General features: G+C 62.3%; 53 protein-coding genes and 2 pseudogenes (2 of these 55 only partly in view). 35 read left to right on the forward strand and 20 right to left on the reverse strand.

All coding sequences use genetic code 11. The features are described 5' to 3' along the window. The 6 genes from cysG to ftsK all read right to left on the reverse strand — a co-directional run. Positions 1–494: the start of a siroheme synthase CysG gene (gene cysG, locus AACY13_RS18980; RefSeq protein WP_339463137.1), read on the reverse strand. It extends 895 nt beyond the left edge of the window; only the first 494 of its 1,389 coding nucleotides appear in the window; the start codon lies at positions 492–494; its stop codon lies beyond the left edge, outside the window. A gap of 214 nt (positions 495–708) precedes the next feature. Continuing rightward, on the reverse strand, positions 709–1,989 hold the full coding sequence (gene serS / locus AACY13_RS18985; protein WP_339463138.1) for a serine--tRNA ligase: 1,281 nt from the start codon (positions 1,987–1,989) through the stop codon (positions 709–711). 127 nt (positions 1,990–2,116) lie between these two features. After that, positions 2,117–2,497, reverse strand: coding sequence for a fluoride efflux transporter CrcB (gene crcB, locus AACY13_RS18990; protein ID WP_339463139.1), 381 nt, complete (start codon positions 2,495–2,497; stop codon positions 2,117–2,119). Further along, positions 2,494–3,819, reverse strand: a complete 1,326-nt coding sequence (locus tag AACY13_RS18995) for a replication-associated recombination protein A (protein WP_339463140.1) — start codon at positions 3,817–3,819, stop codon at positions 2,494–2,496. Before AACY13_RS18995 ends, crcB begins: the two co-directional genes overlap by 4 nt. A gap of 32 nt (positions 3,820–3,851) precedes the next feature. Further along, positions 3,852–4,478: an outer membrane lipoprotein chaperone LolA gene (lolA, locus tag AACY13_RS19000; RefSeq protein ID WP_339463141.1), complete on the reverse strand. Its 627-nt coding sequence runs from the start codon at positions 4,476–4,478 to the stop codon at positions 3,852–3,854. Positions 4,479–4,507: 29 nt separating this feature from the next. After that, positions 4,508–6,913: a DNA translocase FtsK gene (ftsK, locus tag AACY13_RS19005; RefSeq protein WP_339463142.1), complete on the reverse strand. Its 2,406-nt coding sequence runs from the start codon at positions 6,911–6,913 to the stop codon at positions 4,508–4,510. Between the two features lie 229 nt (positions 6,914–7,142). Here ftsK and trxB point away from each other — a divergent pair, with 229 nt between their 5' ends. The 4 genes from trxB to infA all read left to right on the forward strand — a co-directional run bounded on the left by trxB (position 7,143) and on the right by infA (position 9,911). Beyond that, positions 7,143–8,093 (forward strand): thioredoxin-disulfide reductase, encoded by a 951-nt coding sequence (gene trxB / locus AACY13_RS19010; protein ID WP_339463143.1) that lies wholly within the window; start codon positions 7,143–7,145, stop codon positions 8,091–8,093. A 55-nt stretch (positions 8,094–8,148) separates the two neighbouring features. Beyond that, positions 8,149–8,829: a leucyl/phenylalanyl-tRNA--protein transferase gene (gene aat, locus AACY13_RS19015; protein WP_339463144.1), complete on the forward strand. Its 681-nt coding sequence runs from the start codon at positions 8,149–8,151 to the stop codon at positions 8,827–8,829. Between the two features lie 55 nt (positions 8,830–8,884). After that, on the forward strand, positions 8,885–9,592 hold the full coding sequence (locus AACY13_RS19020; protein WP_339463145.1) for an arginyltransferase: 708 nt from the start codon (positions 8,885–8,887) through the stop codon (positions 9,590–9,592). A 100-nt stretch (positions 9,593–9,692) separates the two neighbouring features. Beyond that, positions 9,693–9,911 (forward strand): translation initiation factor IF-1, encoded by a 219-nt coding sequence (gene infA, locus AACY13_RS19025; RefSeq protein WP_002553999.1) that lies wholly within the window; start codon positions 9,693–9,695, stop codon positions 9,909–9,911. A 121-nt stretch (positions 9,912–10,032) separates the two neighbouring features. Here the strand turns inward: infA and clpA are convergent, their stop codons facing one another. Together clpA and clpS are read right to left on the reverse strand one after the other, a co-directional pair. Then, positions 10,033–12,303, reverse strand: coding sequence for an ATP-dependent Clp protease ATP-binding subunit ClpA (gene clpA, locus AACY13_RS19030; RefSeq protein WP_339463146.1), 2,271 nt, complete (start codon positions 12,301–12,303; stop codon positions 10,033–10,035). Positions 12,304–12,332: 29 nt separating this feature from the next. Continuing rightward, entirely contained in the window at positions 12,333–12,695 is a 363-nt protein-coding gene (gene clpS / locus AACY13_RS19035) for an ATP-dependent Clp protease adapter ClpS (protein WP_339463147.1), read from the reverse strand. A 227-nt stretch (positions 12,696–12,922) separates the two neighbouring features. On the opposite strand from clpS, the gene cspD reads away from it, so the two are divergent. Continuing rightward, on the forward strand, positions 12,923–13,186 hold the full coding sequence (gene cspD / locus AACY13_RS19040; RefSeq protein WP_339463148.1) for a cold shock domain-containing protein CspD: 264 nt from the start codon (positions 12,923–12,925) through the stop codon (positions 13,184–13,186). Positions 13,187–13,383: 197 nt separating this feature from the next. Here cspD and icd read toward each other — a convergent pair whose 3' ends face one another. Next, positions 13,384–14,640: an NADP-dependent isocitrate dehydrogenase gene (gene icd / locus AACY13_RS19045; RefSeq protein WP_339463149.1), complete on the reverse strand. Its 1,257-nt coding sequence runs from the start codon at positions 14,638–14,640 to the stop codon at positions 13,384–13,386. Between the two features lie 363 nt (positions 14,641–15,003). Here icd and AACY13_RS19050 point away from each other — a divergent pair, with 363 nt between their 5' ends. From AACY13_RS19050 to AACY13_RS19105, 12 genes are all read left to right on the forward strand, one after another. Next, a complete protein-coding gene (locus AACY13_RS19050; RefSeq protein WP_339463150.1) occupies positions 15,004–17,229 on the forward strand; it encodes an NADP-dependent isocitrate dehydrogenase in 2,226 nt (741 codons plus the stop codon). A 119-nt stretch (positions 17,230–17,348) separates the two neighbouring features. Next, positions 17,349–17,789: an NUDIX hydrolase gene (locus tag AACY13_RS19055; RefSeq protein ID WP_339463151.1), complete on the forward strand. Its 441-nt coding sequence runs from the start codon at positions 17,349–17,351 to the stop codon at positions 17,787–17,789. A gap of 60 nt (positions 17,790–17,849) precedes the next feature. Further along, entirely contained in the window at positions 17,850–18,968 is a 1,119-nt protein-coding gene (gene mnmA, locus AACY13_RS19060) for a tRNA 2-thiouridine(34) synthase MnmA (RefSeq protein WP_339463153.1), read from the forward strand. Then, positions 18,965–19,585: a high frequency lysogenization protein HflD gene (gene hflD, locus AACY13_RS19065; RefSeq protein ID WP_339463154.1), complete on the forward strand. Its 621-nt coding sequence runs from the start codon at positions 18,965–18,967 to the stop codon at positions 19,583–19,585. The genes mnmA and hflD overlap by 4 nt, the downstream gene beginning before the upstream one ends. Continuing rightward, positions 19,582–20,442, forward strand: coding sequence for a DMT family transporter (locus AACY13_RS19070; protein WP_339463155.1), 861 nt, complete (start codon positions 19,582–19,584; stop codon positions 20,440–20,442). The genes hflD and AACY13_RS19070 overlap by 4 nt, the downstream gene beginning before the upstream one ends. An 86-nt stretch (positions 20,443–20,528) precedes the next feature. Beyond that, positions 20,529–21,899: an adenylosuccinate lyase gene (purB, locus tag AACY13_RS19075; RefSeq protein WP_339463156.1), complete on the forward strand. Its 1,371-nt coding sequence runs from the start codon at positions 20,529–20,531 to the stop codon at positions 21,897–21,899. 77 nt (positions 21,900–21,976) lie between these two features. Continuing rightward, on the forward strand, positions 21,977–23,143 hold the full coding sequence (locus AACY13_RS19080; protein WP_339463157.1) for a ribosomal protein uL16 3-hydroxylase: 1,167 nt from the start codon (positions 21,977–21,979) through the stop codon (positions 23,141–23,143). Next, entirely contained in the window at positions 23,136–23,558 is a 423-nt protein-coding gene (locus tag AACY13_RS19085) for a GNAT family N-acetyltransferase (protein WP_339463158.1), read from the forward strand. The genes AACY13_RS19080 and AACY13_RS19085 overlap by 8 nt, the downstream gene beginning before the upstream one ends. Before the next feature lie 8 nt (positions 23,559–23,566). Further along, the gene (locus AACY13_RS19090) at positions 23,567–24,208 is read left to right on the forward strand and encodes a DUF7931 domain-containing protein (RefSeq protein WP_339463159.1); all 642 of its coding nucleotides are present in this window, start codon (positions 23,567–23,569) and stop codon (positions 24,206–24,208) included. Further along, on the forward strand, positions 24,205–25,014 hold the full coding sequence (locus AACY13_RS19095; protein ID WP_339463160.1) for a secretin N-terminal domain-containing protein: 810 nt from the start codon (positions 24,205–24,207) through the stop codon (positions 25,012–25,014). The genes AACY13_RS19090 and AACY13_RS19095 overlap by 4 nt, the downstream gene beginning before the upstream one ends. Positions 25,015–25,515: 501 nt before the next feature. Beyond that, entirely contained in the window at positions 25,516–27,111 is a 1,596-nt protein-coding gene (locus AACY13_RS19100) for an isocitrate lyase (RefSeq protein ID WP_339463191.1), read from the forward strand. Between the two features lie 233 nt (positions 27,112–27,344). Next, positions 27,345–29,324: a PhoX family protein gene (locus tag AACY13_RS19105; RefSeq protein ID WP_339463161.1), complete on the forward strand. Its 1,980-nt coding sequence runs from the start codon at positions 27,345–27,347 to the stop codon at positions 29,322–29,324. Positions 29,325–29,408: 84 nt separating this feature from the next. On the opposite strand, the gene AACY13_RS19110 is transcribed toward AACY13_RS19105, so the two are convergent. Beyond that, on the reverse strand, positions 29,409–30,728 hold the full coding sequence (locus AACY13_RS19110; protein ID WP_339463162.1) for a Na+/H+ antiporter family protein: 1,320 nt from the start codon (positions 30,726–30,728) through the stop codon (positions 29,409–29,411). A 484-nt stretch (positions 30,729–31,212) separates the two neighbouring features. Between AACY13_RS19110 and AACY13_RS22735 the strand changes: the two are divergent. The 3 genes and pseudogenes from AACY13_RS22735 to AACY13_RS19120 form a co-directional block, all read left to right on the forward strand. Then, a pseudogene (locus tag AACY13_RS22735) lies at positions 31,213–32,280 on the forward strand (PDC sensor domain-containing protein); the annotation flags it as partial. Positions 32,281–32,622: 342 nt separating this feature from the next. Beyond that, positions 32,623–33,138: pseudogene (locus AACY13_RS22740) on the forward strand (methyl-accepting chemotaxis protein); the annotation flags it as partial. Between the two features lie 79 nt (positions 33,139–33,217). After that, positions 33,218–33,814 carry an NADPH-dependent FMN reductase gene (locus AACY13_RS19120; protein ID WP_339463164.1) on the forward strand — a complete coding sequence of 199 codons (597 nt, stop codon included), beginning with the start codon at positions 33,218–33,220 and terminating at the stop codon, positions 33,812–33,814. Between the two features lie 180 nt (positions 33,815–33,994). Here the strand turns inward: AACY13_RS19120 and AACY13_RS19125 are convergent, their stop codons facing one another. Genes AACY13_RS19125 through AACY13_RS19140 form a run of 4 tightly spaced genes read right to left on the reverse strand, consistent with a single transcriptional unit; the run spans position 33,995 to position 36,601 of the window. Further along, positions 33,995–35,314, reverse strand: a complete 1,320-nt coding sequence (locus AACY13_RS19125; RefSeq protein ID WP_339463165.1) for a sensor histidine kinase — start codon at positions 35,312–35,314, stop codon at positions 33,995–33,997. Further along, positions 35,311–35,979 carry a response regulator transcription factor gene (locus AACY13_RS19130; RefSeq protein ID WP_339463166.1) on the reverse strand — a complete coding sequence of 223 codons (669 nt, stop codon included), beginning with the start codon at positions 35,977–35,979 and terminating at the stop codon, positions 35,311–35,313. The genes AACY13_RS19125 and AACY13_RS19130 overlap by 4 nt, the downstream gene beginning before the upstream one ends. After that, entirely contained in the window at positions 35,979–36,287 is a 309-nt protein-coding gene (locus AACY13_RS19135) for a PepSY domain-containing protein (RefSeq protein ID WP_339463192.1), read from the reverse strand. Before AACY13_RS19135 ends, AACY13_RS19130 begins: the two co-directional genes overlap by 1 nt. A gap of 5 nt (positions 36,288–36,292) precedes the next feature. Continuing rightward, positions 36,293–36,601: a PepSY domain-containing protein gene (locus tag AACY13_RS19140; protein ID WP_339463167.1), complete on the reverse strand. Its 309-nt coding sequence runs from the start codon at positions 36,599–36,601 to the stop codon at positions 36,293–36,295. 184 nt (positions 36,602–36,785) lie between these two features. Here AACY13_RS19140 and AACY13_RS19145 point away from each other — a divergent pair, with 184 nt between their 5' ends. The 6 genes from AACY13_RS19145 to AACY13_RS19170 all read left to right on the forward strand — a co-directional run bounded on the left by AACY13_RS19145 (position 36,786) and on the right by AACY13_RS19170 (position 41,820). Continuing rightward, entirely contained in the window at positions 36,786–37,865 is a 1,080-nt protein-coding gene (locus AACY13_RS19145; RefSeq protein WP_339463168.1) for a patatin-like phospholipase family protein, read from the forward strand. A gap of 50 nt (positions 37,866–37,915) precedes the next feature. Further along, a complete protein-coding gene (locus AACY13_RS19150) occupies positions 37,916–38,737 on the forward strand; it encodes a hypothetical protein (protein ID WP_339463193.1) in 822 nt (273 codons plus the stop codon). Between the two features lie 206 nt (positions 38,738–38,943). Then, positions 38,944–39,213 (forward strand): hypothetical protein, encoded by a 270-nt coding sequence (locus tag AACY13_RS19155; protein ID WP_339463169.1) that lies wholly within the window; start codon positions 38,944–38,946, stop codon positions 39,211–39,213. A gap of 122 nt (positions 39,214–39,335) precedes the next feature. Further along, complete coding sequence (locus tag AACY13_RS19160; protein WP_339463170.1) at positions 39,336–40,331, forward strand: GlxA family transcriptional regulator; 996 nt, start codon at positions 39,336–39,338, stop codon at positions 40,329–40,331. A gap of 26 nt (positions 40,332–40,357) precedes the next feature. Then, on the forward strand, positions 40,358–40,606 hold the full coding sequence (locus AACY13_RS19165) for a DUF1272 domain-containing protein (RefSeq protein ID WP_339463171.1): 249 nt from the start codon (positions 40,358–40,360) through the stop codon (positions 40,604–40,606). 41 nt (positions 40,607–40,647) lie between these two features. Then, a complete protein-coding gene (locus tag AACY13_RS19170) occupies positions 40,648–41,820 on the forward strand; it encodes an MFS transporter (protein WP_339463194.1) in 1,173 nt (390 codons plus the stop codon). A 67-nt stretch (positions 41,821–41,887) separates the two neighbouring features. Here the strand turns inward: AACY13_RS19170 and nfuA are convergent, their stop codons facing one another. Beyond that, positions 41,888–42,472 (reverse strand): Fe-S biogenesis protein NfuA, encoded by a 585-nt coding sequence (gene nfuA, locus AACY13_RS19175; RefSeq protein ID WP_339463172.1) that lies wholly within the window; start codon positions 42,470–42,472, stop codon positions 41,888–41,890. A 400-nt stretch (positions 42,473–42,872) separates the two neighbouring features. On the opposite strand from nfuA, the gene AACY13_RS19180 reads away from it, so the two are divergent. After that, the gene (locus AACY13_RS19180) at positions 42,873–43,289 is read left to right on the forward strand and encodes a universal stress protein (protein WP_339463173.1); all 417 of its coding nucleotides are present in this window, start codon (positions 42,873–42,875) and stop codon (positions 43,287–43,289) included. Between the two features lie 49 nt (positions 43,290–43,338). On the opposite strand, the gene AACY13_RS19185 is transcribed toward AACY13_RS19180, so the two are convergent. Beyond that, the gene (locus AACY13_RS19185) at positions 43,339–45,618 is read right to left on the reverse strand and encodes a fatty acid cis/trans isomerase (protein WP_339463174.1); all 2,280 of its coding nucleotides are present in this window, start codon (positions 45,616–45,618) and stop codon (positions 43,339–43,341) included. A 167-nt stretch (positions 45,619–45,785) separates the two neighbouring features. On the opposite strand from AACY13_RS19185, the gene metH reads away from it, so the two are divergent. Both metH and AACY13_RS19195 read left to right on the forward strand, forming a co-directional pair. After that, positions 45,786–49,502, forward strand: coding sequence for a methionine synthase (gene metH / locus AACY13_RS19190; protein ID WP_339463175.1), 3,717 nt, complete (start codon positions 45,786–45,788; stop codon positions 49,500–49,502). Between the two features lie 225 nt (positions 49,503–49,727). Next, the gene (locus tag AACY13_RS19195) at positions 49,728–51,053 is read left to right on the forward strand and encodes a diguanylate cyclase domain-containing protein (RefSeq protein WP_339463176.1); all 1,326 of its coding nucleotides are present in this window, start codon (positions 49,728–49,730) and stop codon (positions 51,051–51,053) included. A gap of 11 nt (positions 51,054–51,064) precedes the next feature. Here the strand turns inward: AACY13_RS19195 and AACY13_RS19200 are convergent, their stop codons facing one another. After that, positions 51,065–51,367, reverse strand: coding sequence for a DUF1883 domain-containing protein (locus AACY13_RS19200; protein ID WP_090256153.1), 303 nt, complete (start codon positions 51,365–51,367; stop codon positions 51,065–51,067). Between the two features lie 148 nt (positions 51,368–51,515). Here AACY13_RS19200 and AACY13_RS19205 point away from each other — a divergent pair, with 148 nt between their 5' ends. The 3 genes from AACY13_RS19205 to AACY13_RS19215 all read left to right on the forward strand — a co-directional run bounded on the left by AACY13_RS19205 (position 51,516) and on the right by AACY13_RS19215 (position 53,730). Further along, complete coding sequence (locus AACY13_RS19205; protein WP_339463177.1) at positions 51,516–51,989, forward strand: hypothetical protein; 474 nt, start codon at positions 51,516–51,518, stop codon at positions 51,987–51,989. 17 nt (positions 51,990–52,006) lie between these two features. Continuing rightward, the gene (locus AACY13_RS19210) at positions 52,007–52,603 is read left to right on the forward strand and encodes a hypothetical protein (RefSeq protein ID WP_339463178.1); all 597 of its coding nucleotides are present in this window, start codon (positions 52,007–52,009) and stop codon (positions 52,601–52,603) included. Between the two features lie 80 nt (positions 52,604–52,683). Continuing rightward, positions 52,684–53,730, forward strand: a complete 1,047-nt coding sequence (locus AACY13_RS19215; RefSeq protein WP_339463179.1) for an RNA methyltransferase — start codon at positions 52,684–52,686, stop codon at positions 53,728–53,730. A gap of 51 nt (positions 53,731–53,781) precedes the next feature. Here AACY13_RS19215 and AACY13_RS19220 read toward each other — a convergent pair whose 3' ends face one another. Together AACY13_RS19220 and AACY13_RS19225 are read right to left on the reverse strand one after the other, a co-directional pair. After that, entirely contained in the window at positions 53,782–54,306 is a 525-nt protein-coding gene (locus AACY13_RS19220) for a cytochrome C (RefSeq protein WP_339463180.1), read from the reverse strand. Between the two features lie 16 nt (positions 54,307–54,322). Next, positions 54,323–54,760: a hotdog fold domain-containing protein gene (locus AACY13_RS19225; RefSeq protein ID WP_339463181.1), complete on the reverse strand. Its 438-nt coding sequence runs from the start codon at positions 54,758–54,760 to the stop codon at positions 54,323–54,325. Between the two features lie 200 nt (positions 54,761–54,960). Here AACY13_RS19225 and AACY13_RS19230 point away from each other — a divergent pair, with 200 nt between their 5' ends. The 3 genes from AACY13_RS19230 to AACY13_RS19240 all read left to right on the forward strand — a co-directional run bounded on the left by AACY13_RS19230 (position 54,961) and on the right by AACY13_RS19240 (position 56,584). Next, a complete protein-coding gene (locus AACY13_RS19230) occupies positions 54,961–55,176 on the forward strand; it encodes a DUF2970 domain-containing protein (protein WP_339463182.1) in 216 nt (71 codons plus the stop codon). Positions 55,177–55,466: 290 nt separating this feature from the next. Continuing rightward, complete coding sequence (gene pnuC / locus AACY13_RS19235; protein ID WP_339463183.1) at positions 55,467–56,033, forward strand: nicotinamide riboside transporter PnuC; 567 nt, start codon at positions 55,467–55,469, stop codon at positions 56,031–56,033. Further along, positions 56,030–56,584, forward strand: coding sequence for an AAA family ATPase (locus AACY13_RS19240; RefSeq protein WP_339463184.1), 555 nt, complete (start codon positions 56,030–56,032; stop codon positions 56,582–56,584). The genes pnuC and AACY13_RS19240 overlap by 4 nt, the downstream gene beginning before the upstream one ends. Here AACY13_RS19240 and AACY13_RS19245 read toward each other — a convergent pair. After that, a protein-coding gene (locus AACY13_RS19245) for a DUF3429 domain-containing protein (RefSeq protein WP_339463185.1) crosses the window boundary here: on the reverse strand, positions 56,549–56,925 show its 3' portion. Its footprint extends 91 nt past the window's final position; only the last 377 of its 468 coding nucleotides appear in the window; its start codon lies off the right edge, out of view; it ends in the stop codon at positions 56,549–56,551. The two genes, AACY13_RS19240 and AACY13_RS19245, sit on opposite strands and share 36 nt — an antisense overlap.

Here is a 56,925-nt window from a genome sequence, read left to right on the forward strand (position 1 = left end):
CCCTTGACCTGGGCGCGAAAGCGCTTGGCCAGGCCGGCCAGCTGGCCGTAGGTGGCGGGAATCCAGGTCTCGATTTTCGCCCGGATCAGCCGCGCCAGCACCGGCGCATCGCCGCCACTGGTGACGGCAATGATCAGCGGCGAGCGGTCGACGATGGCCGGGAAGATCACACTGCACAGCTTCGGCGCATCCACCACATTGACCGGCAGCCCCAGGGCCTGGGCCTGACGGGAAATCTCGGCATTCAGTGGCTCGTCGTCGGTGGCGGCGATGATCAGGCAAACGCCCTGCAGGTCCTCCGGCTGGTAACCGCGTAGGAAAAAACCGTCGTCGCCGGCCAGGTTCTGCAGCTCGGCCCGAACCTCGGGAGCGACCACGCGCAAGCGCGCGCCGGCATCGGCGAGCAGACGCGCCTTGCGCAGCGCCACTTCGCCACCGCCGACCACCAGCACCAGGCGATCCTGCAATTTGTGGAACAGGGGAAGGAAGTCCATGGATCAATCTCGCCAGAGGTAAAAAAACGGGGCGGCAATAGCCACCCCGTATTGTGCAACCGAATTGCGCCTAGCAGGCCGTTGAAAAATGTAGGCGAGGCGGCCGAGACAAGGCAAAAACAGGCGAGGAAGCGGAGTTTACGAGTTGTAAATGAGTATTCCGAACCTGTTTTTAACGCAGTATCAGCAACGCAGGTAGTTTTTCAACAGCCTGCTAGCCGATCACCTCGATGCCGCCCATATAGGGCTTCAACACCTCGGGCACGCGGATGCTGCCATCGGCCTGCTGGTAGTTTTCCAGCACCGCGACCAGGGTGCGGCCCACCGCCAGGCCGGAACCGTTGAGGGTGTGCAGCAGCTCGGGCTTGCCGGTTTCCGGGTTGCGATAGCGCGCTTGCATGCGGCGTGCCTGGAAGTCGCCGCAGTTGGAGCAGGAAGAAATCTCGCGGTACTTGTCCTGGCTCGGCACCCAGACTTCCAGATCATAGGTTTTCACTGCACTGAAGCCCATATCGCCGGTGCACAGCGCCAGTTTGCGGTACGGCAGATCGAGCAGTTGCAGCACGCGCTCGGCGTTGGCAGTCAGGCTTTCCAGGGCGTCGAAGGATTGGCTTGGCTCGACGATCTGCACCATCTCGACCTTGTCGAACTGGTGCTGGCGGATCATGCCGCGGGTATCACGGCCGGATGCGCCGGCTTCACTACGGAAGCACGGGGTGTGGGCCACGAGTTTCAGCGGCAGCTGTTTGGCATCCAGAATTTCGCCGGCGACGATATTGGTCAGCGATACTTCGGCGGTCGGAATCAGGTACAGGTCCGCCTCGCCGTCACGGCTGATTTTAAACAGGTCTTCCTCGAACTTCGGCAACTGGCCGGTGCCTTGCAGCGCTGGAGCCTGCACCAGATAGGGCGTGTAAGCTTCTTCGTAGCCATGTTCGCTGGTGTGCAAATTGATCATAAATTGCGCCAGGGCGCGGTGCATGCGGGCGATGGGGCCGCGCAGCAAGGCAAAGCGGGCACCGGACAGCTTGGCGGCGGTTTCGAAATCCAGCCAGCCGTATTTTTCGCCCAGAGCGACATGATCCTGGATCGGGAAATCGAAGCTGCGCGGCGTACCCCAGCGCGAGACCTCGACGTTGCCCTCTTCGTCGTCACCCACCGGCACCGACTCGTGCGGCAGGTTGGGGATATTCAGCAGCAGGTTGTCGAGTTCGCTCTGGATGCTGTCGAGCTCACGCTTGCCCTCCTCCAGCTCACTGCCCATGCGGTCGACATCGGCCAGCAGCGGTGCGATGTCCTCACCCCGCGCCTTGGCCTGGCCAATGGTCTTGGAGCGGCTGTTGCGTTCGGCCTGCAGCTGCTCGGTACGGGTCTGGACCGCCTTGCGTTGCGTTTCGAGCGCCTCGAAACGCGCTACATCCAGCTGAAAACCGCGGCTAGCAAGGCGCTGGGCCACATCGTGAAGTTGGCTGCGAACCAGTTTGGAGTCGAGCATGTTCAGGTCTCAATACAGGTACAAAAGATTGCATGGCAGAGCCATGTCGCGCGATGGCGCGCAGTTTAAGGCTTAAGGCCGCTACAGCGCCAATCCGCAAACCGGTCGGCCGCAAACGGACGCGCACTCACTGGCACAATCGCGCCAGGGTCAGGCCCAGCCAGGCGGCCAGCAAGCCGCCGACCATGCTGCACAACAGGTACCCCATGGCCTCGGCTGTACGACCGCCCTCAAGCAGACCGAGCAGCTCCAGGCTGAAGGAGGAAAAGGTGGTCAGGCCGCCGAGCAGCCCAACCGTCAGGCCGGTGCGCAACTCCAGCGGCAGGTCGCTGCGCAGCAGAAACAGCCCCGACAACAGGCCGATCAGCAGGCAGCCGAGCATATTCACCGTCAAAGTAGCCAGGTAGTAGTGCCGGGGCCAGCTCGCCGCCACCCAGCTGGTCGCGAGAAAACGCAATACACAGCCCGCCGCCCCGCCGGCAGCCACCGCGAGAAGCACACGGGTCATGGTTTCCTCCGCTGTCTGGGGCTGGCCTGATCCTGACTCTTCAGGCGTTGTAGCTTGTCGCCGATCTTCAACTCCAAGCCACGTGGCACCGGCTGGTAATACTCGCGCGCCTCGAACCCTTCCGGGAAATAGTCCTCGCCGGCGGCATAGGCCTCGGGCTCGTCATGGGCGTAACGGTATTCGTCGCCGTAACCGAGTTCTTTCATCAGTTTGGTCGGTGCATTGCGCAGGTGCAGCGGCACCTCCAGGGAGCCGTGCTCGGCAGCATCGCGCATGGCCGCCTTGAAGGCCATATAGACCGCATTGCTCTTGGGCGCACAGGCCAGGTAAACGATGGCCTGAGCCACCGCCAACTCGCCTTCCGGACTGCCCAGCCGCTCCTGCACATCCCAAGCATTCAGGCACAGGGTCAGCGCGCGGGGATCGGCATTGCCGATATCCTCGCTGGCCATGCGCACCACACGGCGCGCGATATACAAGGGGTCGCAACCACCGTCGAGCATGCGCGCGAACCAGTAGAGCGCGCCATTCGGGCTGGAGCCGCGGACCGACTTGTGCAGCGCGGAAATCTGGTCGTAGAAGGCCTCGCCGCCCTTGTCGAAGCGCCGGCGACTGTCGCCGAGCAGATCCAGCAGCAGCTCGGTGCTGATTACACAGCCATCCTCGGCCAGATCGGCGGCGTTTTCGAGAAAGTTGAGCAGGCGTCGACCATCGCCATCGGCCGCACCCAGAAGGATCTTGAAACTCTCCTCGGGCAGGCTGAGCTTGCGCTCGCCCAAGCCCTTGGGGTCGCTCAGGGCGCGCTTGACCAGCTTGCGCAGGGCGGCCTCGTCCAGGCTTTTCAGCACATAGACCCGGGCCCGCGACAACAGCGCGTTGTTCAGCTCGAAGGAGGGATTTTCCGTGGTGGCCCCGATAAAGATCAGGGTGCCGTCTTCCACATAGGGCAGGAAGGCATCCTGCTGCGACTTGTTGAAACGGTGCACTTCGTCGACGAACAGGATGGTCTGGCGGCCATACTGCGCGGCATGCTGCTGGGCGATTTCCACCGCCTGGCGGATTTCCTTGACCCCGGAGAGCACCGCGGAAATGGTCTCGAAGTGAGCATCGGAGACCTGCGCCAGCAAGCGCGCCAGGGTGGTCTTGCCCACCCCCGGCGGGCCCCAGAAGATCATCGAATGCAACGCGCCCTGCTCCAGGGCTTCACGTAACGGCTTGCCGCGCGCCAGCAAGTGCTCCTGACCGACATACTCGTCCAGGCTGGCGGCGCGCAGGCGAGCAGCCAGCGGCTGGGCAACGGGAGCCTTGCGAAACAGGTCCATGACGGGGCTAAAGCCTCTTGCTCTTGGGCAGCTTACTCTTGAATCACGTCCGCACCCTGGGGGATATCGAAGGTAAACAGGCCGTCATCCAGCGCCTCGTTCATCTTCACCCCGAGGAACAGGATATTGGTGCGCTGACCGATGCTGTCGATCAGCTGCATGTCGTTGAGCACCTTGTTGCGAAACGACAGGCGCAGGCTGTCGAACAGGCTGTCCTTGGATTTTGGCTTGAGAATGAAATCGACCACAGTGCCGCTTTCGCTGTGGCTGATCGCGAAATTCTCGCTGATCTTCGACACATCGCCGGACAACAGCAGGGCCGGAGTGTGGGTCAGGCGCTGATCCAGGGTCTGGATGGTGACCTGCTCGAGATCCGGGTCATACAGCCAGACTTTTTCGCCATTGGAGACCAGCAGCTGCTCCATCGGCGCATCGGTGTGCCAGCGGAACAGCCCGGGGCGTTTGAGCGCCAGCTGGCCGGCGGTTTCCTGCAACTGGGTGCCGCTGCCGTCCAGGGTCAGCTGGGAAAAGCGCGCACTGATGGTTTGAGCCTGGTTGAGCAGCTCGGTCAGGCGCTGCACGGCAAGCGAATCATCGGCCACAGCGGCCACACTGGAAAAACTCAAAACTGTCAGCAACAACATGCGAATCAGGCGCATGGGACTCCTTATCAACAGGGACTGAAGCGTTAATCGCGATTGGGGCCTGGTGCTATGACCTCACGGGAGCCATTTGTGTTCATCGAGGTCACCACACCGGCCATCTCCATGGCCTCGATCATCCGCGCGGCGCGGTTGTAGCCAATCTTCAGCTTGCGCTGCACCGAGGAAATCGAGGCGCGGCGGCTTTCCAGGACGAAATTGACCGCCTCGTCGTAGAGCGGATCCGCCTCGCTGCCTTCACCGCCGCCCTCGCCGCTGCTGCCTTCGAAGCCACTGCCGGCTTCCTCGACGCCCGCCAGGATATCTTCGATGTAATCCGGTGTGCCGCGTTGCTTCCAGGCCTCGACCACGCGATGCACCTCCTCGTCGGAAACGAAGGCACCGTGCACGCGAATCGGCAGACCGGTGCCCGGCGGCATATAGAGCATGTCGCCGTGACCCAGCAACTGCTCGGCACCACCCTGGTCGAGGATGGTGCGCGAGTCGATCTTGCTCGACACCTGGAAGGCCATGCGGGTCGGGATATTGGCCTTGATCAGGCCGGTAATCACATCCACAGAAGGACGCTGGGTCGCGAGGATCAGGTGGATGCCCGCCGCACGGGCCTTCTGCGCGATACGCGCGATCAGCTCTTCGACCTTCTTGCCGACGATCATCATCATGTCGGCGAATTCGTCGACTACGACCACGATGGTCGGCAGGGTTTTCAGCAGAGGCGCTTCGTCGTGCATGCTTTCGCGCTTGTACAGCGGGTCGGACAGCGGCTCACCAGCTTCCTCGGCATCCTTGACCTTGCGGTTGAAGCCGGCCAGGTTGCGCACACCCATCTTCGACATCAGCTTGTAGCGCCGTTCCATCTCGGCCACCGACCAGCGCAGGGCGTTGGCGGCCTCCTTCATATCGGTTACCACCGGGCACAGCAGGTGCGGAATGCCTTCGTAGATCGACAGTTCGAGCATCTTCGGGTCGATCATGATCAACCGCGCCTCTTCCGGCGTGGATTTGAACAGGATCGACAGGATCATCGCGTTGACCCCCACCGACTTACCGGAACCGGTGGTACCGGCCACCAGCAGGTGCGGCATGCGCGCCAGGTCGGTAATCACCGGCTTGCCGCCGATATCATGGCCCAGGGCCAGGGTTACCGGCGATTTGGCATCATCGTACTCGGGCGACGACAGCACCTCGGAGAAACGCACGATCTGGCGGTCTTCGTTGGGAATTTCGATGCCGACGGTGGTCTTGCCCGGGATTACCTCCACCACCCGCACACTGATCACCGCCAGCGAACGCGCCAGGTCCTTGGCCAGGTTGGAGATACGGCTGACCTTGACCCCGGCGGCCGGCTGAATCTCGAAGCGGGTGATCACCGGCCCCGGATGCACAGACTCGACGATGACCTCGACACCAAACTCCTTGAGCTTGATCTCCACCAGCCGCGACATGGCCTCCAGAGACTCGGGTGAGTACTTCTTCTGGATCTTTTCCGCCACATCGAGAATCGAGATAGGCGGCAGACTGCCGGCCAAGGCACTGTCTTCGAACAGATTGACCTGCTTCTCTTTCAACACCCGCTTGCTCGGCTCGGCCGCCTTGGGCGCGGCAGGCGGGGTAATCTGCGGAGCCGGACGGTTGACCCGCTCGCTCATATGCTTGTTCAGCGACTCTTCGCGCTCGATCAGGCGCTCCTTGACTCTGGCCTGCTCGCGGCGATCGAGCACGATGGGGGCGGACACCTCGGTGACGCGCTCGTCGACCTCGCGCAACTGGGCAACCAGCTGTTTGCGCTCGGCCCGGGCGTTCCACCAGCGATTGCTCAGGCCCTGAATCAGCTCGAACAGATCCAGGGTGATCTTGCCAGTCAGGTCCATCACCTTGAACCAGGACAAGTCGGTAAACACGGTCAAACCGAAGAGAAACATGGCGATAAACAGCAGAGTACTGCCCTGCACATTCAGCGCATTGACGGCCAGCTGACCGAGGCTTTCACCCAGAGCACCACCGGCGGAAGCGGGCATGCTGGCACTGGCATGAAAATGGATATAGGCCAGCGCAGCCCCCGAAAGCACCAGAAACACCAGACCGATCAGGCGCCAGGAGAACAGCCAGCCACTCCACTGCCAGGGTTGATGGCGGGCACGGAACACCTGCAACGTCTTGACCCCCAACAGCAGCGGGAACAGATAGGCGAAGTAGCCCAGGGCCATAAACAGGATATCGGCGAACCAGGCACCGGCACGCCCGGCAGCATTGTGCACCTGCTCGACATTGCTGGTGTGGGTCCAGCCCGGATCGGCCGCATCGTAGGTCAGCAGCGCCATCCACAGGTAAAGGCAGAGTGCACCCAGGCCGATCAGCGCCCCCTCCTTGAGTCGGTAAGGCAATTGCTGACGCCAGACGGGGGCTTGTGCGGTTGGGCTAGAGTTCTTCAAAACGCATCTGTTCCTGCGCCGGAGCGCCGAATAATTGGTTAAAGGCGGATCAAGCGCCGATTGTACGGGTTTAGCCACGCCGTGCCACGCAATCGCCCGCGGCGATCGGGCAACGGCGCTCGACTCCCGCTCGCCACCTGCTTCGGTGTAGCATATCCGCCAACATCTTCCGTGCGGCTCAATTGGAGCATGCATTCTCTTTTGTGACAAAGGCTTATGAGGTGTTTTTATGAGCGAAGTCAAGCATTCACGCCTGATCATCCTGGGCTCTGGCCCCGCCGGTTATAGCGCCGCCGTCTATGCCGCACGGGCCAATCTCAAGCCCGTGGTGATCACCGGCATTCAGCCTGGCGGCCAGCTCACCACCACCACCGAAGTGGACAACTGGCCGGGCGACGTCGAAGGCCTGACCGGTCCGGCCCTGATGGAGCGCATGCAGAAACACGCCGAGCGCTTTGACACCGAGATCATCTACGACCATATCCATACCGCCGAGTTGCAGTCGCGCCCCTTTACCCTCAAGGGCGACAGCGGCACCTATACCTGCGACGCCCTGATTATCGCCACCGGCGCATCTGCCCAGTACCTGGGCCTGCCGTCGGAAGAGGCATTTTCCGGCAAGGGCGTGTCGGCCTGCGCCACCTGCGACGGCTTCTTCTACCGTAACCAGGTGGTTGCGGTGATCGGCGGCGGCAACACTGCCGTTGAAGAGGCGCTGTACCTGGCCAATATCGCCAAGGAAGTGCACCTGGTACACCGTCGCGACAAGCTGCGTTCGGAGAAGATCCTCCAGGACAAGCTGTTCGACAAGGCAGCCAACGGCAATATCACCCTGCACTGGAACCATGCGCTCGATGAAGTGCTGGGCGACAACAGCGGCGTGACCGGCGCACGCCTGAAAGACACCCAGACCGGGGTGACCAAGGATCTGCCGTTGGCCGGTGTGTTTATCGCCATTGGCCACAAGCCCAATACCGACCTGTTCCAAGGTCAGCTGGAAATGCGCGACGGCTACCTGCTGATCAAGGGTGGCAGCGAAGGCAATGCCACCGCCACCAGCATCGAAGGGGTCTTCGCCGCTGGCGATGTGGCCGACCACGTCTATCGCCAGGCCATCACTTCCGCCGGCGCTGGCTGCATGGCGGCACTCGACGTCGAGAAGTTCCTCGACGACAACTGATAGCCCTAGGGGCGGCCTCTTAGCGACCGCCCTGCCCTCCCCCCGGCCCCGCCTCATGCTGACCTGGCTACAACGCAACACACTGGATTTCCCGCCCCTCGACAAGGCGCTGCGCGACCCCAACGGACTGCTCGCCGCCGGCGGTGACCTGAGCCCCGAACGCCTGATCCAGGCTTACCGCCACGGCTGCTTTCCCTGGTTCCAGGACGGCCAGCCGATCCTCTGGTGGTCGCCCGACCCGCGCACCGTACTGCTTCCCGAAAAACTGCACCTCTCCCGCAGCCTCGCCAAGCTATTGCGCCAGGGCCGCTACCGGGTCACCTTCGACCAGGCCTTCGCCGAGGTCATCCAGGCCTGCGCCGCACCGCGCAGTTACGCCGCGGACACCTGGATCACCACACCGATGCAAGCTGCCTATCTGGAGTTGCATAAGCGCAGCATCGCCCATTCGGTTGAGGTCTGGCAGGGCGAAGAGCTAGTCGGCGGGCTCTACGGACTGGCCATGGGCCAGCTGTTTTTCGGCGAGTCGATGTTCAGTCGCGCCGACAACGCCTCCAAAGTGGGCTTTGCCACCCTGGTACAGCGCCTGAAAGCCTGGGGCTTCGTACTGATCGACTGCCAGATGCCGACACAGCACCTGCACAACTTCGGCGCAAGGGCCATCTCCCGCCAACAGTTCGCCGCTTACCTGAGCCGTCATCTCGATCAGGCCACTCAAGCCGACTGGCTTACCTAGGCGAGTTTGCCTGCCTGGCATACACTTGAATCAAGACTGATCCCGAGAGTCGATCATGACCGAGCTGGCCCGCCTGAAGTTTTATGCCACTCAACCGCACCCATGCAGCTATCTGCCCGATGAACAAGCCACCACCCTGTTCCTCGACCCCAGCCAGCCCATGGACGCGGAGGTATACGCCGAGCTTTCGGAAATGGGCTTTCGGCGTAGCGGCGAGCACCTCTATCGCCCGCACTGCCAGCGCTGCACCGCCTGCATGCCGGCACGCATCCCGGCGGCGCAGTTCAGTCCCAATCGGCAACAGCGGCGCATTCTCAAGCGCAATCAGGACCTCCAGGTACGCCCGGTACGCCCGACTTTCACCGAGGAGTACTACAACCTCTACGTCCGCTATATCGAGCAGCGCCATGCCGATGGCGACATGTACCCGCCCAGCCGTGAACAATTCTCGACCTTTCTCGTGCGCGACCTGGCATTTTCCCGTTTCTACGAGTTCCGCCACGAGGATCGCCTGCTCGCCATCGCGGTCACCGACGTGCTGCCCAACGGGCTTTCCGCGGTCTACACCTTCTACGACCCCAACGAGGAGCGACGCAGCCTGGGCCGCTTCGCCATTCTCTGGCAAATCGCCGAAACCACCCGCCTGGGCCTGCACGCCGTCTACCTCGGCTACTGGATCAAGAACTGCCGCAAGATGAACTACAAGACCCAATACCGACCGATTGAGCTCTTCGTCAATCAACGCTGGGTCAGCCTTATCTGAAGCCCTTGGCGCAAACCCCAATTTTCGGGCACAATGCACGCCGCTTTTGCCTGGCGCCAGTTGCACCGGGCCATTCATTGGATACCGAGGGCTTTACTGCATGTCGAAAGAAGACAGCTTCGAAATGGAAGGCACTGTCGTCGACACCCTGCCCAACACCATGTTCCGTGTGGAGTTGGAAAATGGGCACGTCGTTACCGCGCACATCTCCGGAAAGATGCGCAAGAACTACATCCGCATTCTGACTGGTGACAAGGTTCGCGTTGAGCTGACACCTTACGACCTGAGCAAGGGTCGTATCACCTACCGCGCCCGTTAATAACGCAGGTCAATCGCCAGGAGCCCGATCAGGGCAAAACGGCAGTTGACGGCGGGTTAACCCAGGCTGCAAATGAAAACGCCCGGCACTGCCGGGCGTTTTTGTTGCTTGGCATTGTGGATCAGGCCATTTCCGCCGTGGTTTCAAAGTCGAAGGTCAGCTCGCCATCGCTGATATCGACATGCACCACACCGCCATGCTCGGACAACTCACCGAACAGGATCTCTTCCGCCAGCGGACGCTTGATCTTGTCCTGAATCAGGCGCGCCATCGGCCGAGCCCCCATCTGCACGTCATAGCCCTTCTCCGCCAGCCAGTTACGCGCCGCGTCGCTGACCTCGAGCATGACCCGCTTATCCTCCAGCTGCGCCTGCAGCTCGGTGAGAAACTTGTCGACGATGCTCTTGATCACCTCATGACTCAGGCGGCCAAACTGGATAATGGTGTCCAGACGGTTACGGAACTCAGGGGTAAAGCTCTTCTTGATCACTTCCATGGCATCGGATGAGTGATCCTGGTGGGTGAAGCCAATGGAGGCGCGCGCAGCAGTCTCGGCCCCCGCGTTGGTGGTCATGATCACGATCACGTTGCGGAAATCCGCCTTGCGCCCGTTGTTGTCGGTCAGGGTGCCGTGATCCATCACCTGCAACAGCAGGTTGAAGACTTCCGGATGGGCCTTCTCGATCTCATCGAGCAGCAACACGCAATGCGGCGTCTTGGTGATGGCCTCGGTCAGCAGACCGCCCTGATCGAACCCCACATAGCCGGGCGGCGCACCGATCAGACGCGACACGGTGTGCCGCTCCATGTATTCGGACATATCGAAGCGGATCAGCTCCACCCCCAAGGCCTTGGCCAACTGGCGCGCGGCTTCGGTCTTGCCCACCCCGGTAGGGCCGGCGAACAGGAAGGAACCGACCGGCTTGTCCGGTGCCTTGAGCCCTGCCCGTGACAGCTTGATCGCGGTCGACAGCGAATCGATCGCCGCATCCTGGCCGAACACCGTGAGCTTCAGGTCGCGCTCGAGGTTGCGCAACAACTCCTTGTCCGAGCTGCTGACATGCTTAGGCGGAATTCGCGCGATTTTCGCCACGATATCCTCGACCTGCGCCACATCAATCCGCGTCAGGCGCTTTTCCACCGGTTGCAGGCGCTGGTAGGCACCCGCTTCATCGATCACGTCGATGGCCTTGTCCGGCATATGCCGGTCATTGATATAACGCGAGGCCAGCTCGGCAGCGGCGCGTAGCGCCTCATCGCTGTACTCGATGCCGTGATGTTGCTCGAAACGCCCCTTCAGGCCACGCAGGATGCCAATGGTGTCCTCCACCGACGGCTCGACCACATCAACCTTCTGGAAGCGCCGCGCCAAGGCGCGATCCTTCTCGAAAATACCGCGAAATTCCTGGAAGGTGGTGGAGCCTATGCAGCGAATCTCGCCCGAAGACAGCATCGGCTTGAGCAGATTGGAGGCGTCCATCACCCCGCCGGATGCCGCACCGGCTCCGATGATGGTGTGGATCTCATCGATAAACAGAATGGCGTGCGGCCGCTTGCGCAGCTCGTTGAGCAACGCCTTGAGGCGCTTCTCGAAGTCGCCGCGGTATTTGGTACCGGCCAGCAGCGCCCCCAGATCCAGGGAGTAGACCACGCTGTCAGCCAGCAGGTCGGGCACCTGATTGTCGACGATGCGCTTGGCCAGGCCTTCGGCAATCGCGGTTTTACCCACACCGGCCTCACCCACCAGCAGCGGGTTGTTCTTGCGCCGACGCGCGAGAATCTGCGCAACCCGCTCGACCTCCAGCTCTCGACCCACCAGCGGATCGATTCGCCCCTGGCGCGCCAGTTCGTTGAGGTTGCTGGCATAGGCATCCAGCGGATTGCTGGAGCCGGAAGGCTCGCCGCCCTCTTCATCCTGCATTTCCTGATCGGTTTCGGAATGGCCACCATGGCCCGGCACCTTGGAGATGCCATGGGCAATAAAGTTGACCACATCGATCCGCGCGACGCTCTGTTGCTTGAGCAGGAACACCGCCTGGCTTTCCTGCTCGCTGAAGATGGCCACCAGCACATTGGCCCCGGTCACCTCACGCTTGCCCGAGCTTTGCACGTGGAATACCGCGCGCTGCAATACCCGCTGAAAACCCAGGGTTGGCTGGGTTTCGCGCTCTTCATCGTGCTGGGGGATCAGTGGCGTGGTGGAGTCGATAAATTCTTGCAGGTCATGCCGCAATTTATCCAGATTGGCACCGCAGGCGCGTAACACGCTGGCCGCGGCCTCATTATCCAGAAGCGCCAGCAGGAGGTGCTCAACCGTCATGAACTCATGACGCTTGGTGCGAGCCTCCTTGAAAGCCAGATTGAGGGTGACTTCGAGCTCTCGATTTAACATAGCTTCACCTCATGCCCAAGCGGCCGGCGTTAACCGTCCTTCTCTATTTCACAGAGTAGCGGATGCTGGCTCTCTCTCGCATATTGATTCACCTGCATAGCCTTGGTTTCAGCAATATCGCGGGTAAATACTCCACACACTGCCCGCCCCTCGGTATGGACGGTCAGCATGAGCTTGGTCGCCAGCTCTCGATTCAGGCTGAAAAACACTTCGAGAACCTCGACCACAAAATCCATGGGCGTGTAGTCATCGTTGAATATGACCACCTTATACATAGGCGGTGCCTGCAATGCCGGCTTGGACTCCTGAATGGCGACACCGAAGGAATCGTCCTCATGCGCTGCCGGGCGGTCCTGATTTAATGTTAGTCGAATCTGGCTACGTGCATGCATGGTGAATAGGGTTCGTTGATAGGCGAATAGGGGATGCCAGGCAGAGTTTGCACGGCTTCTCAGCCAGTTGCAGCATTGCCTTGACTATCGGCAAAACAGTGTTACAAACAATAAATACCCTGTCAGGGGTATAAGGGGTTCCACATCACCAGCGCTCAGCCAATCTATGTGTGGAATTTAAGTGGATGATACTCCAGTGATGGAGTCCTTTGCAGAGGGATATCAGCATGGTTAGCGGTAAGGTCAAGTGGTTCAACAACGCCAAAGGCTATGGATTCATCGTCGCCGACGGTCGAGATGAGGACCTGTTCGCCCACTACTCGGCTATCCAGATGGACGGCTATAAAACGCTGAAAGCTGGCCAGCCAGTAAGCTTCGATATTATTCAAGGTCCTAAAGGGCTCCACGCCGTCAATATCAGCGCGGCTCCTGTCGCCACTGACACCCCGGCCGCGGTCAAGCAGCCCCAGGGTGCAACGGTAGAAGTCTGACTTACCGGGTTTATTGCTTACCCACAAAAAGGCCGGTCAATTGACCGGCCCTTCTTTATGGTCTGCCATCCCTGACGACCACCCTACGGGCCGTCGCTCGCGCGACGTTAAAAATTGCTCCCTGCAATTTTTTATGGGCTGCCGCCCCATGGCGACTACCCTGGAGGTCGTCGTCACGGAGCGTTAAAGCAGCTCGCTTACATATGCGAGATCAATGCATCGCCGAATGCCGAGCAGGACAGCAACTTGGCACCGTCCATCAGACGCTCGAAGTCATAGGTCACGGTCTTGGCCGAAATTGCGCCGTTGGTGCCCTTGATGATCAGGTCGGCCGCCTCGATCCAGCCCATGTGACGCAGCATCATTTCCGCGGAGAGGATCAACGAACCCGGGTTCACCTGATCTTTGCCGGCGTACTTGGGCGCGGTGCCGTGAGTGGCTTCGAACATGGCCACGGTGTCGGACAGGTTGGCACCTGGCGCGATACCGATACCACCCACTTCGGCCGCCAGGGCGTCGGACAGGTAGTCACCATTGAGGTTGAGGGTGGCGATCACGTCGTACTCGGCCGGACGCAGCAGAATCTGCTGCAGCATGGCATCGGCAATGGCGTCCTTGACGACGACGTTCTTGCCGGTCTTGGGGTTCTTGAACTGCATCCAGGGACCGCCATCGAGCAGGGTCGCGCCGAACTCTTCGGCAGCGATTTCATAGGCCCATTCCTTGAAGGCACCTTCGGTGAACTTCATGATGTTGCCTTTGTGCACGATGGTCAGCGAGTCGCGGTCATTATCGACCACATACTGCAGTGCCTTACGCGCCAGACGCTTGGTGCCTTCCTTGGAAACCGGTTTGACGCCGATACCGCAGTCCTGGTCGAAACGGATCTTGGTGACGCCCATTTCCTCCTTGAGGAACTTGATCACCTTGTTCGCCTCGGGCGAACCGGCCTTCCACTCGATACCGGCATAGATGTCTTCCGAGTTCTCGCGGAAGATGGTCATGTCGACGTCGCCCGGCTTTTTCACCGGGCTCGGCACGCCCTCGAACCAGCGTACGGGGCGCAGGCAGACATACAGGTCGAGCTGCTGCCGCAGGGCCACGTTCAGCGAGCGGATACCGCCGCCGACGGGCGTGGTCAGCGGGCCCTTGATGGAGACGACGTAATCCTTGACCGCATCCAGGGTTTCCTGAGGCAGCCAGGTGTCCTGATCGTAGACCTGAGTGGCTTTCTCGCCGGCATAGACTTCCATCCAGGAAATCTTGCGCTCGCCGCCATAGGCCTTCTCGACAGCCGCATCAACCACTTTGATCATGACCGGGCTGATATCGACGCCGATACCGTCACCTTCGATATACGGGATGATCGGGTTGTTCGGCACATTCAGGGATGTATCGGCATTAACGGTGATTTTGTCACCGGTTGCTGGCACCTGGATCTTTTGGTATCCCATGCTGGACTCCGTCTTGTGGTTAAAACAGTCATATCGCCCGAGAGTAACCCAGTTGAATCGGGCGAAACCATATGTTCATTGGTCTTATGCGCCTGGGCATTCTGCGACGCGCTGCCGCAGTGGTATACTGCCGCGATGACTAACAAGTCATAAGGCGCAGGCTACCTCAGCGAGGTGCCCGCTTCTTGAAACCGTCGAATTGCCACCGCGACTCGCACGGCTCGAAATACTCGACACTCTACTGGTGCATCCAACATCACCGCGGCAAGACCTCGACTTCTGGCTCGTTCGCACGGGCCTCGGCGCTTACCTGCGCATGTCGAGCGCCTGTGCACGCTCAGCAAAGAAGAGAGTTAACTCAGAATGTCCACCCCTTCGAAGATCATCTATACCTTCACCGACGAAGCCCCGGCCCTTGCGACCTATTCGCTTCTTCCTATTGTAGAAGCCTTCGCAGCCTCTGCCGGAATTGCCGTCGAAACCCGCGACATCTCTCTTGCAGGGCGCATCCTTGCAAGCTTTGCCGATCAGTTGGATGCCGATAAGCGGATCGAAGACGACCTCGCCAAGCTGGCCGTGCTGGCCACCTCGCCAGACGCCAACATCATCAAGCTGCCGAACATCAGCGCTTCGGTGCCGCAGCTCAAGGGCGCAATCGCCGAGCTGCAGGCCCAGGGCTACGACATCCCGAATCTTCCGGAAGATCCGCAGAGCGACGCCGAGAAGGAAATCCGCGCGCGCTACGGCAAGATCCTCGGCAGCGCGGTCAACCCGGTCCTGCGCGAAGGCAACTCCGACCGCCGCGCACCCGCTGCAGTCAAGGCCTTTGCCCGCAAGCACCCGCATTCCATGGGCAAGTGGAGCATGGCTTCACAGTCCCACGCCGACTATATGCGTGGCGGCGACTTCTTCTCCAGCGAGCAATCGATCACCATGGCCAAGGCCGGTGACGTGCGCATCGAATTTGTCGGCAAGAACGGCCAGGTCGAGGTCAAAAAACAGCTTACCCTGCAGGAAGGCGAAGTCTTCGACAGCATGTTCATGAGCTGCCGCAAACTGCGCGAGTTCTTCGAAGCCACCCTGCAAGATTGCAAGGAAACCGGCGTGATGTGGTCCCTGCACGTCAAGGCGACCATGATGAAGGTCTCCCACCCGATCGTCTTCGGCCACGCCGTCAGCGTTTACTACAAGGACGTGTTCGACAAGTACGGCGATCTATTCAAAGAGCTCGGCGTCAACCCGAACAACGGCATCAGCAGCGTCTACGACAAGATCAAGTCCCTGCCCGCCTCGCGCCAGGAAGAAATCCTCGACGACATCCACGCCTGCTACAGCCATCGCCCGGAAATGGCCATGGTCGACTCGGTCAAGGGCATCACCAACCTGCACATCCCCAGCGACGTGATCGTCGACGCCTCGATGCCGGCGATGATCCGCAGCTCCGGGCAGATGTGGGGCAAGGACGGCAAGCTCAAGGACGCCAAGGCGGTGATGCCGGAAAGCACCTACGCCCGTATCTACCAGGAAATGATCAATTTCTGCAAAACCAATGGAGCCTTCGACCCGACCACCATGGGCAGCGTGCCGAACGTCGGCCTGATGGCGCAGAAGGCCGAAGAGTACGGCTCCCATGACAAGACCTTCGAAATGACCGCAGACGGCAGCATGCGCGTCGTCACCGCCGACGGCAGCGTGTTGATGCAGCACGAGGTCGAGGCCGGCGACATCTGGCGCGCCTGCCAGACCAAGGACGCGCCGATCCGCGACTGGGTCAAGCTGGCCGTCACCCGCGCCCGCCAGTCCGGCACCCCGGCGATCTTCTGGCTCGACCCGGAGCGCGCCCACGACCGCGAACTGCAGAAGAAGGTCGAAGCCTACCTGCAGGAACACGACCTGACCGGCCTGGATATCCGCGTCATGGACTATAACCAGGCCATTCGCGTGAGCATGGAGCGCCTGATCCGTGGCCAGGACACCATTTCGGTGACCGGCAACGTGCTGCGCGACTACCTGACCGACCTGTTCCCGATCATGGAACTGGGCACCTCGGCCAAGATGCTCTCCATCGTTCCACTGATGGCCGGCGGCGGCATGTACGAAACCGGTGCCGGCGGCTCGGCTCCCAAGCATGTACAGCAGCTGATCGAAGAGAACCACCTGCGCTGGGATTCGCTGGGCGAATTCCTGGCCCTGGCGGTTTCCCTGGAAGAAACCGGGATCAAGACCAGCAACCCGAAAGCCAAGCTCCTGGGCACCACCCTCGACGCGGCCACCGGCAAGCTGCTGGACAACAACAAGTCGCCATCGCGCAAGACCGGCGAACTGGACAACCGCGGCAGCCACTTCTACCTGGCCCTGTACTGGGCTCAGGAACTGGCTGCACAGCAGGAAGATGCAGAGCTGCAGACGCAGTTCGCGCCACTGGCAAAAGTCCTTAGCGAGAACGAAGCGACCATCGTCGCTGAACTCAGCGCCGTACAGGGCAAGCCCGTGGACATCGGCGGTTACTACCGCTCCAACCCGCAGCTGACCAGCCAGGTCATGCGTCCGAGCGCGACCTTCAACGCCGCGCTCTCCGCCCTGGTCTAAACGCCCAGCGCCCGCGAGCGCTGCAACACCGCAAACCCCGGCCCCGTGCCGGGGTTTGTGCATTCAGGGCAGAGTGAATCAGGATATGATCGCCTTTTGTCATAACGGGTAGCATTTTCATGCAGTGGCAACCACACATCACCGTGGCCACGGTCATCGAAGACCAAGGCCGCTTCCTGCTGGTCGAAGAAATGGCCGAAGGCCGCGCCGTATTCAACCAGCCGGCCGGGCATCTGGAGGCCAACGAAAGCCTGCTCCAGGCCGCCCTGCGCGAGACCCTCGAGGAAACCGGCTGGGATGTCGAATTGACCGGCGTCACCGGCATCTATCTGTATACCGCACCGAGCAATGGCATTACCTACCAGCGCGTGTGCTTTGCCGCCAGGGCCTTGCAACAACGCCCTAACCATCCGCTCGACCAGGGCATCATCGGCCCGCGCTGGCTGAGCCGCGACGAACTGGCCGCACAACCCGAGCGCTGGCGCAGCGAGCTGGTGTTGCGCTGCATCGACGACTACCTGAACGGCCAGTGTTTTCCCCTGAGCCTGATCCGCGATTAACGGCCACGCCTCTGCGCCTGCTAGAATCGCCCTCTTTTCAACCCTGTGCCCAGTATTCCCATGCAAGATCCAACTACTCAGCGCGTCATAGTCGGCATGTCCGGCGGCGTCGACTCCTCCGTTTCCGCCCTGCTGCTGCTCGAACAGGGCTATCAGGTCGAAGGCCTGTTTATGAAGAACTGGGACGAGGACGACGGCACCGAATACTGCACCGCCATGGACGACCTGGCCGATGCCCAGGCGGTATGCGACAAGATCGGTATCAAGCTGCATACCGCCAACTTCGCCGCCGAGTACTGGGACAACGTGTTCGAGCACTTCCTCGCCGAATACAAGGCCGGGCGCACGCCCAACCCGGATATCCTGTGTAACCGCGAAATCAAGTTCAAAGCCTTTCTCGATTACGCCTTGATCCTCGGGGCCGACCTGATCGCCACCGGCCACTATGTGCGCCGCCGCGATAGCGATGGGCGCACCGAGCTGCTCAAGGGCCTGGACCCGAACAAGGACCAGAGCTACTTCCTCCATGCAGTGGGCGGCGAGCAGATCGCCAAGACCCTGTTCCCGGTCGGCGAGCTGGAAAAACCGGCGGTGCGAGCGATTGCCGAGAAATATGAACTGGCCACGGCGAAGAAGAAGGACTCCACCGGCATCTGCTTTATCGGCGAGCGGCGTTTCAGCGATTTCCTCAAGCAGTACCTGCCGGCCCAGCCGGGCGATATCGAAACCACCGAAGGCGAAATCATCGGCCGCCACCATGGCCTGATGTACCACACCATCGGCCAGCGCCAGGGCCTGGGCATCGGCGGCCTGAAAGATGCCAGCGACGAGCCCTGGTATGTGCTGCACAAGGACCTCGAGCGCAATGTGCTGGTGGTCGGCCAGGGCAACGAACACCCCTGGCTGTTCTCCCGCGCCCTGCTCGCCTCGGAGATCTACTGGGTCAACCCCATCGACCTGAGCAGCCCGCGGCAACTGACCTCCAAGGTGCGCTATCGCCAGGGCGACCAGGCCTGCACCCTGGAAAAGACCGCCAGCGGCTATCGCGCAGTCTTCGCCATGCCGCAGCGCGCGGTCACCCCCGGCCAGTCGGTGGTGTTCTATGAGGGCGAGGTGTGCCTGGGCGGCGGCGTGATCGAAGTCGCCGAGCCCTGGAGCAGCAAGGAGCCACAACCATGAGCCCGACCCAGGAGCAACTGGTCGCGCTGGGTGCGGTATTCGAGGCCGCCGTGCTGGTCGACACGCTGGCTCGCACCGGCCAGGTCGGCGAGCCCGCAGTGGCCTGCCTGATCGGCAGCCTGCTGGTGCGCAACCCGCCAGGCACCCTGGATGTGTACGGCGGCAGTGACCTCAACCTGCGCGACGGCTACCGCGCCCTGGTCAGTGCCCTGGAGCGCGACCCGACCAGCCTGCAACGCGACCCGCTGCGCTATGCCCTGGCGTTGCTGGCACTGGAACGACAGTTGAACAAGCGCGACGACATGCTGCAGGTGATGGGCAGCCGCCTCGACCAGATCCAGCAGCAGGTCGAGCACTTCGGCCCGACTCACGAAAATGTCATCGCCAACTGCGGCAGCCTGTATCAGGACACCATCAGCACCTTCCGCCAGCGCATTCAGGTGCAGGGCGATTCGCGCCACCTGCAGCAAGCCAACAATGCGGCGAAGATTCGCGCCCTGCTGCTGGCCGGCATCCGCTCGGCGCGCCTGTGGCGACAACTGGGCGGGCACCGCTGGCAACTGGTGTTCAGCCGCAGCAAGCTGCTCAAGGAACTCTACCCGCTGTTACGCGGGTGACCAGCCGCTCGGTAAAACCGCTGCAGGGGGCCGCATTGCTGGCCCTCTCGGCCCTGCTGTTCGCCCTGATGGGCGTCGCCATCCGCGAGGTGTCCGGCAGCGTCAACACCGAGTCGGTGGTGTTCTTCCGTAGCCTGGTGGGCGTACTGTTCTTTCTGCCGCTGCTCCTGCTCAGGGGCATCCAGCCGCTGAAAACCGCCCGCCTCAAGTCGCACCTGTGGCGGACCGGCTACGGCCTGGCGGCGATGTACTGTTTCTTCTACGCCATTGCCCACCTGCCACTGGCCGACGCCATGCTGTTCACCTACTCCGCCCCGCTGTTTACCCCACTGATCGCCTGGTGGTGGCTGAAGGAGCCGCTGACCCGGCGCATGCTGCTGACCACCGCCGCCGGCCTGCTTGGCGTGCTGCTGGTGGCCAAGCCCTCCGCCGCACTGCTCGACAGCCAGACCCTGATCGGCATGGCCGCGAGCATCCTGGCGGCCTTCGCCTTCGTCTCGATTCGCGAGATGAGCGACACCGAGCCGGCCTTTCGCATCGTCTTCTATTTCTCGCTGTTCAGCGCGCTGATTGCCGCCATCCCCCTGACCTGGGCCTGGCAGCCGCTGGCAGCCACCGAACTCGAACTACTGCTGTTTATCGGCCTGCTGGCCACCGCCAGCCAGATCATCATGTCCAAGGCCTACGGCCTGGCACCGCCGGGCCTGATCGGGCCCGTCGCCTACCTGGCGATCATCTTCGCCGGAGTGATCGCCTGGCTGCGCTGGGGCGAGACGCCAGACCTGACCTCTGCGTTCGGGGCTGCGCTGATCTTCAGCGCCAGCCTGCTGTCGATCGCTCGAAGCAAACGCGGCTGAACGGTCGCAGCCAATCGCAATCAAGCTGGCGATTTCATGTATGATATGCGCCCTTTTCAATGCCCGACTGTCCGAGAACGCCTCCCATGCAGCTCTCCTCGCTCACCGCGGTTTCCCCCGTTGATGGCCGCTATGCCGGCAAAACCAGCGCCCTGCGCCCGATCTTCAGCGAATACGGCCTGATCCGTTTCCGCGTTCTGGTTGAAGTGCGCTGGCTGCAGCGTCTGGCCGCCCACGAAGGCGTTACGGAAGTTGCACCCTTCTCCGCCGAAGCCCAGGCCATCCTCAATGAACTGGCGGACAACTTCGCCGTCGAGCATGCCGAGCGGGTCAAGGAAATCGAGCGCACCACCAACCACGACGTCAAAGCCGTGGAGTACCTGCTCAAGGAGCAGGCGGCCAAGCTGCCGGAGCTGGACAAGGTCAGCGAATTTATCCACTTCGCCTGCACCAGCGAAGACATCAACAACCTGTCCCACGCCCTGATGCTGCGCGAAGGCCGCGACAGCGTGCTGCTGCCGCTGATGCGCCAGACCGCCGACGCCATCCGCGAGCTGGCGATCAAATTCGCCGACGTGCCGATGCTCTCGCGCACCCACGGCCAGCCGGCGTCGCCGACCACCCTGGGCAAGGAACTGGCCAACGTGGTCTACCGCCTCGAGCGGCAGATCACCCAAGTCGCGGCCGTGCCGCTGCTGGGCAAGATCAACGGCGCAGTGGGCAACTACAACGCCCACCTGTCGGCCTATTCGCAGATCGACTGGGAAGCCAACGCCAAGCAGTTCATCGAAGGTGACCTGGGTCTGCAGTTCAACCCTTACACCACCCAGATCGAGCCGCACGACTACATCGCCGAGCTGTTCGATGGCATTGCGCGCTTCAACACCATCCTGATCGACTTCGATCGGGATATCTGGGGCTATATCTCCCTGGGTTACTTCAAGCAGCGCACCATTGCTGGCGAAATCGGCTCCTCGACCATGCCGCACAAGGTCAACCCGATCGACTTCGAAAACTCCGAAGGCAACCTGGGTATCGCCAACGCGCTGTTCCAGCACCTGGCCAGCAAGCTGCCGATCTCGCGCTGGCAGCGCGACCTGACCGACTCCACCGTGCTGCGTAACCTCGGTGTCGGCTTCGCTCACAGCGTGATCGCCTACGAAGCCAGCCTCAAAGGCATTAGCAAACTGGAACTGAACGAAGTCCGCATCGCCGCCGATCTGGACGCCTGCTGGGAAGTGCTCGCCGAGCCGATCCAGACCGTGATGCGCCGCTATGCCATCGAGAACCCCTACGAGAAGCTCAAGGAACTGACCCGCGGCAAGGGCATCAGCCCCGAAGCGCTGCAGACCTTTATCGACGGCCTGGATATGCCGGCCGCCGCCAAGGCCGAACTCAAGTTGCTGACCCCGGCCAGCTACATCGGCAACGCAGTGGCCCAGGCCAAGCGCATCTAAACGGCAGTAGCCCTCTGACGCCCGGCTATGCCGGGCGTTTTCTTTTTCAGGCTTTTATTTATTTCAAGGGCTTAGCAATGAATCCTGATACTCCGCTGCAACTGCTGGGCGGCATTAGTGCCCGCGAGTTCATGCGCGACTACTGGCAGAAAAAACCCCTGCTGGTACGCCAGGCCATCCCCGGCTTCGAAAGCCCGATCTCCCCGGACGAACTGGCCGGCCTGGCCCTGGAAGAGGAAATCGAGTCGCGCCTGGTGATCGAGCACGGCGAGCGCCCCTGGGAACTGCGTCGCGGCCCCTTCGCCGAAGACGCTTTCGCCGCCCTGCCCGAGCGCGACTGGACCCTGCTGGTGCAGGCGGTCGACCAGTTCGTCCCGGAAGTGGCCGAGTTGCTCGAGCAGTTCAAGTTCCTGCCCAAGTGGCGCATCGACGACGTGATGATCAGCTTCGCCGCGCCGGGCGGCGGCGTCGGCCCGCACTTCGACAACTACGATGTGTTCCTCCTGCAGGGTCACGGCAAGCGCCGCTGGCAGGTCGGCCAGCTGTGCAACTCGGACAGCCCGCTGCTGCCCCACGCGGATCTGAAGATCCTCGCCGAATTCGTTAAAACTGAAGAATGGGTGCTGGAGCCCGGCGACATGCTGTATCTGCCGCCGCTTCTGGCCCACTGTGGTACCGCTGAGGATGACTGTATGACGTATTCCGTAGGCTTCCGTGCGCCGAGCGCCGCCGAAGTGCTGACCCATTTCACCGATTTCCTCGGTCAGTTCCTGCCCGACGAGGAACGCTACAGCGACGCCGACGCGCAGCCAACCGACGACCCCACGCAGATCCAGCGCGACGCTCTGGACCGCCTCAAGGCCCTGCTCACCGAGCATATGAGCGACGAGCGCCTGTTGATGACCTGGTTCGGCCAATTCATGACCGAGCCGCGCTACCCCGAGCTGATCGCCGGCATCGAGATCGACGAGGAGGCCTTCCTCGGCGGCCTGGAAGACGGCGCGGTGCTGGTGCGCAACCCCAGTGCGCGCATGGCCTGGTCGGAAGTCGGCGACGACCTGGTGCTGTTCGCCAGCGGCCAGAGCCGCCTGCTCTCGGCCAGCCTGCGTGAGCTGCTGAAACTGGTGTGCTCGGCCGACGCCCTGCATATCGACAATCTCGGCGCGTGGCTTGCCGATGACGAAGGGCGTAATCTGTTGGTGGAACTGGTCAAACAAGGCAGCCTGGAGTTTGCTGATGAGTGAGATTCACGTTCGCCTGGCCGACTGGCAGAAGGACAATGCCGATCTGCGGCGCATTCGCGAAACCGTGTTTATCGCCGAACAAGCGGTGCCGCCGGAGCTCGAATGGGATGCAGAAGACGCCGATGCCGTGCATTTCCTCGCCTGCGAGGGCGACTACCCCGTAGGTACCGCCCGCCTGCTGCCCGACGGCCATATCGGTCGGGTCTCGGTACTCAAGGACTGGCGCGGCCTGAATGTCGGTGCTGCACTGATCAATGCGGTAGTCGCAGAAGCGGAAAAACGCGGGCTCGAGCAGCAAATGCTCAGCGCCCAGGTGCAGGCCACCGCCTTCTATGAAAAGCTCGGTTTTGCCATTGTCAGTGGCGAGTACCTGGACGCCGGCATCCCCCACGTGGATATGGTGCGACACAGCTAGAGGCCAAAATGAACGACAAACACGCCCCGTCAGACGCTACCGAAAGCCAAGAGCCCATAGAGCTTCCCGCCATCGAGTTTCAGTCTCCGGGGCGTTTTGCCGTGCACAACCCGCCCAGTCAGTCAGGCGACAGCCCCCGTGCGGAGCCTGCGCCCTTTATCCTCGGCGCACACCCGGACCTGGAGCGCTTCAGTCAGCCCGAGCAGGCCCGCACCCATGCCCTCGCCCTGCTCCAGCAAGCCCAGCGCAGCCTGTGTATCTACAGCCATGACCTAGAACCCTGGCTCTATCATCACAGCAGCGTGCAGGACGCCTGCACCCGCTTCCTCCTGGCCAGCCCACGCAATCAGTTGCGCATCCTGCTCAGGGATCCTAGCCGCGCGGCCCGGGAAGGCCATCGCCTGCTCAGCCTGTCCCGCCGCCTGCCCTCCAGCCTGCAGATCCGCAAATTCAACCCGGACTACCCCAGCGAAGAGTTGGCCTTTCTCGTCGCCGATGACTGCGGTTTGCTGCTGTTACCGGAAATCAGCCAATTTAGTGGCTACGCCCTGTACCAGGACCCGGCCCGGGTCCGCCTGCGCCGCACCCAGTTCGACCAGGCCTGGGATAGCAGCACCAGCGATGCCGACTTACGGAGTTTTCTGCTATGACCCTGCGCAGCCTACTTGCCGCGACCCTGCTGGGCTGCAGCCTGTCGCTCAGCGCCGCGACCGAGGTGATCCCACTCAACTACCGCAGCGCTGATGAGGTGTTGACGGTGGTGCAATCGGTTCTGGGCAACGAGGGCCGGGTCAATGCTTACGGCAACCAACTGATCGTCAATGCCGAGCCGGCGAAGATCGAGGAAGTTCGCAGCCTATTGCTGCAACTTGACACCCAACCGCGCCGCCTGCTGATCAGCGTCGACAGCAGCGAATCCAGCCAGCAGCACGACCGGGGCTATCGCGTGGACGGCAGCATCGGCACCGGTGATGTTCAGGCGCAGATAGGCCGGGGCGAGATTCAGGGCCGCGATCAGGTGCGCATCATCCGCCGCAGCACCGACAGCCGCGGCGGCGGCACTCAACAGGTGCAGGCCACAGAAGGCTACCCGGCACTGATCCAGGTCGGCCAGAGCGTGCCGCTGACCACCCGCGAGCGTGATGCCTATGGCCAACCCTACAGCACCACCCAGTACCGCGACGTGACCCGTGGTTTCTATGTCACCGCCAGCCTCAGCGGCGAGCGGGTGCATATCAGCATCAGCAGCAATCGCGACCGCTTGAGCCAGGCTCAGCCCGGAGCCATCGACGTGCAAAGCACCGCCACCCGGGTCAGCGGTCGCCTCGGCGAATGGATCAGCATCGGCGGCGTCAGCGAACAGAGCCAGGTCGATCGCGACGGCTTTCTGCAGCACCGCTCGACCCAGGGGCGCGAGGACATGAGCCTGCGAGTCATGGTTGAAGTGGTTGACTGAGGCAGCTACGGCCTGACTTGTCGGTCGATATAGGACTTATGTAGTAGTACGTAAAAAGCACTACAAAATAATTGACGAACACTTTTAGCGGAGGCATGATGGCCCCGCTCCCGCTAATCAGAGGTACCGAAAGGACCTCCGAATCGCGCTCCAACTTACCGTCCGAGCCGATTTGCGTTGTAAAGCCCACAAGGCGGTTCGATGAGATTGCGACTGGAACGAAGTTGTCCTGAGGGACGGGGAAGCGTTTGAATCAGCCAGCATGAGTCGCAGCATCTGAGTCGCCCAACGGCATCTATGATCCGCCAAGCGCCAAATGACCCGGTCATTTGCAGTAGCTGACCATCAGCGGACTGTTTGTTCGTCACCCTCCTCCCGGATCAATTCCGTCCCAAGTCGATTTCTCGACCTTCCGCAGTGCGCTCACGACAACCTTCCGGCAACACAGGTGTTCAGTGGGGAAGCCGGTGCTCAACCAACACATTTTTTGAAGGATTGACCATGTCCGCATATCAAAACGACATCAAAGCAGTCGCCGCCCTTAAAGAGGTTGCCGGCAGCAGCTGGAGCGCTATTGACCCGGAATCCGTGGCTCGTATGCGCGCTCAGAACCGCTTCAAGACCGGTCTGGAAATCGCTCAGTACACCGCCGATATCATGCGCAAAGACATGGCCGAGTACGATGCTGACTCCTCCGTCTACACCCAGTCCCTGGGCTGCTGGCATGGTTTCATCGGGCAGCAGAAGCTGATCTCGATCAAGAAGCACCTGAAGACCACCAACAAGCGCTACCTCTACCTGTCGGGCTGGATGGTTGCTGCCCTGCGTTCCGATTTCGGTCCGCTGCCGGATCAGTCCATGCACGAAAAAACTTCGGTTTCCGGTCTGATCGAAGAGCTGTACACCTTCCTGCGCCAGGCTGATGCCCGCGAACTGGACCTGCTGTTCTCCGCTCTGGATGCTGCCCGCGCTGCTGGCGACAACGCCAAAGCCGCTGACCTGCAGAACCAGATCGACAACTACGAAACTCACGTAGTGCCAATCATCGCTGACATCGACGCTGGTTTCGGTAACCCAGAAGCCACCTACCTGTTGGCCAAGCGCATGATCGAAGCCGGCGCTTGCTGCATCCAGATCGAAAACCAGGTTTCTGACGAGAAGCAGTGCGGTCACCAGGACGGCAAAGTAACCGTTCCTCACGCCGACTTTATCGCCAAGATCAACGCTGTTCGTTACGCGTTCCTCGAGCTGGGCATCGACAACGGCGTCATCGTTGCACGTACCGACTCCCTGGGTGCTGGCCTGACCAAGCAAATCGCCGTGACCAAAGAGCCAGGCGACCTGGGCGACCAGTACAACTCCTTCCTCGACTGTGAAGAAGTTTCCGCTGCCGACCTGGGCAATGGCGACGTCGTGATCAACCGTGGCGGCAAGCTGCTGCGTCCTAAGCGCCTGCCTTCCAACCTGTTCCAGTTCCGTGCTGGCACCGGCGAAGCGCGTTGCGTACTGGACAGCATCACTTCGCTGCAGAACGGCGCTGACATGCTGTGGATCGAAACCGAGAAGCCGCACGTCGGTCAGATCGCAGAAATGGTTAACGAAATCCGTAAAACCATTCCGAACGCCAAGCTGGTGTACAACAACAGCCCATCGTTCAACTGGACTCTGAACTTCCGCCAGCAGGCTTATGATGCTCTGGCTGCCGAAGGTAAGGACGTTTCCGCCTACGACCGCGCCAAGCTGATGAGTGTTGATTACGACACCACCGAACTGGCTCAGATCGCTGACGAACGCATCCGCACCTTCCAGCGCGACGCTTCTGCTCAGGCTGGTATCTTCCACCACCTGATCACTCTGCCGACTTACCACACCGCTGCGCTGTCCACCGACAACCTGGCCAAAGGGTACTTCGCAGACCAAGGCATGCTGGCCTACGTGAAAGGCGTTCAGCGCGAGGAGATCCGTCAAGGTATCGCCTGCGTTAAGCACCAGAACATGTCCGGTTCCGACCTGGGCGACGCGCACAAAGAGTACTTCGCTGGCGAAGCTGCTCTGAAAGCCGGCGGCAAAGACAACACCATGAACCAGTTCAGCTAAGAACCGGTTCACTCAACCGAGGCCACGATCAAGGTTGAGGGTGTTACAAGAAGAACCCCGGCAGAAATGCTGGGGTTTTTTTTGCCTTGTATTCCATGGCCGTCCCAGCACCGCGCCGGGCGGCGCTCGGGCGTTCGCGCCATTTTGTGCGCCGCCGCACAGCGGCTGTCATCTTGCCGTCGTCTTCCATGGTTAGCGTCAAGGCTCCGTCGATCAACCTGAAGGAGCCGCGCATGAGCCCCAACGATGACAACAACCTGCTGTTCGGTAATGGCGATGAGCGCCCCAGCAATGACTCCGCCAACCCGCATCTGCAGGAGCTGGCCACCGGCCTGGGTCGCCGGCAGATTCTGGCCGGTGGGGCCACCCTGGGGGCCCTGGCCTTTCTCGGCAGCGCCATGCCGGGACTCGCCGAAGCGGCGCAGCCGGCGGCCAACGCCCTGACCAAACCGCCCTTCAAACCACGCAGCAAACTGCCCTTCCATGCAGTGGCAACCAGTCGCGCCGACAGCATCACGGTACCTGCCGGTTACCGTGCCACTACTTTTATTCCCTGGGGCACACCCATCACCGGCGGCTACCCCGCCTACCTGGAAGACGGCAGCAACAGCGCCCAGGATCAGGCCGAGCAACTGGGCATGCATCACGACGGCATGCACTTCTTCCCGATCGACGCCCAGCGCGGCGGCAAAAGCAGCGACCACGGCCTGCTGGTGCTCAACCACGAATATATCGACGCGCAACTGCTTCATCCCAATGGCCCGACGCTAGTGGCCGGCAAGCGCAGCAGCGGCGAAGAAGTCCGTAAGGAAATCAATGCCCACGGGGTTTCCGTGGTGGAAGTACGCCGCAACCACGCCGGCAACTGGTCAGTCCTGCCCAGCGCGCGCAATCGCCGCATCACCGGCGCTACGCCGATGCAGATTGGCGGCCCAGCACGCGGCCACGCCCTGCTCAAGACCCGCCACAGCCCCCAGGGGACGGCCAGCCGTGGCACCCTGAACAACTGCTCAAACGGTTTCACCCCCTGGGGCACCTACCTCACCTGCGAGGAAAACTGGGCCGGTTACTTCGCCAGCGCCGATCCCGATATGCCGCGCGAACTCAGCCGCTATGGCCTGCGCAGCAGCAGCCGCTACGGCTGGGATCACCTGAGCGGCGACGAATTCGAGCGTTTCAACGCCACGCGCCTGGCCGCCCGCGCCGAAGACGACTACCGCAACGAGCCCAACCAGTTCGGCTGGATAGTGGAAATCGACCCCTTTGCCCCGGAAACGCAACCGGTCAAACGCACCGCCCTGGGCCGCTTCGCCCATGAAGGGCTGGTGTTCGCCCCGGTAAAGGCCGGCCGGCCGATAGTCTGCTACTCCGGCGACGACTCGCAGAACGAGTACATCTACAAGTACGTCAGCCGCGACAAATACCGACCCGGCCGCAGCGATGGCCGCCTGCTGGACGAGGGCACCCTGTTTGTCGCCCGTTTCGAAGCCAGTGGCAAGGGCCAATGGCTGGCCCTGGACCTCCAGGACAAGGCCTTCCAGGCCGCCTGCAGCGCCGCCGGGGTGAGCTTCGCCGACCAGGGCGAAGTGCTGATCAACACCCGCCTGGCGGCCGATGTCGCCGGGGCCACGAAGATGGATCGTCCGGAATGGGGCGCGGTCAATCCGGACAATGGCGAGGTGTATTTCACCCTGACCAACAACAGCTCGCGCACCAGCGCCGATGCCGCCAACCCGCGTTCGCCCAACCCCTTCGGCCATATCATCCGCTGGCGCGAGCTGAGCCGCGACTATGCCGGCCGCCAGTTCGCCTGGAGTCTGTTTATGCTGGCCGGACCGGAAACCGACAGCGTGGGTCCGAACGGCCAGCCGCTTAACGCCGACAACCGCCTGGCCAGCCCGGATGGCCTGTGGTTCGACGAGGAAGGCCGGCTGTGGATCCAGACCGACATGAGCGGCAGCCAGCTCGGCAGCGGGCCCTTCGGCAATAACCAGATTCTGGTTGCCGAACCCCGCACCGGCGAGTTGAAGCGCTTTCTGGTCGGCCCCCTGGGCTGCGAAGTCACCGGCATTGCCGCCACCCCGGACTTTCGCAGCCTGTTCGTCAATATCCAGCACCCGGACGATGGCAGCACCTGGCCCGATGGCCCCGGTAAACGCCCACGCTCGGCCACGGTGATCATCAGCCGCGAAGATGGCCGGCGGCTGCTCTAGAGCAACCGGCGCGGAACGAGAGCAACCAGCGGGTCATGGCCGTTAAAGGGCCATGACCCGCTTTTGCCTTGCCCCTGCTGCCGGTCAGATCACCATGGCCGCTGCCCACCCGAACACCAGCAGCGGCAGGTTGTAGTGCAGGAAGGTCGGCACCACGCTGTCCCAGATATGGTTGTGCTGGCCATCGACGTTCAGCCCCGAGGTCGGCCCCAGGGTCGAATCGGAGGCGGGTGAGCCGGCATCGCCCAACGCCCCCGCGGTGCCGACGATGCACAGGATGGCCAGCGGGCTGAAGCCCAGCGTCAGCCCCAGGGGCACGAAGATTGCCGCGATGATCGGCACCGTGGAGAAAGACGAACCGATGCCCATGGTCACCAGCAGGCCAACCAGCAGCATCAGCAGTGCGCCCAGGGCCTTGTTGTGGCCAATCAGCTCGGCCGAACTGTCGACCAGGGTCTGCACCTGGCCCGTGGCCTTCATCACCTCGGCGAAGCCGGCGGCGGCGATCATGATAAAGCCGATCATTGCCATCATTTTCATGCCTTCGGTAAACAGGTCGTCTGCCTCTTTCCAGCGCACCACCCCGGACACCGAGAACACCACGAAACCCACCAGGGCTCCGATGATCATCGAATCCAGCCACAGCTGCACGACAAAGGCAGCCACTATGGCCACACCCGCCGCCAGCAGGCTCCAGGGGTTATAGGCCACCTCGACCCGCTCGACCTGCTCGATCTTCTGCAGGTCGTAGACGCGCTTGTTGCGGTAGCTGAACAGCACCGCCACCAGCAGCCCGCAGAACATGCCCAGGGCCGGAATCGCCATGGCCCGGGTGACGCTCAGCCCCGCAGTATCGACACCGGCCTTGGCCACATTGGCCAGCAGGATTTCATTGAGGAAGATCCCGCCAAAGCCCACCGGCAGGAACATATAGGGGGTGATCAGGCCGAAGGTCAGCACGCAGGCAATCAGCCGTCGATCCAGTTGCAGCTTACTCAGCACATAGAGCAAGGGCGGCACCAGCAGCGGTATAAAGGCGATATGGATCGGCAGAATGTTCTGCGACGAGATGGCCACCGCCAGCAGCAGTACTATCAGCAGCCACTTGAGCAGACCCGCGCCCTGGCCCTCCTGCCGGCCCACCATGGCCAGCGCCTTGTCCGCCAGGGCATGGGCCAGGCCGGACTTGGCAATCGCCACGGCAAAGGCTCCGAGCAGGGCGTAGGACAGCGCCACGGTGGCCCCGCCGCCCAGGCCCTTGTTGAAGGCCGCGAGCGCGCCCTCGATCCCCAGGCCGCCGAGCAGACCACCGGCCAGCGCGCCGACGATCAGGGCCACCACAACGTGCACACGGCACAGGCTGAGAATCAGCATGATCCCCACTGCCGCAACGACTGCGTTCATCTGTTTACTCCCGCAATTAGCTAGGTCCGCGAAGGCCGATGCCTTCTCTGGATGCAGCGCCTGTTCGGCGAAGGGCGCGTACTCTGCCCAATGCTGACCAAACTGTCAAAACAGCCGTAAATTATTTTATACAGATCGATCAGAATTTCGTTTACCCTCGCCCGTATGCCTCCTGCTGGCCTGCGTATTGCGGACTCCGCACCTAAAGAAATCCACACCCGCGCCGATAGGCGCTCCAAGCCTCGCCAATAAAAAGGTCCTGAAAATGCTGTTCAGCCGCCTCTCCATCCAGCTCAAAATCACCCTGCTCGCCGGCCTCTGCCTGCTGGCCATCGTCGCCGTCCTGGTCGGTGCCTCCGTGGTCCAGGCCTCGCGCAGCGCCGAGCTGGTCAAGCAGGCCAGCGGCAGCATGCTCGAAGAGTCGGCGCAATTGCGCATGGAAGCCCGCGGCCAGGCCCAGGCCCTGCAGATCCAGCGCTACTTTATGGATGCCTATCAGTACGGCAGAGGGGCTGCCACTCAGGTGCTGTTTATTCGCGAGCAAGCCGAAAAGCGCTTTCTCGATGCCTTCGACCTGCGCGAAGACCTGACCCGGCAAGTGCGTAGCGCCCTGCAAGCCAATCGCAGCCTGCTTGGCGTTTATGTGGCGTTCGAGCCAAACGCACTGGATGGCAAGGATGAACTGTTCGTCGATCAGGAAAGCCTCGGCAGCAACGACAAAGGTCGTTTCTCGATCTACTGGGCACAAAGCGATGACGGTGAGTTGGTTTCTGAGTCCATGACCGAGGAAAACCTCACCGATACAACACCAGGCATCAGCGGCGCTCCTTATAACGCCTGGTACACCTGCCCGATCCAGCAAAAGAAAGTCTGCCTGCTGGACCCCTATATCGATGACACCGATGGGGTGAAAACCCTGATGACCAGCATCGCCTTCCCCCTGCTGCAAGGCGACAAGGTGATTGGCGTGCTCGGCGTGGATATCAGCCTGGCCAGCCTGCAAGAACTGAGCGACAACGTGCACAACAGCCTGTTCGACGGAGCCGGACACGTCAGCATCATCAGCCCCGTCGGCCTGCTCGCCGGCCATAGCCGCGACAGTAGCCTGCTCGGCGGCAAGCTGGAAAAGGCCTATGGCGAGCAGCACGGCGAGATGCTGCGTCTGCTGCAGAACAATCGCCCCGAAGTGCTACACCACAATGGCTCCCTGCAAGTGCTCCAGCCGTTGCTGCCGATCCCCGAGTCCAAGCCCTGGGGCGTGCTGATTGAGGTGCCCGAGCAGGTGCTGCTCGAGCCGGCCACCCGCCTGGAAGCACAGATGGACGCCATGAGCAGTCGCAGCACCGCAGTCTCCCTGGGCCTGGGTCTGGCCGCCGGGGTAGTCGGGATCCTGTTGATCTGGCTCACCGCCCTGGGGGTGACCAGGCCGATTCTCGGCGTGGCGGCCATGCTCAAGGATATTGCCAGCGGCGAAGGCGACCTGACCCGCCGCCTGGACTATGCCAAGCAGGATGAACTGGGCGAACTGGCCAGCTGGTTCAACCGTTTCCTCGACAAGCTGCAGCCGATCATTGCCGACGTCAAACTAAGCGTGCAAGACGCCCGCAGCACGGCCGACCAGTCGGCCATGATCGCCAGCCAGACCAGCAGCGGCATGCAGCAGCAGTTCCGCGAAGTCGATCAGGTGGCCACCGCCTTCCAGGAAATGAGCGCCACCGCCCAGGATGTGGCGCACAGCGCCGCCCAGGCCGCGGAAGCGGCGCGCAGCGCCGACCAGGCCAGCCACGAAGGCATGAGCGTGATCGGCAAGACCACCGCGTCTATCGAACTGCTGGCCAACGAAATGAACGTAGCCATGCAGGAAGTCGAAGGCCTGGCCAACAGCAGCCAGCAGATCGGCTCGGTGCTGGAGGTGATCCGCTCGATCGCCGAACAGACCAACCTGCTGGCGCTCAATGCCGCCATCGAAGCGGCCCGCGCCGGGGAAGCCGGACGCGGTTTCGCGGTGGTCGCCGACGAGGTACGCAACCTGGCCAAGCGCACCCAGGACTCGGTGGAGGAAATCCGCCAGGTGATCGAGGGCCTGCAGAACGGCACCAAGGAAGTGGTCAGCACCATGCACAGCAGCCATCGCCAGGCCCAGGGCAGCGTCGAACAGGTCGAGCTGGCGGTGGTTGTGCTGCAGCGCATCAGCCAGGCCGTCAGCGTGATTACCGACATGAACCTGCAGATCGCCAGCGCGGCCGAGGAACAGAGCTCGGTGGCCGAGGAGATCAACCGCAACGTCGCCTCGATCCGCGATGTCACCGAGTCGATCTCAGGCCAGGCCGACGAGTCGGCGCAGATCAGCCAGAGCCTGAACAAGCTGGCCAACCATCAACAGAGCCTGATGGATCAGTTCCGCGTCTGAACTGTCACTAAAAGGCCGCCGCCTTGCGACGCAGACTAACCGCCAGTTAGTCTGCGTTTTTCATTTATGGGGGTTACATATGCTCAATATCGCTCTGGTCGCCGGCTCCGGCCGCAACAATAGCCAGTCAGGCAAGGTCGCGCGCTTTATTCGCCAGCGCCTGATCCATCTGGACCACAGCACTGACGCACAGAGCAGCCTGATCGATCTGGGCCTGGCTCCGCTGCCCCTCTGGCCCGCCGAAGATGCCGGCCCCTGGGAGCTGTACCGCAGGCAGCTGCAGGCCGCCGATGCCGTGGTGATTGTCGCCCCCGAGTGGAACGGCATGGCCTGCCCGGCGATCAAGAACTTCTTTATCTACGCCAGCAAGGCCGAACTGGCGCACAAGCCGGCGCTGCTGGTGGGGGTTTCGTCCGGCATCGGCGGGGCCTACCCGATCAGCGAGCTGCGCGCGTCGAGCTACAAGAACTGCCGCCTCTGCTACCTGCCCGAGCACCTGATCGTGCGCCGAGTCGAGCAGGTCATGAACGGCGTGGAGCCGAGCAGCGAGGACGACCAGCGCCTGCACGCGCGCCTCGATTACGACCTGGATATCCTGGCCAGATACGCCCAGGCCCTGCGCCCCGTGCGCGAGGCCATCGACATGAGTAATCCGGCATTTGCCAACGGCATGTGAGAGGGTATCTACAAATTACTGCGCTCGGCCATGCTGCGTTGAAATCAGCCTAAAATGCTCATGTACAACTCGTACACTGCGCTTTTTAGCGCTGATCTCGCCTTGCCTGGCCATCGCTCGCTACTTTTGTAAACACCCTCTGATCCAGCTCCGCCCTTGCGTGCCGGCACAGACCGTCGCTCAAGGGCTGCGGGCGGGCAGTTCGATCGATACGGCCAGACCGCCCAGGGCGCTCTCGCTCAACTGCAACTGCCCGCCCCAGGCATCGACGATGTCGCGCACGATCCCCAACCCCAGGCCATGTCCGGCGACCTGCTCGTCCAGACGGCTGCCGCGGCCGAGCACTTCCTCGCGCTGCGCCGGATTAATACCCGGGCCATCATCCTCGATGCGAATCAGATAGCCCGCCGCCGCCCGTTCGAGCTGCAGACGCACCTGGCTGTCGGCCCATTTGCAGGCGTTATCCAGCAGATTGCCGAGCAGCTCCAGCAGGTCCTCGCGGTCCCAGGGCAGACGCAAGCCGGCGGCAGCCTGCCAGTCCAGCTGCAAATGCTGGCCGTGGATCATGCGCAGGGTGGCGAACAGCTCGGGCAGCTCCAGCGCGCAGTCGAAATGCGCCCCGGGCAAGGCTTCGCCGGCCAGCCGCGCGCGCCCCAGCTCGCGCGCCACACGCTGTTCGATCTGCTGCAACTGGCTGTGCAAACTGGCCTGCAGCTCGGGCAACTGCCGCAGCTCCTCGCGCGAAGCCAGGCTGACCAGCACCGCCAGTGGCGTTTTCAGGGCGTGGCCGAGGTTGCCCAGGGCATTGCGCGAACGTTTGAGCGTGGCCTCGGTATGGGTCAGCAGATGGTTGACCTGGGCCACCAACGGCTCCAGCTCCAGCGGTACCTGCTGGTCGAGCTGGCTGCGCTGCCCCTGCTGCAGCTGCATGATCTGCTGACGCGCCTGCTCCAGCGGCCGCAGCGCACGGCCGACGATCAGCCGCTGGAACAGCAGGATCAGCACCAGGGCGGCCAGGCCAAGCCCCAGCACGACGCGCTGCACGCGGTTGAAGCTGTCCAGTACCGGGGTGTAATCGCGGGCCACATGAATCGTGATCTGCTGGCCAAAGCGTTGGTAATCCGCGCGGTAGATCAGCCATAGCTGCCCCTGCGGCCCGTCGCCAAGGGCCTGTTGCAGGCCGGGTTCGGCCATGGGCGTCAGCTCGCGGTCCCACAAGGAGCGCGAGCGCCAGGTCTGCCCGGCAAAGTCGATACGGAAATACAGCCCCGAATAGGGCCTCTGGAACGCCGCACTCAGGCGCTGCTCGTCCAGTTGCACGCCGACCGGGCCGCGCACCAGAGCGCTCAACAGGGTCTGCGTTTCATCCTGCAGACCGTCCTGCAGATAGGTCCGCAGGCTGCGGTCAAACAGCCACAGACTGCTCTGCGCCAGCACCAGACCGATGGCCAGCAGAACGCCGGCCAGACCGAGACTCAGGCGGCGCTGGATGGACGTCAAGCCACCGCTCCACTGAAGCGATAACCCTGGCCCCGGCGGGTTTCTATCACCTCGCGGCCAAGCTTGCGCCGTAGGTGGTTGACGTGCACCTCGATAACGTTGGAGTCGCGCTCGCTTTCGCCGTCATACAGGTGCTCGGCCAGGTGGCTCTTGGACAGTATCTGGCCGACATGCAGCATGAAATAACGCAACAGACGGAATTCCGCGGCCGTCAGCTCGATCTCCTGGTCGCCACGGCTGACGCACTGCCGGCGTTCGTCCAGTTGCCAGCCCGCCGCGTGCAGCTGCGGCTGGTTGGCCAGGCCATGGGCGCGGCGCAGCAGCGCCTGAATACGCAGGTGCAGCTCTTCGGGGTGAAAGGGCTTGCTCAGATAGTCGTCGGCACCGGCCTTGAGCCCTTCGATGCGCTCGGCCCAGGAACCGCGGGCGGTGAGGATCAGCACCGGGGTGGTCACGCCCCCCGCTCGCCACTCCTGCAACACCTGCAGACCCGGCTTACCGGGCAGGCCGAGGTCGAGGATGATCAGGTCATAGGGTTCGCTCGCCCCCTGATAGGCCGCATCGCGGCCATCGGCCAGCCAGTCGAGCGCATAGCCCTGGCGGCTCAGGTCGGCGACCAATTCGTCGGCCAGCGGTACATGGTCTTCAACCAGCAACAGGCGCATCAGTCATCCACCTCGTCCTTGAGCACTTCGCCGGTGCCGGCATGCAGCTCCAGCTCGCGCACCACACCCTGCTGGGTCACCAGCTCCACTTCATACACCAGCACGCCATCCTCTTCTTCCAGCTCGACTTCGAGCAGCACCGCACCAGGATAACGCTGCATGGCCACCTGCATCAGCTGATCGAGGGGCAGGATCAACCCCTCGCGGCGCAGGCGCAGGGCCTCATCCTGGTTCAGGTCACGGGCGCTGCTGAAGGTCGGCGCGACCAGCAACGCAGCCAGCAGCGTGCGGTAAAGTGCTGCGCGGATAGTCATCAGTCGTCCTGCTGGTTCTTCAGAACTTGTCCGTTGGTGGCATCCAGCTCGACGTCCCATTGCACGCCTTGGGCGTCGCGGACTTCGACCTGGTAGATATAGCGGCCGTACTCTTCTTCCAGCTCGGTCTCCTCGATCGCGCCGCCTGGATGTTGAGTCAGAACCACGGCGTTGAGTTTTTCGAAGGTCTGGATGGTGCCGGCGTCGCGCAGCTTGAGCGCCTCGTCCGGGCCGAGATCGCGAGCCTGGGCCAGGCCCGCAGTGAGGGTCAGGGCAGCGGCGGCGAATACAGCGGTCAATCGGTTCATGGTGAAGCTCCTTATGCAATGGCTTTCGACGCAGCCCAAGGTACTGCAGCGGACTTAATCCAAGCTTAAAACCCTGACTGCCGCCAATTGCCCCGTGGGCATGCTCGCATCATTCATGCGCTGAAGTGGCTTGGCCTGGGAGAGCAGCGCTCTATAATCGCTGCCTTGCGCAACGGAGGCCAGCATGAGTGCGATCTTGATCAAGTCCCCTGCCCTGACCATCAAAGCCGGCAAGCGGGCACTTGCGCGTATTCGCGAGCAGGGCCTGCAACCGGCGGACGTGGGCATTCTGCCCGGTGCCGCCGGTGGCCCCAAGGCCCTGGGCATCCAGGGCCTGGACCTGGCCCTGTTCGGCGACTGGCTGTTGCGCGCGCCGCGCGAGCGCGCCCTGATTGGAGCGTCCATCGGTTCCTGGCGCTTTGCCAGTGCCTGCCTGCCCGATGCCGCAGCCGGTATTCGCCGCCTGGGCGAACTCTATACCGCCCAGCGCTTTGCCAAGGGCGTGAGCATGGCCGAGGTGTCGCAGAGCTGCAGCCTGATGCTCGAACAGCTGCTGCAGGCCCAGGATGCCAGCATCCTCAGCAATGCCCATTACCGCCTGAATATCGTCGTGGTGAAGAGCCACGGCCTGCTCCAGCATGACCATCGCGGGGCCCTCGGCCTGGGCCTGTCCTCGGTGATCGGCAACAACCTGCTCGGCCGTGCACGCCTGGCCCGGCACTTCGAGCGGGTGATCCTGCACGATGCCCGACAGGCACCGCCGCTGACTGCGCTGCACGACTTCCCCTCGCGCTACCTGCAACTCGATAGCAGCAACCTGCGCCATGCCCTGCTCGCCTCCGGCTCCATTCCCATGGTCATGCAGGGCGTGCGCGATATTCCCGGGGCCGGCCCCGGCACCTACCGCGATGGCGGCCTGCTCGATTACCACCTGGACCTGCCCTACAGCGGCAACGACATCGTGCTCTACCCGCATTTCACCGACAAGGTGATCCCCGGCTGGTTCGACAAGGGCATGCCCTGGCGCCGTGGCGACAGCGAGCGCCTGCAGGATGTCGTACTGCTGGCCCCGTCACGCGACTACCTGGCCCGCCTACCTCATGGCAAACTGCCAGACCGCAAGGACTTCAGCCGCTACCTGGGCGACGATGCCGGCCGCCAGCGTTACTGGCGACAGGCCATGGCCGAAAGCCAGCGCCTGGGCGACGAGTTTCTCGAACTGGTCGACAGCGCTCGCCTGGGTGAACGCCTGCAAGCGCTTTAACCCCCCTCAACGATCGAGCAGTAACCGAGGCATGACCACGGATGGCCAGAATAAAACTCGCAGTCGCCATTATTCATGGCATCGGCACCCAGCCCGACCTGCGCAACGACGAGGGTCAGCACGTCTTTGCCGAGGGCCTGATTGCCGGCCTGCGCCAGCAACTCGGCAGCGAAGCCTCCGATGTGGCCTTCCAGAGCCTGTACTGGGCCAGCGTGCTGGACAACCGCCAGTACGCCTACCTGCAGCGCCTGCGCGACCAACCGGTGCGCTGGCGCTGGCTCAGACGCATCGTCACCCTGTTTCTCGGCGACGCCAGCGGTTATCGCAAGGTCAGCCAGGCCTACGACACCACCTACGAAGAAGTCCATCAGTGTCTGCGCAACGGCCTGCAGGCCCTGCGCGCCAAGGTCGATGCCGACACCCCGCTGGTGGTCCTAGCACATTCCCTGGGCGGGCATATCTTTTCCAATTTCGCCTGGGACCAGCAGCGGATCAACCAGGCCGAAAGCTGCCCCCTCGACCCCTTCCTGGCCCTGGAAACCCTTAGCGGTCTGATCACCTTCGGCTGCAATATCCCGCTGTTCACCTTCGCCTGCGACCCGGTGGTACCGATCCGCTTTCCCGGCAACTGCCTGCCCAACGCAGTACGCGAGCAGGCGCGCTGGCTCAATCTCTATGCCCCGGCCGACCCGCTGGGCTATCCGCTACGGCCCTTGCCCAGCTACGCCGCGGTGGTCGCCGAGGACCGGGCCATGCCGGTCGGCCCCTGGTACGCCCGGCACACGCCCCTGAGCCACCTGACCTACTGGCACGACAGACGTTTTCAGCGCTATATCGGCCGCTACCTTCGGCAACTGCTAAGCGCCTGCTAGGCCAGTGGAGCCCGCCGGCAGATCGCGCGCAGGTCAGGCCAACCGGGGCATTGCCCGTGAAAATGTGATTAATCGGACAATTTCTTGCATTTTTCGTCAACTATGTGACTTGAGGGTCATGGTCGGTCATCAACACCTATGACTGGCAAGCGTGAATTGACCGCCTGCCCTTGTAGATTTGGGATCAACTCGGAGAAACCGACCCCATGAACGCCCCGCTGCGTTTTAACGAAGCACTGCTGATTGCCGACCGCGCCTTTCAACCTTTCCAGTGTGTCGCCTGGGCCCCCCAGGATGGCACCGGCAACCTCAGCCTGAGCGTGATTGACCGCACCAGCACCCGCCTGCTCGGTCGCACCCAGCTGTCGAGCACGGTCTACAGCGACCCGGTGCAGTTTGCCAACCTGCTGCAACAGTCCCGCGAACAACTCAGCCAGCAAGGTTTCGCCCTGGAACCCTGGAGCATGCCGGAGTAATCCGCCCCTCGCTCGCGCCCACCCGGCGCGAGCGAAAATGGCAATATCTGTGGGCTTAATGTCCTTGTTGCCATTTACTCGATCGGCGCACACTGCATCCATTGCCGCTCAAGAACACCCCCATGGATGCCCTGAAGACCATCGCCTGCCTGCTCTACCCCAATGTCATGAGCCTGGACCTGAGCGGCCCGCTGCAGGTCTTCGCCTCGGCCAATGACGAGCGTCAGCGTCAGGGCCTGCCGCCGTTCTATCGCCTGCTGGTACTCGCTGAACAACCGGGGGCCGTTGCCACCTCGGCCGGGTTTCAGCTGGTGGCCGAGCAGGCCTGGGGCGAGACCGATCCGGCGCAGCTCGACACCCTGCTAATTCCTGGCGGCCTGGGTGAACAGGTGCAATGTCAGAACAGCCAACTGCTGGCCTGGCTAGGCGACGCCGCCCCCCAGGTGCGCCGTCTCGGTTCGGTTTGTTCCGGCGCGCTGATCCTCGCCGCCGCCGGCCTGCTCGATGGTCGCCGCGCCACCACCCACTGGGCCGATGTCGAGCAGCTACGGACACGTCACCCGCAGGTCGAAATAGCCGACGATTGCCTGCACACCTACGATCCACTGGACCCCGCCGGCAACGGTCATATCTTCACCTCGGCCGGGGTCACGGCCGGCATCGACCTGGCACTGGCGCTGGTCGAGGCCGATCTGGGCCGCCCCATCGCCCTGGCGGTGGCCAGACGCCTGGTGATGTTTCTGCGCCGCCCCGGCGGGCAGGCCCAGTTCAGTGCCCTGCTGACCCCGGACCCCAGCCGAGTGCCACGCCTGGCCGCGCTGCTCGAATGGATCCCCCTGCACCTGAGCGACGACCTGTCCCTGCCAGCCCTGGCCGCGCAGGCCCATCTGACCCCGCGCACGCTGTCACGGGTGTTCGTCCAGGAACTGGGCATGGGGCCTGGCCGCTATGTCGAACGGATTCGCCTGGAAACCGCGCGCGCCCTGCTGCAAAGCGCCCAGGCGTCGATCGGCACAGTGGCGCGCCTGAGTGGCTTCGCCCATGCGGAAAACCTGCGGCGCTGCTTTCATAAACACCTGGGCATCAGCCCCCAGGAATACTGCGAACGCTTCGCCTGACCCAGCGCAAGCCCAAGGAGCCCACCATGTTGCAACTGCGCCCCAACTGCGAATGCTGCGACCGCGATCTGCCTGGCGACTCGCCAGACGCATTGATCTGCTCGTTCGAGTGCACCTTCTGTCGTGCCTGCAACGAGCGGGTCCTGCACGGCCGCTGCCCGAACTGTGGCGGCGAACTGGTCAGACGGCCAACCCGCCCAACCGCCAAGCTGCAGCGCTTTCCCGCCTCCAGTGAGCGGGTGCTCAAGCCTGCCGGCTGCGGCATCGAGGTTTAGCCGTCAGCCACAGTCGAACTTGCCCCTGGAGCCCGCCCATGCTGCTGTTACGTAACCCCTCGATCCGTTTGTTGTTTGCCAGCCAGGCGCTGTACTGGTCGTGCTCGATGATCGGTATCACCCTGACCGCCCTGGTGGGGCTGCAACTGGCCCCACTGAATATCCTGGCAACCTTGCCGCTGTGCTTGTGGATGCTGGGCAACCTGTTCACCGTACAACCCCTGTCGCTGTTTATGCAGCGTCATGGCCGTCGCCCCGGCCTGATGCTCGGTGCCGGCGCGGGGGTATTTGGCGGCCTGCTCAGCGCCTTGGGCGTCTGGTTGGGCGACTTTATCCTGTTTTGCCTGGGTGCCCTGCCCATCGGCGCTTATCAGGCCTCGGCCATGTACTACCGTTTTGCCGCGCTGGAAGCCGCCGCTGCGACTGAAAAGGGTCGCGCCAGCGCCTATGTCATTGGCGGCGGCGTATTGGCCGCCCTGCTGGTGCCAAGCCTGCTGCAGTGGACCGCAGACCTGCTGGATGCGCCCTTTGTCGGGGCCTATCTGCTGATCGCAACCCTCGCCCTGCTGGCCCTGATACTGCTGAGCAGACTGCGCGAAGGCGCTGCACCGCCCAGGGCCAAGGCCGGATTAAAGGAATTACGCCAACTCCTGGGCAGCCCGGTGATACGTGCGGCCATCGCTACCACCGCGGTGGGCAATGGCCTGATGGTGCTGGTGATGAATGCCACGCCCCTGGCCATGAACTTCTGCGGCTTTGCCCTGGAAAGCAGCGCTCAGGTGATCCAATGGCACATGCTCGGCATGTTTCTCCCCGCCTTTCTGGCGGGCCCTCTGGTCGATCGCCTCGGCAGCCGCCGGGTAGCCCTGCTGGGCGGTGTGATACTGCTGGGCAGCGCCACTGTCGCGCTCTCCGGCCTGCAGCAGTTGCACTTCCTGTTCAGCTCGTTGCTGCTCGGGCTGGGCTGGAACCTGATGCTGGTCGCCGGCACCACGCTGCTGGCCGAAGGGCATGACGAAACCCAGCGTGGCCAGGCCCAAGGCCTGATGGAGCTGCTCAACGGCATGCTCGCCGCAGGAGCCGCGTTCAGCGCCGGCGTGCTGATCAGCGGCCTCGGCTGGAGTGCACTCAACCTGGTGATCCTGCCCCTGGTCGGCCTGGCCATGTTGATGCTGCTGCCGGCCAGGCGCAGCCTGCTGCCAGCCTCCTCTTAATGCCAATCGGCAAATCGCAGGCAGTAAAAAGGCGACCAGTGGTCGCCTTTTTATTTAACTCGACGCCTTAGTAGTAGGCGTTTTCCTTGTTGCTATGGTCGGTCACGTCACGTACGCCTTTAAGCTCGGGGATACGCTCGAGCAGGGTTTTCTCGATACCTTCCTTGAGGGTCAGGTCGACCTGGCCGCAACCCTGACAACCGCCGCCAAACTTCAGTACCGCGATACCGTCGTCGACTACGTCGATCAGGCTCACTTCACCGCCGTGGCTGGCCAGGCCGGGGTTGATCTCGGTCTGCAGGTAGTAGCTGATACGCTCGTTGATCGGGCTGTCTTCGTTGACCATCGGCACCTTGGCGTTCGGGGCCTTGATGGTCAGCTGGCCGCCCATGCGGTCGGTGGCGTAATCGACCACTGCATCTTCCAGGAAGGGTTCGCTGACCGCGTCGATCCAGGCGGTGAAACTAGCCAGGCCCAAGGCGGTGTCTTCGCCCTTCTGCTCGCCCGGCTTGCAATAGGCAATGCAGGTTTCGGCGTACTGGGTGCCCGGCTGGGTGATAAACACGCGAATGCCGATGCCCGGGGTGTTCTGCTTGCTCAGCAGATCAGCCAGATAGTCGTGGGCAGCGTCGGTAATGGTAATGGTGCTCATGGCAACTCCTCGCAAACATAGGCGCAGTGTACGCCAACCGCCCTCCCAGGATAAAGCCCGAGCGATACACTCGGATTAACCTGGCTGTAACCTGTGGTGCCGCCACGCGCCAAAAGCCTGCCGCGAACCAGGGCTTCGCCGTGAGGGTTTTCCATCCCTTGCTATACACCGCCAAAAGGCTGCCTGGCCTGGCTCAGCGCTGCGGGCAGCCTGCCCCCGATCAGACGGTCGGCGACTGGCTGGTGCCCGAGCCATCGAGGGCTGTTTCTCCAGCTCGACATCAGGACCGGAGCAACTGCGGCTACACAATGCCGCAGGCCAATCAATCATCTGCAATACTTTCAGCAAAGCAGAAGCGCCTGTTACCGCAGGAGCAATGCCTGAAAGAGGAGCGTCCCAGATGTACAAGCAGATGATGATCCCCGTCGACCTGGCCCATGTTGAGCGCCTGGAGAAGGCCCTGAGGTCTGGTGCAGACCTTGCGAAGTTGTATGACATTCCGGTCTGCTACATCGGCGTATCGGCCAATACGCCAACGGCGGTTGCGCATAACCCGACGGAGTTCAAGGAAAAACTCGAGCAGTTCAGCGTCGTCCAAGCCGAGCAATATGGTTTGAACAAGGTCAGCAGCGCCGCCTATATCAGCCATGATCCGGCGGTAGATCTGGACAGCACTTTGCTCAAGGCGGCCAAGGAATGTGGCGCGGACCTGGTGGTGATGGCCTCCCATGTTCCGGGCCTGGCCGAGCATCTATTCGCCTCGAACGCGGGATATTTTGCCTCCTACTCCAAGGCCACGGTGTTGGTTGTGCGCTAAATAACAGGCGACCACGCGTCCGCCTTGCGCCAGTCACTGCTGGCGGGCTTCAGAGGTTCTGGTAGCGGTTCATATCCAGCACGCCGGCCTCGACCGGCTCGGTTTCCGAGATATAGGCCGACATATCGTGGAAATAGCGCCAGAACTCGGGGTGAGTTCGGCGAATGCCCCAGCGCTCGACAACTTTCTCGAAGGCCGCTGCATCACGGGCCTGCTCCAAAGCGGTGACAAACTCAGCCGTCTGCTCCACCTGCACATTGAAGATAAAGTTCGGGTAACTGCTGAGCACCCCTGGGTACACCGTCAGGGTATCCAGCGCCGGCTGGTAGCGCAGCTCCTCGCCAAGCATAAAAGCCACGCTGCTGTGCGCGCGGTTGCGCAGCAGGCTGTACACCTCGCGTCGACCATCGGCCAGTTCCAGCCGTAGCAAGGTTGCCTCCGGCAAGTGTTCGATCACCTTGAGTCCGCCGGCCGGTTTGGCTGCCAGCCGGCTCAAGGACTGTTCGGCACGCTGCAACTCGGCATCCAGCCCCGGGCGATGGCAGTGCGCGCCCGTGCAGCGGTTAAGCGGATCAGGCCGGACATTCAGGCTGCCGTAGCGCTCCAGCAGGGTCTCGGCAAAGCCGCGTTTGGGATCGCTGCCGGGCAGGCGCAAGGCGCTCGGGCTTTTTCTATCTATGGCCTGGTAGTCCAGCCAGATCTTCAGCTTGCCGCTGCTCTGGTACCAGTCGTTGAGGTAGCCCTGGCGCGACTCGGCCGGCATAAGCCGGAGGAAATTGACCTCGGCACCGTTGCGGATCAGGTCGAAGTACAGCCGTGTCTGCGCCTGATGGGAGACATTGCCGAACACGTCGAAATTCACCACCAACTGGTAATAGGTGCGCTCCAGCAGCGGAAAATCCAGCCACCAGAGGGTCTGCGGCACCTCGCCGATCAGGCCTTTGCGCACCGACGCGCTGTCGTGCTGGCGGAAGACCGACAGCAGCGCATTGTCGTTGCCGGCCCAGATATGCGACCAGCTCGGCGCGGGCGCATCGGCGTAGCGTTGCATGCGCAGCGCTTCGTACTCATTGCGCTTGTCGCGGTAGGTGCGCCATAGGCCGAGCAGATCGCCGATGCTGTCCAGCTGACCGGGCATGGCCAGCAGGTCTTTAGCCTGCTCGCGGTACTCGGGGTCGGTGATGTAAAGGTCGTGCTGCGGATCCTGGAAAACCGCCCAGAAGTTATCGCGAATCACATCCGTGGCAATCTGCCCACGGCACACCGGGCCACGGATAAAGGTACGCACGAAGTATTCGGCGTTATCCAGCATGAACTGGTAACGCGCCTGCGGCGGAATCGCGGCAAAGGTCTCGAATGGATTGGCGCGGCGCAGCAGGCTATAGCCCGGCACCGCATCCGCCTGCCAATCCGTGGCGAAGAACAGCTCTTTGACCCGCGCCAGCTTCGCCGCACTGAGCCCATAGGTGATATGGGTCTTGTGCACTATCGAGCCCTGCACTGGCGTCAGGCGGTAGTGAAACTCGCTGCCCGGGTCATCATTGGGCAGGCGCGTGGCGATAACATCGACCGGCTTACCGCTGGGGGTACGCGAACGCACCAGCTGGAAGAAATGCCCCGGCTCGCCGCCGGCAAAATGCAAATGGGCAAGAAACAGGTGCTCGTACAGCCAGCGCGAAACCAGCGCTTCGCGGGCACCGGGGGCGTTCATAAAGGCTTCCCAGCTGGCGATCTGCTGCGCCTCTGTGGCACTGGCCTGCAGTGCCTGCTGATCCACTAGCGCGCCCTGCTCCAGCCAGTTTTGCAGCGTCTGGTAATCGGCCTCGCTCAATCCGGTAACGGCGAACGGCATGCCGGCTTGCGGATTCTTCCGGGCAAACGCGTCGAACTCCTCCGGCAGCGGGCATTGATTGACCCGCGTGATGCCGATATCGAGCGTCGCGGGCAGCTTGCTGTTGGCGGCAAACGGCTGCCGGTGGCCCAGCTCCAGCATGCGTGCCAGCAGAGCGGCCTGGCTACCCTGTGGCTCCAGCACCGAGGTAAAGCCCTTGCGCTGCCAGGCCGCTGCGCCTTGGGCATCGACAAACAGGCGAGTGGTCGCCTGCGCCTGGGTGCGTGTGCCGTTGTACACTGTGGCCTTGCTGGCACCGCGCTGCGCGCCTTCGCCACTGCCCAGGTTGAGTTGGCAGGCAGCGTCGTAGCAGGCATGGCAGGCCACGCAGTTCCTGGTAAAAATCGGTTGGATATCGCGGCTGTAGGAAATGGGTTCGGCAGCCTGCAATAGGCCGATGAACAAGCAACACGCGCCAAGCAGTAAGCGGCATAACATGGGGATGCCTCTAAAATGGCTCAAGAGCCGATTCTAGCCGGCGCGGGCTAGGCAAGGCCAATCGGCGAACATGAGCGAGACTCATGTAAAAGCGCAGCCCACTGCAAAAGCGTGCAGCTTTGTTATCATCACGCATCTTTTTTCACGCGTCCCAGGTAGTTCTCTCCATGTCTCTGTCCGATCGCAGCGCCCGCCTCCATGCACTTCAGCAAGCCCTGAAGGAACGCATCCTGATCCTCGACGGCGGCATGGGCACCATGATCCAGAGCTACAAGCTGGAAGAAGAGGACTACCGTGGCGCGCGCTTCGCCGATTGGCCGCAGGATGTAAAAGGTAACAACGACCTGCTGATCCTCAGCCGCCCGGACGTGATCGGGGCGATCGAGAAGGCCTACCTGGATGCCGGCGCGGACATCCTGGAAACCAACACGTTCAACGCCACCCAGGTATCCCAGGCCGACTACGGCATGGAGAGCCTGGTGTACGAGTTGAACGTCGAGGGCGCACGCCTGGCCCGCAGCGTGGCCGACGCCAAGACCCTGGAAACCCCGGATCGCCCGCGTTTCGTCGCCGGCGTGCTCGGTCCTACCAGTCGTACCTGCTCGATCTCCCCGGACGTGAACAACCCCGGCTACCGCAACGTCACCTTCGACGAGTTGGTGGAAAACTACGTGGAAGCCACCCGCGGCCTGATCGAAGGCGGCGCGGACATGATCCTGATCGAAACCATCTTCGACACCCTCAATGCCAAGGCGGCGATCTTCGCCGTGCAGCAAGTGTTCGAGGATGATGGCGTCGAACTGCCGATCATGATCTCCGGCACCATCACCGACGCCTCCGGCCGCACCCTGTCCGGGCAGACCACTGAAGCGTTCTGGAACTCGATCAACCACGCCAAGCCGATCTCCGTGGGCCTGAACTGCGCCCTCGGTGCCAAAGACCTGCGCCCGTACCTGGAAGAGTTGTCGGCCAAGGCCGGCACCCACGTGTCGGCGCACCCCAACGCCGGCCTGCCGAATGCTTTTGGTGAATACGACGAAACCCCGGCTGAAATGGCGGCGGTAGTCGAGGAGTTCGCCGCCTCGGGCTTTTTAAACATCGTCGGCGGTTGCTGCGGCACCACGCCGGCGCATATCCAGGCGATTGCCGAAGCGGTGAGCAAATACCCGCCGCGGGCCATTCCGGATATTCCCAAGGCCTGCCGCTTGTCGGGCCTGGAGCCCTTCACCATCGACCGCAACTCGCTGTTTATCAACGTCGGTGAACGCACCAACATCACCGGTTCGGCCAAGTTCGCCCGGCTGATCCGCGAGGACAACTACACCGAAGCCCTGGAAGTCGCCCTTCAGCAGGTAGAAGCCGGTGCCCAGGTGATTGACATCAACATGGACGAGGGCATGCTCGATTCGCAGAAGGCCATGGTCACCTTCTTGAATCTGATCGCCGGCGAGCCGGACATCTCCCGCGTGCCAATCATGATCGACTCCTCCAAGTGGGAAGTAATCGAAGCCGGCCTCAAGTGCATCCAGGGCAAGGGCATCGTTAACTCGATCTCGATGAAGGAAGGCGTTGAGCAATTCAAGCATCACGCCAAGCTCTGCAAGCGCTACGGCGCAGCCGTGGTGGTGATGGCCTTCGACGAAGCCGGCCAGGCCGACACCGCTGCGCGCAAGCGCGAAATCTGCCAGCGCAGCTACGACATTTTGGTCAACGAAGTGGGCTTCCCGCCGGAAGACATCATCTTCGACCCGAACATCTTCGCCGTGGCCACCGGCATCGAGGAACACAACAACTACGCGGTCGACTTTATCGAGGCCTGCGCCTATATCCGCGACCACCTGCCCCACGCCCTGTCGAGCGGCGGGGTGTCCAACGTGTCGTTCTCCTTCCGTGGCAACAACCCGGTGCGCGAGGCGATTCACTCGGTGTTCCTCTACTACGCGATCCAGAACGGCCTGACCATGGGCATCGTCAACGCCGGCCAGCTGGAAATCTACGACGAGATTCCCAAGGAACTGCGCGACGCGGTGGAAGACGTGGTGCTCAACCGCACCCCGAACGGCACCGAGGCCTTGCTGGCGATTGCCGACAACTACAAGGGCGACGGCAGCGTCAAGGAAGTCGAAACCGAAGAGTGGCGTACCTGGAACGTGGTCGATCGCCTCAAGCACGCACTGGTCAAGGGCATCACCAGTCACATCATCGAAGACACCGAGGAATGCCGCCAGCAGTGCGCGCGCCCCATCGAGGTGATCGAAGGCCCACTGATGGCCGGGATGAACGTGGTCGGCGACCTGTTCGGTGCGGGCAAGATGTTCTTGCCGCAGGTAGTCAAGTCCGCCCGAGTGATGAAGCAGGCGGTCGGTCACCTGATCCCCTTTATCGAGCTGGAAAAAGGCGACAAGCCGGAAGCCAAGGGCAAAATCCTCATGGCCACGGTAAAAGGCGACGTGCACGACATCGGCAAGAATATCGTCGGCGTGGTCTTGGGCTGTAACGGCTACGACATCGTCGACCTCGGCGTGATGGTGCCGGCGGAGAAAATCCTGCAAACGGCCATCGCCGAGAAGTGCGACATCATCGGCCTGTCCGGTTTGATCACCCCGTCGCTGGATGAGATGGTCCACGTAGCCCGCGAAATGCAGCGCCAGGGCTTTAGCCTGCCATTGATGATCGGCGGCGCGACCACCTCGAAAGCCCACACCGCGGTGAAGATCGAGCCCAAGTACCAGAACGATGCGGTGATCTACGTCACCGACGCCTCCCGTGCGGTCGGCGTGGCCACCCAGTTGCTGTCCAAGGAATTGAAAGCCGATTTTGTCGAGCGCACCCGCCTGGACTACATCGAAGTACGCGAGCGCACCGCCAACCGCAGCGCCCGCACCGAACGTTTGAGCTACGCCAAATCGGTGGAGAACAAACCCAAGTTCGACTGGGCCAGTTATCAGCCCACCGTACCGAGCTTTACCGGGGTCAAGGTGCTGGACGACATCGACCTCAAGGTGCTGGCCGAATATATCGACTGGACGCCGTTCTTTATCTCCTGGGACCTGGCCGGCAAATACCCGCGCATCCTCACCGATGAAGTGGTCGGCGAAGCCGCTACCGCGCTGTTCGCAGATGCCCAAGCGATGCTGAAGAAGCTGATCGACGAAAAACTCATCAGCGCCCGCGCCGTGCTCGGCTTCTGGCCGGCCAACCAGGTGCAGGACGACGACCTGGAGCTGTATGGCGACGACGGCCAGCCCCTGGCCAAGCTGCACCACCTGCGCCAGCAGACCATCAAGCCGGACGGCAAGCCGAACTTCTCCCTGGCCGACTTCGTCGCGCCGAAAGACAGCGGCATCACCGATTACGTCGGCGGTTTTATCACCACCGCCGGCATCGGTGCCGAAGAAGTGGCCAAGGCCTACCAGGACGCCGGCGACGACTACAACTCGATCATGGTCAAGGCCCTGGCCGACCGCCTGGCCGAAGCCTGCGCCGAATGGCTGCACCAGCAGGTACGCAAGACCTACTGGGGCTACGAGCCGGACGAGCAGCTCTCCAACGACGAGCTGATCAAGGAGGCCTACAAGGGCATCCGCCCTGCCCCCGGCTACCCGGCCTGCCCGGACCATACCGAGAAGAAGACCCTGTTCAATCTGCTCGACCCCATCGCCGAATTCGACAAGGCCGGCCGCAGCGGCGTGTTCCTCACCGATCACTACGCCATGTTCCCTGCCGCCTCGGTCAGCGGCTGGTACTTCGCCCACCCGCAGGCGCAGTACTTCGCCGTGGGCAAGATCGACAAGGACCAGGTGGAAAGCTACACCGCGCGCAAGAAGCAGGATCTCAACGTCAGCGAACGCTGGTTGTCGCCAAATCTGGGGTATGACAACTAAGCGATTGCCAAGCCCACCATTTGCGCAGGGACGTCAGAATATCGGCATGTTCGAAGCACTTCGCGGCAAACGCAGCCATACCGGCAAATCCGGCGGCTAAAGTCGCGCCGGTCAGCCACGCGCCAAGCGCTACATGGCTATAGCCAACCGGCGCAAGAGCGCAGGCATAATGCCGGCAAGCCCCTGTTATCCTGCGGCCTCAGCCACCTTGCGATACGGAAGTGCATGCCTCTAATCATCCTTGCCCTCGCCGCCACCCTGCTGCTCCTGGCCCTACTGGTCAGACTGATTCGCCGTGAGCGCCGGGCCCGGCAACGGCTGGAAACCCACGGCCAGCTGTTCGACAAACTGGCCGATGGCGTCCTGCTAATTGATCGCGCCGGAATTATTCGCCAGCACAACGCAGCGGCGTCCCAATTGCTCGGTAAAACCGGCGACGAACTGCTCGGCTTACGCCTGACCGACTGTTTGCCGGAACTGAATGCAGTCGAGCCCCTTGGCGCGGCACCAAGCCGGCAGATTGTCAGCGCTAGCGGCAGCCGATTGCCACTTGAGGTCTCCTGCCTGGGAGCTGGCCATGCAGACAGGCTTATCCTGCTGCAGCCGGGCAGCGAGCCTGGACGTTCACTGGAAGATGCCGAGCGTTTCAAACGCAGCCAGTACTTCGCCCGGATCGGCACCTGGGACTGGGATATCGACACCAACCGCCTGTACTGGTCGGAGGCGATCTACGCCATGTTCGGCCATGCGGTGGGCGCGGTAACACCGAGCTACGAACTGTTCTGCGCCAGCGTGCACCCCGATGATCGTGAGCGTGTGCGTGCAGGCGAACTGCGCTGCATCGAAACCGGCGAGAACCACGACGAGGAATATCGCGTGGTCTGGGCGGACGGCAGCGTGCGCTGGTTGCGCGAGACCGGCAACGTGGTGAAGAACCCACAGGGTGTGGCCGTGAAGATGATGGGCGTGGTGCGCGACATCACCGAAGAGAGAGCCTGGGCCCAGCAGATGCACCAGCTGGCGCACCACGACGTGCTGACCGGCCTGCCCAACCGCCTGCTATTCGAGGACCGTCTGGGCAACGCCCTGGAGCGCGCGCGGCGCAATGCGACGCGAGTGGCCCTGGTGTTTATCGACCTCAACGGTTTCAAGGCGATCAACGATGTCCACGGCCATGCGGTCGGCGATCAGGTACTGGTCGCCACGGCGCAGCGCCTCAAGAACACGCTGCGCGAATCCGACAGCGTGGCGCGCATCGGCGGCGATGAATTCGTAGTAATCCTCGAAGGCCTGGCCTTGAACGGCAGCCTTGAGAAAGAGGCCCGCGCTATCGGCGAGAAAATCTTCGCGGCGCTAGCCGCCCCCCTCGACCTCGCCAGCTGCCCGCAGCGCATCAGTGCAAGCCTGGGTATCGCGATATTCCCGGACCACACGCCGAGCATGGACCGGCTGATTCACATCGCCGATCTGGCGATGTATGAAGCCAAGCGCAGCGGCGAGAACCAGTACCGCCTGGGCAACGACAGCCCGCAACACGCCAGCGCCGAGTAGCGCCCGCGCACTCAGCTCAGGCGCGAAGTGGACTTGCGCACGATTTTGATCGAATGCTTGAGCGTCGGCTTGCGCGTCACGCTGATGGCCTTGCGCGAGACCGTATCGATGGTGATATTCCAGAAGCCGCTGCTGGGCACGGTAATCTTCGCCGGAAATGTATCGAACGCGCCGCCGTGGTAGGTGTGCCGGCCACCATTCTTGAAGCTGCGGAAGTTGGCATCGCTCATCAGGCGAATATTGCAGGTCTGCGAGCACTCGATCACGACGACATCGTCTTCGTTGAGGTGCTCGCGCTGGTGTATGAATTTCATGCTGTGTCCCCACACATTTTTCCGGGGCGCGACCATAGCACAGCCGCACGTCGGCACGCTGATGCATCGCCATGCTAACCTTAGCCAGTCGGCTGCAACCAAGCCGGCAATATCCTCATTATCAGTCACACCCGGACAAGGACGCCCCATGCACCGTCGGCTTTTGCTGCTTTTTCCTCTGTTTGTCACCGGTTGCAGTACGCCCAGCTACTTCGAGGCGGTGCAGCCGTCCAGCCCTCAGCACGCGGTGCTCTACCTGTATCGACCGGAAGCCAGCAACCCAGGGCTGATGCAGCCGCTGCGCTACAACTACCCGGAAGTATTTATCGACGGACAGAGCATCGGCACGCTGAAATTCAACAGCCATCGACATGTCGAGCTGGCACCGGGCAAACACAGCGTACGCATAACCGGGCTGAGCCCAGCCGCCAAGTGGGAACCCCGCGATATCGAGCAATCGCTCACCCTCAAACCGACACAAATCGCCTACCTGAAGCTGAATGTGCAGTATCAGCTGGATGAAATGGTGCTGGGCCAACCCGGGCCCCGCTATAACATCCGCCTGACCCCGATGCGCAGCGAAGACGCCGTCTACGAGATTCGCCACACCAAGTCGCAATAACCTTCAGGAGAACCAGCATGCTCACCATCAAAAATCTTGGATTTCTACTTCTCAACGCGTCACTTCTCACCGCCTGCAGCAGCCAGATGCAGACTGGCGATGCCCGCAACACCCAGGTCACTCAAGAAGGCGTACCGGGTGGAGTGGCCACTCAAGTTGAAGAGATCAACGCTGTGGTCAGCGCCATCAACTACGCCACCAGCAGTGTCACCCTGGAGGATGCGCAGGGCCATCAGAGCAGCTTCACCGCCAGCCCGGAAATGATCAACTTTCCACAATTGAAAGTCGGCGACAAGGTCAATGCCACCGTCGTTCTGGAACAGATGGTGTACCTGCGTGACGCCGGGGCGGCAAGCACAGACAGCGCCGCTGGCGTGATCGCCGCAGCGCCTGCCGGCACCAAGCCGGGCATGCTGGTTGCCGACAGCGTCGAGATCGTCGCCGTGGTCAAGGCCATCGACACCACCCTACAGACCGCCACCCTGGAGTTCACCGACGGCACCCGTAAGACGGTAAAGGTACGTCCGGACGTGCAGCTCAAAACCGAACACCTCAATCGTCAGGTGGTCATTCGCCTGAGTTCGGCGCTCGCCATCCGCGTAGAAGCCCAGTAGCCCGCAACGCTCGCGGACTCCGGTCCGCCGAGCCGGCCACGCTTCGCCGCCAAGGCGCACAGTGGTAGCATGCGCGCCCCATGCATATTCACGACTTTCACCAGCACCTCACCGATCTCGGTGCCAAGCCCCTGCACATCGGGCGGATCACCCGTGCCTGGCTGCAAGGCAAGCCGCTGGACACCGGCACGCGTAACCAGAAGACCGAGAACTTTCTGCCACTGACGGTGCGCAATGCCCTGCCGCAGTTGAGCCGCGAGCTCGACGGCCTGGCCCGTTTGAGCGCCGAACACCCGGCCAGCGACGGTTCAGCACGCCTACTGGTGGAGCTGGCAGACAAGCAGATGGTGGAAAGCGTGCTGCTGCCGCGCGACGGCCTATGCGTATCCAGCCAGGTCGGTTGCGCGGTGGGCTGCGTGTTCTGCATGACCGGCAAGAGCGGCCTGCTGCGCCAGCTGAGCACCGCCGAGATCGTCGCCCAAGTGGCTCTGGCGCGGCGCTTTCGCCCGGTGAAGAAAGTGGTCTTCATGGGCATGGGCGAACCGGCGCACAACCTGGATAACGTGCTGCAGGCGATCGACCTGCTCGGCACCGAAGGCGGTATCGGCCAACGCAACCTGGTGTTTTCCACCGTTGGCGACCCGCGGGTGTTCGAGCGCCTGCCGGCACAGCGGATCAAACCCGCCCTGGCGCTGTCGCTGCACACCACCGATGCCGAACTGCGCCAGCAACTACTGCCCCGCGCACCGCGTATCGACCCCGAAGAGCTGGTGGACCTGGGCGAACGTTATGCCCGACAGATCGACTATCCGATCCAGTACCAGTGGACGCTGCTCAAGGGTATCAACGACAGCCAGGACGAGATGGACGGCATCCTGCGTCTGCTCAAGGGCAAGTACGCGATCATGAACCTGATCCCCTACAACAGCCTGGAAGACGATGCCTATCAACGCCCCGATGGCGACCGTATCGTGCAGATCGTGCGCTACCTGCACAGCCGCGGCGTGCTGACCAAGGTGCGCAACTCCGCGGGCCAGGATATCGATGGCGGCTGCGGACAGTTACGTGCCCGCGCCAGCCACCTGCTCGACAGCCGTGCGCTGCACCGGGTCACGCCACGGGACTGAGCCGAGGCCTGCCGCTATGTAACCCGGCACATGGCCAAACAGGTATAGCACTCAGGGGCCCGTCGGAAACTGTACATAGGCGGTTTTCGGCTCCTGCCCAGGAGGCACATAGGCTGGGGCCGCCTCGCCTGCCGCGCCCAGATGGCGAATATAGCGATAGATCGCGGTCAGATCGGCGTCGCTCATATCGCGCAGGTTGAACCAGGGCATGGGCGGCCGCCAGGCCGTCCGAGCATGGCTGAGCCAACGCTGCTCATCCAGCTGCTGCACGACCTGGCGCAGATTCCCCGCGTAAGTCGTACCCCAGGGCCCCCGCCAGCCCAGGCTGCTGCCCGTCAGCCAGGCTTGCTCATCGATCTGGCCTCCCGACTCCGGATAGCCCTGAGTATGGCAATCGTTACAACCGCTGGTCTGCACCAGGTAACGTCCACGTTCGATCGCAGGCTCCGACACCTGGTCTTGCGCCAGGGCGCTGTCGAGCCCCGCGATACCGGTCAGGAGCAGAATCAGCCATAGACTGATCCAGCGTTTGTCCGCTGGCGGATAGTGCACCACGGTCATGCTGAATGCTGTCATGACTACAATCCCCCATTCAGGCCTGACTGACGTACATATTGATCTGCGCACGGAACACGGCTTTGTCGCCGACATAGGCCGTAACCGGCACTGTCAGATCACCCAGAGCGCTCCAATCCACTTCACTGCCATCTGCGACGGCGCGGATATCGCCATCGGCCTTGGCCAGGTACTCCACCGTCATGCCCTTGGGAATCCAGCGACGGCCTTTGCCGATGGACGCATCGGTCATGGTCCCCGCCGCCAGCTCCGCCGCATTGCACAGTGCAATAGCGTGCACGGTACCAATATGGTTGAGCACCTCGCGGCGCTTGGCAAAGGTGACTTCGGCATAACCGGCCCGCAGTTCGACGAACTGCGGATCTATGCTGGCGAAGTACGGCGCGACCTCGCGGATCATGGCGCTGAACTGTTTGGCACCAACGCTCTGGTACAACTGGAGGGTCTGACTCATGGGATATTCCTGTCGGTATAAGGGCTGATAGAGATTGCGCGCCGAGCCAGTATACAAATACAAGAATATTTTTCTAGAATTATTTTCTAGCAAGCCCTCACCTTCCCATAACCACCTTGTGCCGATCTGGAACGGAGTGGCGCAGTACGACTAAGCTTAATCAACCATCGCGGTTGATCTTCAATGACGAGGAGGTGTGCATGGATGACGAGAACAACAAACCCCTGACATTCTGGGAAATGCTGCAGAGCGTGCTGTCTGCTGCCCTGGGCGTACAAAGCGGGAAAAATCGCAGCCGCGACTTCAGCCGAGGCAAGCCGAGCCACTTCATTATCATGGGTGTGCTGTTCACCTTCGTCTTCGTGCTGCTGATCTTCGCCGCGGTCAAACTGGTGCTGCATCTGGCCGGGGTCTGAATCATTCCGCAGAGGCTGGCTGGAAAAGCCGTGGTCCTTGAGCTGCGCACAATACAAGGCGCTGAACTGGCGAAAGTCGAGCCCGTCGGCCTAGCCGCTCATCGAGCAGGTGCCCATCCCGTCATTGGCGGACCAGGCCAGACGTCGATCCGGATAGCGTTGCGCAGTCATCGCCAATCTCGTGAACAGCCACGTCAGCGCTGAACGGGATAAGCCAAGACGAACCACACGGCAATGGCTACAATCGCCGGCCACCCGAGTCTATACCTGCCCCTGGCGACTGGAGCCCCATGTCCAACCTGGAAATCATTGCCTCTGCCATCGGCATCCTGGCGGTCTGGCTGACCGTAAGACAAAACCGCTGGTGCTGGCCAATCGGTCTGGTGATGGTGCTGATGTATGCCTGGATCTTCTTTGAAGGCAAGCTCTATTCGAACATGCTCCTGCAAGGCGTGTACGCCGCTCTGCAGCTTTACGGCTGGTGGCAGTGGACCCGCGGTGGTGCCAGCCACCAGGGCGTCCAGGTCAGCCGTCTGACCAGCCAGGGCCTGATGTTCAGTCTGACCTTGGGCGCAACGGGGGCCCTGGCGCTGGGCTTTCTGATGGCCAGCTACACCGACGCGACGGCCCCCTGGCAGGATGCCGCGCTCAGTGCGTTCAGCCTGGTGGCCCAGGTGTGGATGGCGCAGAAAAGGGTCGAATGCTGGCCCCTGTGGATTGTCCTGGACCTGCTGTTTGTCGCCCTTTTCCTCACCCACGGCCTGCTCCTGACCGCCGGACTGTATGCCCTCTTCACCCTGCTGGCCATCAGCGGCTGGCTGACCTGGCAGCGTGATCGCGCCCTGGTTGAAGCATGAAGGTGCTGGTCCTGACCGGCCCGGAGTCCAGCGGCAAGAGCTGGCTGGCGCAGGAAATCCACAGCGCCTTCGGCGGGCTGGTGGTCGGTGAGTTTGTTCGGCATTTTATCGAGCGAGAACAGCGCGACACCTGCTACGCCGACATCAGCACCATCGCCCAGGGCCAGCTGGCCTGGGAAGACGCCGCCCGTGCACGCCGACCGGAGCTGTTGATCCTCGACACCCACCTGTTAAGCAACCTGCTATGGAGCCAGGCGTTGTTCGGCGACTGCCCGCCCTGGATCGAGCAGGCCTTGCTGCAACGCGACTACCACCTGCACCTGCTGCTCGACCCCGTCGCCGTGCCCTGGGTCGATGACGGCCAGCGCTGCCAGCCGCAGTTGCAACAGCGCCTCGGCTTCTATCGGGACTGCGAGCGCTGGCTACGCCAGCACCGACAGCCGCTGCAGTGCATTCAGGGCGACTGGACGCAGCGCCAGACCCAGACCCTGCGCTGCGTCGAGCAGTGGCTGAACTCAGCGCACCCAGACACTGGCCCAGGCCAGCAGTAGGCTAAGGCACACGACCCAGGTCAGCGGTTTGCGCAGGCTCGGGTACCAGCCGGGCGCAAGCCCCAGCTTGACCGCTCTCAAGTCGGCAAAATACAGCCCCAGAAACGCCAGCAGACAGAGCGGCAAGGCCAGACTCATCGGTAATCCGGCACTGATGGCCAACCAGCCCAGCAATGGCGGTATCACCGAAAGGCCAAGCTGAATCTGTGCGTGCTCGCCAGCATCCTCCCCGCGTATCGCCAGCCCCCAGTGAATCGCCCCCATAAAAGCCAGGATCACTGCCGCGTAATCAAGCAGCGCCTCAAGAACGAAAGGCCGCCAGCCTTCTGGCGTCACCCAGA

It is taken from the genome of Pseudomonas sp. EA_105y_Pfl2_R69 (assembly GCF_963970915.1).
Classification (GTDB): Bacteria; Pseudomonadota; Gammaproteobacteria; order Pseudomonadales; family Pseudomonadaceae; genus Aquipseudomonas.

Coding starts and splice junctions, on each gene's coding strand:
- AACY13_RS19160 (WP_339463170.1), top strand. CDS start 39,336: ATGGATGCCCTGAAGACCATCGCCTGCCTGCTCTACCCCAATGTCATG.
- AACY13_RS19090 (WP_339463159.1), top strand. CDS start 23,567: ATGAACGACAAACACGCCCCGTCAGACGCTACCGAAAGCCAAGAGCCC.
- AACY13_RS19105 (WP_339463161.1), top strand. CDS start 27,345: ATGAGCCCCAACGATGACAACAACCTGCTGTTCGGTAATGGCGATGAG.
- AACY13_RS19225 (WP_339463181.1), bottom strand. CDS start 54,760: ATGAGTCAGACCCTCCAGTTGTACCAGAGCGTTGGTGCCAAACAGTTC.
- AACY13_RS19165 (WP_339463171.1), top strand. CDS start 40,358: ATGTTGCAACTGCGCCCCAACTGCGAATGCTGCGACCGCGATCTGCCT.
- AACY13_RS19120 (WP_339463164.1), top strand. CDS start 33,218: ATGCTCAATATCGCTCTGGTCGCCGGCTCCGGCCGCAACAATAGCCAG.
- icd (WP_339463149.1), bottom strand. CDS start 14,640: ATGGGATACCAAAAGATCCAGGTGCCAGCAACCGGTGACAAAATCACC.
- AACY13_RS19055 (WP_339463151.1), top strand. CDS start 17,349: ATGCAGTGGCAACCACACATCACCGTGGCCACGGTCATCGAAGACCAA.
- aat (WP_339463144.1), top strand. CDS start 8,149: ATGCTGACCTGGCTACAACGCAACACACTGGATTTCCCGCCCCTCGAC.
- AACY13_RS19180 (WP_339463173.1), top strand. CDS start 42,873: ATGTACAAGCAGATGATGATCCCCGTCGACCTGGCCCATGTTGAGCGC.
- AACY13_RS19220 (WP_339463180.1), bottom strand. CDS start 54,306: ATGACAGCATTCAGCATGACCGTGGTGCACTATCCGCCAGCGGACAAA.
- AACY13_RS19200 (WP_090256153.1), bottom strand. CDS start 51,367: ATGAAATTCATACACCAGCGCGAGCACCTCAACGAAGACGATGTCGTC.
- AACY13_RS19080 (WP_339463157.1), top strand. CDS start 21,977: ATGAATCCTGATACTCCGCTGCAACTGCTGGGCGGCATTAGTGCCCGC.
- infA (WP_002553999.1), top strand. CDS start 9,693: ATGTCGAAAGAAGACAGCTTCGAAATGGAAGGCACTGTCGTCGACACC.
- hflD (WP_339463154.1), top strand. CDS start 18,965: ATGAGCCCGACCCAGGAGCAACTGGTCGCGCTGGGTGCGGTATTCGAG.
- nfuA (WP_339463172.1), bottom strand. CDS start 42,472: ATGAGCACCATTACCATTACCGACGCTGCCCACGACTATCTGGCTGAT.
- AACY13_RS19195 (WP_339463176.1), top strand. CDS start 49,728: ATGCCTCTAATCATCCTTGCCCTCGCCGCCACCCTGCTGCTCCTGGCC.
- crcB (WP_339463139.1), bottom strand. CDS start 2,497: ATGACCCGTGTGCTTCTCGCGGTGGCTGCCGGCGGGGCGGCGGGCTGT.
- AACY13_RS19095 (WP_339463160.1), top strand. CDS start 24,205: ATGACCCTGCGCAGCCTACTTGCCGCGACCCTGCTGGGCTGCAGCCTG.
- AACY13_RS19240 (WP_339463184.1), top strand. CDS start 56,030: ATGAAGGTGCTGGTCCTGACCGGCCCGGAGTCCAGCGGCAAGAGCTGG.
- AACY13_RS19110 (WP_339463162.1), bottom strand. CDS start 30,728: ATGAACGCAGTCGTTGCGGCAGTGGGGATCATGCTGATTCTCAGCCTG.
- cspD (WP_339463148.1), top strand. CDS start 12,923: ATGGTTAGCGGTAAGGTCAAGTGGTTCAACAACGCCAAAGGCTATGGA.
- AACY13_RS19085 (WP_339463158.1), top strand. CDS start 23,136: ATGAGTGAGATTCACGTTCGCCTGGCCGACTGGCAGAAGGACAATGCC.
- AACY13_RS19215 (WP_339463179.1), top strand. CDS start 52,684: ATGCATATTCACGACTTTCACCAGCACCTCACCGATCTCGGTGCCAAG.
- clpS (WP_339463147.1), bottom strand. CDS start 12,695: ATGCATGCACGTAGCCAGATTCGACTAACATTAAATCAGGACCGCCCG.
- AACY13_RS19205 (WP_339463177.1), top strand. CDS start 51,516: ATGCACCGTCGGCTTTTGCTGCTTTTTCCTCTGTTTGTCACCGGTTGC.
- purB (WP_339463156.1), top strand. CDS start 20,529: ATGCAGCTCTCCTCGCTCACCGCGGTTTCCCCCGTTGATGGCCGCTAT.
- AACY13_RS19185 (WP_339463174.1), bottom strand. CDS start 45,618: ATGTTATGCCGCTTACTGCTTGGCGCGTGTTGCTTGTTCATCGGCCTA.
- AACY13_RS19145 (WP_339463168.1), top strand. CDS start 36,786: ATGAGTGCGATCTTGATCAAGTCCCCTGCCCTGACCATCAAAGCCGGC.
- pnuC (WP_339463183.1), top strand. CDS start 55,467: ATGTCCAACCTGGAAATCATTGCCTCTGCCATCGGCATCCTGGCGGTC.
- serS (WP_339463138.1), bottom strand. CDS start 1,989: ATGCTCGACTCCAAACTGGTTCGCAGCCAACTTCACGATGTGGCCCAG.
- AACY13_RS19140 (WP_339463167.1), bottom strand. CDS start 36,601: ATGAACCGATTGACCGCTGTATTCGCCGCCGCTGCCCTGACCCTCACT.
- AACY13_RS19155 (WP_339463169.1), top strand. CDS start 38,944: ATGAACGCCCCGCTGCGTTTTAACGAAGCACTGCTGATTGCCGACCGC.
- clpA (WP_339463146.1), bottom strand. CDS start 12,303: ATGTTAAATCGAGAGCTCGAAGTCACCCTCAATCTGGCTTTCAAGGAG.
- AACY13_RS18995 (WP_339463140.1), bottom strand. CDS start 3,819: ATGGACCTGTTTCGCAAGGCTCCCGTTGCCCAGCCGCTGGCTGCTCGC.
- mnmA (WP_339463153.1), top strand. CDS start 17,850: ATGCAAGATCCAACTACTCAGCGCGTCATAGTCGGCATGTCCGGCGGC.
- AACY13_RS19100 (WP_339463191.1), top strand. CDS start 25,516: ATGTCCGCATATCAAAACGACATCAAAGCAGTCGCCGCCCTTAAAGAG.
- AACY13_RS19230 (WP_339463182.1), top strand. CDS start 54,961: ATGGATGACGAGAACAACAAACCCCTGACATTCTGGGAAATGCTGCAG.
- AACY13_RS19050 (WP_339463150.1), top strand. CDS start 15,004: ATGTCCACCCCTTCGAAGATCATCTATACCTTCACCGACGAAGCCCCG.
- trxB (WP_339463143.1), top strand. CDS start 7,143: ATGAGCGAAGTCAAGCATTCACGCCTGATCATCCTGGGCTCTGGCCCC.
- AACY13_RS19020 (WP_339463145.1), top strand. CDS start 8,885: ATGACCGAGCTGGCCCGCCTGAAGTTTTATGCCACTCAACCGCACCCA.
- AACY13_RS19130 (WP_339463166.1), bottom strand. CDS start 35,979: ATGCGCCTGTTGCTGGTTGAAGACCATGTACCGCTGGCCGACGAATTG.
- metH (WP_339463175.1), top strand. CDS start 45,786: ATGTCTCTGTCCGATCGCAGCGCCCGCCTCCATGCACTTCAGCAAGCC.
- AACY13_RS19210 (WP_339463178.1), top strand. CDS start 52,007: ATGCTCACCATCAAAAATCTTGGATTTCTACTTCTCAACGCGTCACTT.
- lolA (WP_339463141.1), bottom strand. CDS start 4,478: ATGCGCCTGATTCGCATGTTGTTGCTGACAGTTTTGAGTTTTTCCAGT.